The sequence below is a fragment of the Micromonospora sp. DT63 genome, assembly GCF_049841615.1.
In the GTDB taxonomy this organism is placed as follows: Bacteria; Actinomycetota; Actinomycetes; order Mycobacteriales; family Micromonosporaceae; genus Micromonospora.
This window is the reverse complement of the sequence record NZ_JBNCKQ010000006.1, coordinates 62,302-118,196: the sequence shown is the minus strand read 5'-3', so window position 1 is coordinate 118,196 and position 55,895 is coordinate 62,302. Positions and strand designations below refer to the sequence as shown.

General features: G+C 72.5%; 51 protein-coding genes, 3 pseudogenes and 1 riboswitch (2 of these 55 only partly in view). Of the genes and pseudogenes, 24 read left to right on the top strand and 30 right to left on the bottom strand.

From position 1 onward, the window contains the following. Positions 1-972, bottom strand: partial view of an acyltransferase family protein gene (locus ACLQ27_RS22080; protein ID WP_425868426.1) — the 5' portion only. The gene continues 264 nt to the left of window position 1, outside the view; the window shows 972 of its 1,236 coding nt (coding positions 1-972); the start codon lies at positions 970-972; its stop codon lies off the left edge, out of view. Between the two features lie 388 nt (positions 973-1,360). On the opposite strand from ACLQ27_RS22080, the gene ACLQ27_RS22075 reads away from it, so the two are divergent. Both ACLQ27_RS22075 and ACLQ27_RS22070 read left to right on the top strand, forming a co-directional pair. Continuing rightward, entirely contained in the window at positions 1,361-2,062 is a 702-nt protein-coding gene (locus ACLQ27_RS22075) for an HAD family hydrolase (protein WP_425868425.1), read from the top strand. Between the two features lie 38 nt (positions 2,063-2,100). Beyond that, positions 2,101-2,739 (top strand): alpha-ketoglutarate-dependent dioxygenase AlkB, encoded by a 639-nt coding sequence (locus ACLQ27_RS22070; protein ID WP_234582212.1) that lies wholly within the window; start codon positions 2,101-2,103, stop codon positions 2,737-2,739. A gap of 96 nt (positions 2,740-2,835) precedes the next feature. Here ACLQ27_RS22070 and ACLQ27_RS22065 read toward each other — a convergent pair whose 3' ends face one another. Together ACLQ27_RS22065 and ACLQ27_RS22060 are read right to left on the bottom strand one after the other, a co-directional pair. Continuing rightward, positions 2,836-3,243 carry a hypothetical protein gene (locus tag ACLQ27_RS22065; protein WP_425868423.1) on the bottom strand — a complete coding sequence of 136 codons (408 nt, stop codon included), beginning with the start codon at positions 3,241-3,243 and terminating at the stop codon, positions 2,836-2,838. Between the two features lie 113 nt (positions 3,244-3,356). Further along, entirely contained in the window at positions 3,357-4,073 is a 717-nt protein-coding gene (locus ACLQ27_RS22060; protein WP_425868421.1) for a DUF899 family protein, read from the bottom strand. A gap of 136 nt (positions 4,074-4,209) precedes the next feature. Here ACLQ27_RS22060 and ACLQ27_RS22055 point away from each other — a divergent pair, with 136 nt between their 5' ends. Beyond that, the gene (locus tag ACLQ27_RS22055) at positions 4,210-5,130 is read left to right on the top strand and encodes an RNA polymerase subunit sigma-70 (RefSeq protein ID WP_030490338.1); all 921 of its coding nucleotides are present in this window, start codon (positions 4,210-4,212) and stop codon (positions 5,128-5,130) included. 11 nt (positions 5,131-5,141) lie between these two features. Here ACLQ27_RS22055 and ACLQ27_RS22050 read toward each other — a convergent pair. The 6 genes and pseudogenes from ACLQ27_RS22050 to ACLQ27_RS22025 all read right to left on the bottom strand — a co-directional run. Next, a pseudogene (locus ACLQ27_RS22050) lies at positions 5,142-5,324 on the bottom strand (IS701 family transposase); the annotation flags it as partial. 56 nt (positions 5,325-5,380) lie between these two features. Next, entirely contained in the window at positions 5,381-7,837 is a 2,457-nt protein-coding gene (locus tag ACLQ27_RS22045) for a DNA topoisomerase (ATP-hydrolyzing) (protein ID WP_425868700.1), read from the bottom strand. 270 nt (positions 7,838-8,107) lie between these two features. Next, positions 8,108-8,743, bottom strand: a pseudogene (locus ACLQ27_RS22040) (LAGLIDADG family homing endonuclease); the annotation flags it as partial. Positions 8,744-8,914: 171 nt separating this feature from the next. Beyond that, a pseudogene (locus ACLQ27_RS22035) lies at positions 8,915-9,169 on the bottom strand (DNA gyrase subunit A); the annotation flags it as partial. Between the two features lie 112 nt (positions 9,170-9,281). After that, entirely contained in the window at positions 9,282-11,390 is a 2,109-nt protein-coding gene (locus ACLQ27_RS22030) for a DNA gyrase/topoisomerase IV subunit B (protein WP_374109250.1), read from the bottom strand. Between the two features lie 165 nt (positions 11,391-11,555). Next, positions 11,556-13,646 (bottom strand): hypothetical protein, encoded by a 2,091-nt coding sequence (locus ACLQ27_RS22025; protein WP_425868419.1) that lies wholly within the window; start codon positions 13,644-13,646, stop codon positions 11,556-11,558. 393 nt (positions 13,647-14,039) lie between these two features. Between ACLQ27_RS22025 and ACLQ27_RS22020 the strand changes: the two genes are divergently transcribed. Then, on the top strand, positions 14,040-15,296 hold the full coding sequence (locus ACLQ27_RS22020; protein WP_234582222.1) for a hypothetical protein: 1,257 nt from the start codon (positions 14,040-14,042) through the stop codon (positions 15,294-15,296). A 99-nt stretch (positions 15,297-15,395) separates the two neighbouring features. Beyond that, a complete protein-coding gene (locus tag ACLQ27_RS22015) occupies positions 15,396-16,259 on the top strand; it encodes an alpha/beta fold hydrolase (protein ID WP_425868417.1) in 864 nt (287 codons plus the stop codon). Between the two features lie 33 nt (positions 16,260-16,292). Here ACLQ27_RS22015 and ACLQ27_RS22010 read toward each other — a convergent pair whose 3' ends face one another. Next, the gene (locus ACLQ27_RS22010; protein ID WP_357495121.1) at positions 16,293-16,463 is read right to left on the bottom strand and encodes a hypothetical protein; all 171 of its coding nucleotides are present in this window, start codon (positions 16,461-16,463) and stop codon (positions 16,293-16,295) included. A gap of 196 nt (positions 16,464-16,659) precedes the next feature. Between ACLQ27_RS22010 and ACLQ27_RS22005 the strand changes: the two genes are divergently transcribed. Next, on the top strand, positions 16,660-17,286 hold the full coding sequence (locus tag ACLQ27_RS22005) for a hypothetical protein (protein ID WP_234582224.1): 627 nt from the start codon (positions 16,660-16,662) through the stop codon (positions 17,284-17,286). A 156-nt stretch (positions 17,287-17,442) separates the two neighbouring features. Beyond that, positions 17,443-17,817 (top strand): hypothetical protein, encoded by a 375-nt coding sequence (locus ACLQ27_RS22000; protein WP_357495123.1) that lies wholly within the window; start codon positions 17,443-17,445, stop codon positions 17,815-17,817. Positions 17,818-17,875: 58 nt separating this feature from the next. Here the strand turns inward: ACLQ27_RS22000 and ACLQ27_RS21995 are convergent, their stop codons facing one another. Continuing rightward, on the bottom strand, positions 17,876-18,832 hold the full coding sequence (locus tag ACLQ27_RS21995; RefSeq protein ID WP_357574435.1) for a DUF72 domain-containing protein: 957 nt from the start codon (positions 18,830-18,832) through the stop codon (positions 17,876-17,878). A gap of 132 nt (positions 18,833-18,964) precedes the next feature. Here ACLQ27_RS21995 and ACLQ27_RS21990 point away from each other — a divergent pair, with 132 nt between their 5' ends. Together ACLQ27_RS21990 and ACLQ27_RS21985 are read left to right on the top strand one after the other, a co-directional pair. Then, positions 18,965-19,468 carry a DinB family protein gene (locus ACLQ27_RS21990; RefSeq protein WP_234582227.1) on the top strand — a complete coding sequence of 168 codons (504 nt, stop codon included), beginning with the start codon at positions 18,965-18,967 and terminating at the stop codon, positions 19,466-19,468. Positions 19,469-19,573: 105 nt separating this feature from the next. Then, on the top strand, positions 19,574-19,840 hold the full coding sequence (locus ACLQ27_RS21985; protein WP_425868416.1) for a hypothetical protein: 267 nt from the start codon (positions 19,574-19,576) through the stop codon (positions 19,838-19,840). Between the two features lies 1 nt (position 19,841). Here ACLQ27_RS21985 and ACLQ27_RS21980 read toward each other — a convergent pair whose 3' ends face one another. The 3 genes from ACLQ27_RS21980 to ACLQ27_RS21970 form a co-directional block, all read right to left on the bottom strand. Continuing rightward, positions 19,842-21,923 (bottom strand): glycogen debranching N-terminal domain-containing protein, encoded by a 2,082-nt coding sequence (locus ACLQ27_RS21980; protein WP_425868414.1) that lies wholly within the window; start codon positions 21,921-21,923, stop codon positions 19,842-19,844. Then, on the bottom strand, positions 21,920-22,309 hold the full coding sequence (locus tag ACLQ27_RS21975) for an SCP2 sterol-binding domain-containing protein (protein ID WP_425868412.1): 390 nt from the start codon (positions 22,307-22,309) through the stop codon (positions 21,920-21,922). The genes ACLQ27_RS21980 and ACLQ27_RS21975 overlap by 4 nt, the downstream gene beginning before the upstream one ends. An 83-nt stretch (positions 22,310-22,392) precedes the next feature. Then, entirely contained in the window at positions 22,393-22,902 is a 510-nt protein-coding gene (locus tag ACLQ27_RS21970; protein WP_425868410.1) for a mycothiol transferase, read from the bottom strand. A 79-nt stretch (positions 22,903-22,981) separates the two neighbouring features. On the opposite strand from ACLQ27_RS21970, the gene ACLQ27_RS21965 reads away from it, so the two are divergent. Next, on the top strand, positions 22,982-23,497 hold the full coding sequence (locus ACLQ27_RS21965; RefSeq protein ID WP_234582232.1) for a 2'-5' RNA ligase family protein: 516 nt from the start codon (positions 22,982-22,984) through the stop codon (positions 23,495-23,497). Between the two features lie 5 nt (positions 23,498-23,502). Here ACLQ27_RS21965 and ACLQ27_RS21960 read toward each other — a convergent pair whose 3' ends face one another. Continuing rightward, the gene (locus tag ACLQ27_RS21960) at positions 23,503-24,744 is read right to left on the bottom strand and encodes an MFS transporter (RefSeq protein ID WP_425868407.1); all 1,242 of its coding nucleotides are present in this window, start codon (positions 24,742-24,744) and stop codon (positions 23,503-23,505) included. 229 nt (positions 24,745-24,973) lie between these two features. Here ACLQ27_RS21960 and ACLQ27_RS21955 point away from each other — a divergent pair, with 229 nt between their 5' ends. Next, positions 24,974-25,159, top strand: a complete 186-nt coding sequence (locus tag ACLQ27_RS21955; RefSeq protein WP_007457747.1) for a hypothetical protein — start codon at positions 24,974-24,976, stop codon at positions 25,157-25,159. 16 nt (positions 25,160-25,175) lie between these two features. On the opposite strand, the gene corA is transcribed toward ACLQ27_RS21955, so the two are convergent. After that, positions 25,176-26,303: a magnesium/cobalt transporter CorA gene (gene corA, locus ACLQ27_RS21950; RefSeq protein WP_425868406.1), complete on the bottom strand. Its 1,128-nt coding sequence runs from the start codon at positions 26,301-26,303 to the stop codon at positions 25,176-25,178. Between the two features lie 227 nt (positions 26,304-26,530). Here corA and ACLQ27_RS21945 point away from each other — a divergent pair, with 227 nt between their 5' ends. The 4 genes from ACLQ27_RS21945 (at position 26,531) to ACLQ27_RS21930 (ending at position 31,398) form a co-directional block, all read left to right on the top strand. Then, on the top strand, positions 26,531-28,471 hold the full coding sequence (locus ACLQ27_RS21945) for an amino acid transporter (RefSeq protein WP_425868404.1): 1,941 nt from the start codon (positions 26,531-26,533) through the stop codon (positions 28,469-28,471). 83 nt (positions 28,472-28,554) lie between these two features. Next, positions 28,555-28,666, top strand: a riboswitch (SAM riboswitch). Between the two features lie 321 nt (positions 28,667-28,987). Beyond that, complete coding sequence (locus ACLQ27_RS21940; protein ID WP_357495140.1) at positions 28,988-29,839, top strand: ABC transporter substrate-binding protein; 852 nt, start codon at positions 28,988-28,990, stop codon at positions 29,837-29,839. Positions 29,840-29,878: 39 nt separating this feature from the next. Next, the gene (locus ACLQ27_RS21935; protein ID WP_357574442.1) at positions 29,879-30,655 is read left to right on the top strand and encodes an amino acid ABC transporter permease; all 777 of its coding nucleotides are present in this window, start codon (positions 29,879-29,881) and stop codon (positions 30,653-30,655) included. After that, entirely contained in the window at positions 30,652-31,398 is a 747-nt protein-coding gene (locus ACLQ27_RS21930; RefSeq protein ID WP_425868402.1) for an amino acid ABC transporter ATP-binding protein, read from the top strand. The genes ACLQ27_RS21935 and ACLQ27_RS21930 overlap by 4 nt, the downstream gene beginning before the upstream one ends. Positions 31,399-31,407: 9 nt before the next feature. Here ACLQ27_RS21930 and ACLQ27_RS21925 read toward each other — a convergent pair whose 3' ends face one another. The 3 genes from ACLQ27_RS21925 to ACLQ27_RS21915 form a co-directional block, all read right to left on the bottom strand. Next, positions 31,408-32,703: a hypothetical protein gene (locus tag ACLQ27_RS21925; protein ID WP_357574443.1), complete on the bottom strand. Its 1,296-nt coding sequence runs from the start codon at positions 32,701-32,703 to the stop codon at positions 31,408-31,410. A gap of 136 nt (positions 32,704-32,839) precedes the next feature. Further along, entirely contained in the window at positions 32,840-34,462 is a 1,623-nt protein-coding gene (locus ACLQ27_RS21920) for a Na+/H+ antiporter (protein ID WP_357495148.1), read from the bottom strand. A gap of 72 nt (positions 34,463-34,534) precedes the next feature. Further along, positions 34,535-37,948, bottom strand: a complete 3,414-nt coding sequence (locus ACLQ27_RS21915; RefSeq protein ID WP_425868399.1) for a BTAD domain-containing putative transcriptional regulator — start codon at positions 37,946-37,948, stop codon at positions 34,535-34,537. 137 nt (positions 37,949-38,085) lie between these two features. Between ACLQ27_RS21915 and ACLQ27_RS21910 the strand changes: the two genes are divergently transcribed. From ACLQ27_RS21910 to ACLQ27_RS21900, 3 genes are all read left to right on the top strand, one after another. Beyond that, positions 38,086-38,964 (top strand): alpha/beta fold hydrolase, encoded by an 879-nt coding sequence (locus ACLQ27_RS21910; protein WP_425868398.1) that lies wholly within the window; start codon positions 38,086-38,088, stop codon positions 38,962-38,964. Between the two features lie 331 nt (positions 38,965-39,295). Beyond that, positions 39,296-39,745, top strand: a complete 450-nt coding sequence (locus ACLQ27_RS21905; protein ID WP_234582242.1) for a hypothetical protein — start codon at positions 39,296-39,298, stop codon at positions 39,743-39,745. Continuing rightward, entirely contained in the window at positions 39,742-40,137 is a 396-nt protein-coding gene (locus ACLQ27_RS21900) for a hypothetical protein (protein ID WP_357495153.1), read from the top strand. Before ACLQ27_RS21905 ends, ACLQ27_RS21900 begins: the two co-directional genes overlap by 4 nt. 17 nt (positions 40,138-40,154) lie before the next feature. Here ACLQ27_RS21900 and ACLQ27_RS21895 read toward each other — a convergent pair whose 3' ends face one another. Together ACLQ27_RS21895 and ACLQ27_RS21890 are read right to left on the bottom strand one after the other, a co-directional pair. After that, on the bottom strand, positions 40,155-42,302 hold the full coding sequence (locus ACLQ27_RS21895) for a hypothetical protein (RefSeq protein WP_425868395.1): 2,148 nt from the start codon (positions 42,300-42,302) through the stop codon (positions 40,155-40,157). An 8-nt stretch (positions 42,303-42,310) separates the two neighbouring features. Then, positions 42,311-43,261: an SDR family NAD(P)-dependent oxidoreductase gene (locus ACLQ27_RS21890; protein ID WP_357495155.1), complete on the bottom strand. Its 951-nt coding sequence runs from the start codon at positions 43,259-43,261 to the stop codon at positions 42,311-42,313. A gap of 132 nt (positions 43,262-43,393) precedes the next feature. On the opposite strand from ACLQ27_RS21890, the gene ACLQ27_RS21885 reads away from it, so the two are divergent. Then, on the top strand, positions 43,394-44,224 hold the full coding sequence (locus ACLQ27_RS21885; protein ID WP_425868394.1) for a helix-turn-helix domain-containing protein: 831 nt from the start codon (positions 43,394-43,396) through the stop codon (positions 44,222-44,224). 15 nt (positions 44,225-44,239) lie between these two features. Here ACLQ27_RS21885 and ACLQ27_RS21880 read toward each other — a convergent pair whose 3' ends face one another. The 5 genes from ACLQ27_RS21880 to ACLQ27_RS21860 all read right to left on the bottom strand — a co-directional run bounded on the left by ACLQ27_RS21880 (position 44,240) and on the right by ACLQ27_RS21860 (position 49,237). Next, entirely contained in the window at positions 44,240-45,007 is a 768-nt protein-coding gene (locus ACLQ27_RS21880; protein ID WP_357495157.1) for a TetR/AcrR family transcriptional regulator, read from the bottom strand. Positions 45,008-45,101: 94 nt separating this feature from the next. Beyond that, positions 45,102-46,277, bottom strand: coding sequence for a zinc-dependent alcohol dehydrogenase (locus ACLQ27_RS21875; protein ID WP_357495159.1), 1,176 nt, complete (start codon positions 46,275-46,277; stop codon positions 45,102-45,104). After that, positions 46,274-46,816, bottom strand: coding sequence for an SRPBCC family protein (locus ACLQ27_RS21870; protein ID WP_357495161.1), 543 nt, complete (start codon positions 46,814-46,816; stop codon positions 46,274-46,276). Before ACLQ27_RS21870 ends, ACLQ27_RS21875 begins: the two co-directional genes overlap by 4 nt. A gap of 97 nt (positions 46,817-46,913) precedes the next feature. After that, entirely contained in the window at positions 46,914-48,548 is a 1,635-nt protein-coding gene (locus tag ACLQ27_RS21865) for an MFS transporter (protein ID WP_425868391.1), read from the bottom strand. Continuing rightward, positions 48,542-49,237: an SDR family NAD(P)-dependent oxidoreductase gene (locus ACLQ27_RS21860; protein WP_425868389.1), complete on the bottom strand. Its 696-nt coding sequence runs from the start codon at positions 49,235-49,237 to the stop codon at positions 48,542-48,544. Before ACLQ27_RS21860 ends, ACLQ27_RS21865 begins: the two co-directional genes overlap by 7 nt. Before the next feature lie 163 nt (positions 49,238-49,400). Between ACLQ27_RS21860 and ACLQ27_RS21855 the strand changes: the two genes are divergently transcribed. From ACLQ27_RS21855 to ACLQ27_RS21840, 4 genes are all read left to right on the top strand, one after another. Further along, positions 49,401-50,690: a histidine kinase gene (locus ACLQ27_RS21855; protein ID WP_425868387.1), complete on the top strand. Its 1,290-nt coding sequence runs from the start codon at positions 49,401-49,403 to the stop codon at positions 50,688-50,690. Then, complete coding sequence (locus ACLQ27_RS21850) at positions 50,678-51,343, top strand: response regulator transcription factor (RefSeq protein WP_425868385.1); 666 nt, start codon at positions 50,678-50,680, stop codon at positions 51,341-51,343. The genes ACLQ27_RS21855 and ACLQ27_RS21850 overlap by 13 nt, the downstream gene beginning before the upstream one ends. 100 nt (positions 51,344-51,443) lie before the next feature. Next, positions 51,444-52,505: a Gfo/Idh/MocA family oxidoreductase gene (locus ACLQ27_RS21845; protein WP_425868383.1), complete on the top strand. Its 1,062-nt coding sequence runs from the start codon at positions 51,444-51,446 to the stop codon at positions 52,503-52,505. 196 nt (positions 52,506-52,701) lie between these two features. Next, positions 52,702-53,229: a DUF1062 domain-containing protein gene (locus ACLQ27_RS21840; protein ID WP_425868381.1), complete on the top strand. Its 528-nt coding sequence runs from the start codon at positions 52,702-52,704 to the stop codon at positions 53,227-53,229. A 49-nt stretch (positions 53,230-53,278) separates the two neighbouring features. On the opposite strand, the gene ACLQ27_RS21835 is transcribed toward ACLQ27_RS21840, so the two are convergent. From ACLQ27_RS21835 to ACLQ27_RS21820, 4 genes are all read right to left on the bottom strand, one after another. Then, entirely contained in the window at positions 53,279-53,437 is a 159-nt protein-coding gene (locus ACLQ27_RS21835) for a hypothetical protein (protein WP_234582256.1), read from the bottom strand. Between the two features lie 129 nt (positions 53,438-53,566). Next, a complete protein-coding gene (locus ACLQ27_RS21830) occupies positions 53,567-53,797 on the bottom strand; it encodes a winged helix-turn-helix domain-containing protein (RefSeq protein WP_357574453.1) in 231 nt (76 codons plus the stop codon). 250 nt (positions 53,798-54,047) lie between these two features. Beyond that, positions 54,048-54,269: a hypothetical protein gene (locus tag ACLQ27_RS21825; RefSeq protein ID WP_030335934.1), complete on the bottom strand. Its 222-nt coding sequence runs from the start codon at positions 54,267-54,269 to the stop codon at positions 54,048-54,050. Between the two features lie 158 nt (positions 54,270-54,427). Then, on the bottom strand, positions 54,428-55,495 hold the full coding sequence (locus ACLQ27_RS21820; protein WP_234582257.1) for a hypothetical protein: 1,068 nt from the start codon (positions 55,493-55,495) through the stop codon (positions 54,428-54,430). On the opposite strand from ACLQ27_RS21820, the gene ACLQ27_RS21815 reads away from it, so the two are divergent. Continuing rightward, positions 55,485-55,895 carry the 5' end (the start) of a hypothetical protein gene (locus ACLQ27_RS21815; RefSeq protein WP_425868378.1) on the top strand. 549 nt of this gene lie beyond the right edge of the window, so 411 of the gene's 960 nt are visible here — the first part of the coding sequence; its start codon is at positions 55,485-55,487; its stop codon lies off the right edge, out of view. The two genes, ACLQ27_RS21820 and ACLQ27_RS21815, sit on opposite strands and share 11 nt — an antisense overlap.

Below are 55,895 nucleotides of genomic sequence, written 5' to 3'. Positions count from 1 at the left end.
CTGGAAGCCGGTCCCCCAGTCACCGCTGAAGCGCAGCACGCTCGTCATCACCAGCACATGCACCAGGTAGAAGGCGAACGAGACCTCGCCGAGCCAGACCAGCGGCCGAGACCGCCACGGGGAACGCTTACCCCGGACGTCCGCGTCCGCGGCGGCAGTGATCACCAGCAGGTACGCCACCGCGAGCAGCGTGGTCCACAGCTCGGCGCGAATCCACTCTGCCGCTGCCACCCAGGTGGCCAGGAAGATCACGCTGGCCGCGGTCAGCCCCGGGCCCCGCCAGAGGCCACGGCGCATCAGCTCGGCCGCCAACGCGCCCATCCAGAACTCCAGCGACCGTACGGGCGGGAAGACCTGGGTGAACCACCACCGGCTCACCTCCGGCACCAACTGCTGCGCCGGCCAGAGCGCGAGGATCAGCAACGCCAGCGCGACGATCAGCGCCCAGAGCAGCTTCGGCCGGGCACGGCGCAGCAGTGGCAGCACCAGCGGCAGACACAGGTAGAAGAAGAACTCGCAGGACAGCGACCAGCTCACGGTGTTGATGCTGTAGAACCAGCCCGGCCGGGGGTCCCAGGCCTGCAACAGCAGCAGGTTCTCCAGCGCTGCCGCCGGCAGGACCGCGTCGGCGAACCACCAGGCGACCAGCAGCGCCGCCCCCCACAGCACAAGGTGGTTCGGGTAGATCTTGGCAACCCGTCGCCGCCAGAAGGTCCGCCGGGACTCGCCCTCGCGGGCCGACCAGACCAGCACGAAACCGCTCAGGATGAAGAAGAACTGCACCCCGGACAGGCCCAGGGTGAACAGCGCGTCGACCACGGCCTTGTAGTCCGGCTCCGCGATGATCCGCATGGTCCCGACGTGGAAGCCGAAGACCAGCAACGCGGCGATCCAGCGCAGCCCGGTCAGCGAGGGCAGCCGGGCCGGCGCGGGGGTGGGCCGGGCAGCCGTCGCCGCGGCGGCACTCGTCATGCCGGGATCCCGAGGCTCGGCAGGGTCACCAGCACGTGCGTGTCCTCCTCGGTGCGACATCGGACGGCGACGCCCGCGACGGCCCGGCAGGGGCCCGTACCCGGGGTACCCTACCCGGGGCACTCCCGGTGAACCGGACGCGTTCTGCCCCTGCAACGCGCAGAGGATGGGCCCGGGCCGCCCTGGTGGCGGACGGGCCGCCCGGGCGACCGCGGCGCGGACCCTGCACGGGCTGCTCAGCTCGCCGCCGCGCCGCGCGTCGCTGGCCGCGCGGGCCTGGTCCACAGTCGACGGGCGGGGTGTCCGACGCCGTACGGCCGCCCGCGACCAACGGCTGGCGCCGCCGCCTGCGACACGCCGTCCAGCGACTCTCGCCTATGCTCTCCTCATGATCGACGCGGTTGTCTTTGACGTCGGCGGAACCATTCTTGACGAGTCCCGCGAGTTCGCGAGCTGGGCGGACTGGTTCGGCGTTCCACGGCACACGCTCTCGGCGGTCCTCGGTGCCGTAATCGCCCGCGGCCTGGACTGGCAGGAGACGTTCCGGGCCTTCCGGCCCGATTTCGACCTCGCGGTCGAGCTGGAACGCCGAGCCGCCGCCGGCAAACCGGAGTGGTTCGGCAAAGAGGACCTCTACGCCGATGCGCGTGGGTGCCTCGCCGCACTCAAGGAGCAGGGCTTGTTCGTGGGGCTGGCCGGCAACCAACCAGCCCACGCCGAAGCGCTCCTGCACGCCCTCGACCTTCCCGTGGACATGATCGGCACATCGACCGGTTGGGGCGTGGCGAAACCGTCACCGGCCTTCTTCGAACGCGTCATCCACGCCGCCGGCGGCGACCCGTCGTCGATCCTCTACGTCGGCGACCGGCCCGACAACGACGTACGCCCGGCTGCGGAGGCGGGCATGAAGACCTGCCTGATCCGACGCGGCCCCTGGGGGCACATCCTCGACCTGCCAGCCGTCGCCGAGCGGTGCCTGTTCCGCATCGACTCGCTGGACGCCCTTCCGGCTCTGGTGGCGAAGCACAACGCGAGCCACGCAACCCCCTCCTCCGGCGACCGCGGCCGCGCGGGCGGCAGCAGGTTGTAGCTAGCACGGGTGTACGAAAGTGCTGCTAGGGTGGCCGCATGACGCAGGCCGCCTACCAGCCGTCGATGCTCGATCTGACCGACGCGGAGCCGACCCTGGGGCCACTGCCCGGCCAGCTCCGGCGGCATCACCTGAGTCGGGGCGCCTGGGTCGACCATCTCCCCGGCTGGGTGCACGGTTCCGACGCGGTCCTCGACACCCTGCTCACCGAGGTGCCATGGCGGGCCGAGCGACGCACCATGTACGACAGCGAGGTCGACGTGCCCCGCCTGCTCTGCTGGTACGGCGGCGACCGGCAACTGCCGCACCCCGTGCTCACCACGGCACGAGCCGAGCTGACCCGGCACTACGCCCCCGAGTTGGGTGAGCCGTTCGTCACCGCCGGCATGTGCCTCTACCGCTCCGGCCGGGACAGCGTCGCCTGGCACGGTGACACCATCGGCCGTTCCGCGCACAGCGACACCATTGTCGCGATCGTCTCGTTCGGGTCACCCCGGCCGCTGCTGCTGCGCCCGCGCGGAGGTGGTGGCGACAGCCTGCGTTTCCCGGTGGGCCACGGCGACCTCATCGTCATGGGCGGCTCCTGCCAACGCACCTGGGAACACGCCATTCCCAAGACCACCCGCCCGGTAGGCCCGAGGGTAAGCGTCCAGTTCCGCCCGTTCAACGTCGCCTAACCCCCACCCCCACCCCACCCGGTTGAGCGCAGGTGGGTGGGGTGGGGGTGGGGTTAGTACTCCAACGTCACTTGATCTGCCGGCTGGCTTACTCGGCTAGCTCATGAAGAAGATCATGGCCGCGAGGCTTGCCCCCATGGCCAGGTGCTCCCAACGGAGCAGGTCCGTGATCGGTCGATTGCGCAGCCGGACGAGTGCGGCCGCCATCCAGCAGAGGTGAGCCGCCGTGGCGGCGCGTAGCAACACGAGCGCCGCGTCATGGCCGGTGACGATGCCGTGGTCCATCCGGGGCCCGGCGGCCATGTGGTGGATAGCCATCGACCCGCCGTGTTGATGCATCAGCACGGCGAGCGCCATGAGCACGGCCCCGGCCGTACGGTGCCACTCCACCTCCGGGCCGCGCTCGGTCGGACGGCTGGTGACGAGTGCCACCGCGAAGGCGAGGAGCAGCAGCGCGCCCGCGTACTGCACAACCGGTGCGGCGTCGAGGGTCACCGCGACCATGACAGCCACCATCGCACCCGCGAGCATCCGGGCCCTGCGGGACGCGCCCGCCCGCGGCACGACGCAGCAGCAGGCCGATACCGCGGCCGACCCCAGCATGATCATCTCGAGCGTCAGGACGTCACCGCCGGCGTAACGCCGGGGCGTGACCATTGGGCGGTGGGGCGGCCGTTGAGCCGCCACGGGTGACCACTGACCCGCGGCCAACCTTGGGGTGAGTTTTCCCAGTTCTCTTGCCGGCCGTACACCGTGAGGTCCAAGGCGTGGTAGCTGGTCGTCAACGCCTCCACGCCCCGCCCGGTGGTCCAGTAGGTTTCGTAGACCTGGTCGCCGTCGCGCAGGTAGCAGGCAATGAACCCGAATTCGCGACCGTCGGCCAGAGCCGGGTCGGAGTCTTTCGCCGAATACCAGGGGAACGGGTAGCCCATGAACTCCGCGAACGGGGCACTTTCGTCGTAGGGGCCCTGGCAGAACACGGCGTAGGTGACGTCCCGGGCATGCAGGTAGTCCAGCGTCTGCATGTGACAGGTCGAGAAGGTGCACCCCTCACACTGATCCCCGTGCGGTTTGCCGTCGTGCCACATGTGGAAGTAGGCGATGAGCATCCGGCGGCCCTCGAAAACCTCCACCAGCGGGGTGTCCCCGCCGGGGCCCTGGACCGTCACCGTCGGCATCAAGGTCATCGGCAGCTGACGACGAGCGGCTGCGATCGCGTCTCCTTCGCGGGTGTGGGCCTTCTCCCGGACCAGCAGTTCGTTGCGCTCGCGCAGCCAGGTCTCCCGGTCGACGACCGGGGGCGTGGCTGCGCTGGACGCGGGGGTTGCCGTCATGGCTGTCTCCTTCGTGGGTGGGGATTGGTCACAGGTACAGACGACCGAGTCGGCGATCGTCATCGGTGACCGATGACGGATGGGGTCCGCGGTCGTCAGTACGGTTGTGCGGACCAATCAGCCCCGGGGAGATCACATGTCCGACTCGCCTGACGAGCAGGCGGTCTGGCTGCAGCGCGCCTTCGACGAGCACCGGCGCGAGCTACACGTGCACTGCTACCGCCTTGCAGGGAACGTCACCGACGCGGACGACCTGGTGCAGGAGGCCTTCCTGCGTGCCTGGCGGGCTCGCGACCGCTTCGAAGGTCGGGCGTCGGCGCGCACCTGGTTCTACCGGATAGCCACGAACGTCTTCCTCGACAGCCGCAAGGCGGCCGGTCACCGGACGGTTCCGTATGGTGACCCGCTGGAGTGGTCCACCGAGCTCGGTCCCTATCCAGACGCCCTGTTGGCCGACGATCCGCAGACCGGTCTCGCCGCGCGGGAGACCGTCGAGCTGGCCCTGATCGCAGCGCTCATGTACCTGCCGCCGCGGCAGCGGGCGGCCTTCGTGCTGCGCGACGTCTACGGCTGGACGCCGCAGGAGATCGCCGGCGCGCTCGACACCGCCGTAGCGGCCGTCAACAGCCTCCTCCAGCGGGCCCGCCACACCCTCCGGCGGCGCGCTCCGTCGGACCCGCAGGACTGGCGCCGCCCGCAGCTCACCAGCGAGGACGAAGAGATCCTGCGCCGCTACGCCAACGCGAAGGACCCGGAGACGGTCCGGGCACTGCTCGCCGAGGACGTACGGATCACGATGCCGCCCGAGCCGCCGGTCGTCGGGATCGACGCGGCCGCGGAGTTCCTCGGCCGACCGCTCGACTGGCGCACCTTCCCCACCTCGGCCAACGGGCGCCCGGCACTGATCAACTATCTCCGCCGGCCCGGCAGCCCGCACTACGAGGCGCTGGTCGTCGACGTACTCCGGATCGAGAACGGGAAGATCGTAGAGAGCAACGCCTTCATCGGTGCCCGTCACGTCGCCGCCTTCAGCATGCCCGCCACGCTCGAGCCCTAGACGAGTAAGTCTCAAGCTAAGTGGCCGAGCCTGCGCTGGTAGTGGGATCGCCGGGCTCGGGCGTGGGATGTTCGTCGCCAGGTTGACCAGTGCAGGGTGTGCGCTGGGGGTAGCGGCAGGCCGAGGACGAAGGCGTTGAGGAGTCGGCGGATCTCGGCGACGGTCAACGCGATGATCTCCGGGTCGGGGTCGGTCTGCTGCACTCATGCCCGCGCCACGCCCAACGCCGAAGCCAAGTGACGTTGGAGTATCAGTCGCGTTCGATGAGGTGGCCCACCACCGTTGGGCCGAGCATTACCGCGAAGCCGCTGCCGTCACGGCGTGGGTCCGCTGCGGGCAGTTCCACTGGTTCGCCGGTGCCGGTCGCGCCGACCGGGCGCGGTCCGACCCAGGCGACCGCCACGTCGGTCTCGTCCTTGAGGAAGCGGTGCGCGCGGACGCCGCCGGTCGCCCGGCCCTTCGCGGGGTACGCCTTGAACGGCGTCACCTTGACCGTCGCCCCGGTGGACGTGACGACCATCGGCTCGCCGTGCCCCGCGTCGTCGGTGCGGACCGCGCCGAAGAACACCACCCGGGCCCCGGCCGGCAGATTGATGCCTGCCATCCCGCCACCCTTGAGGCCCTGCGGGCGCACCAGCCCGGCGGCGAAACGCAGCAACGACGCCTCCGAGGTGACGAAGGTCAGCGTCTCGGCGCCGTCGGTCAGCCAGGTCGCCCCGACCACCTCGTCACCGTCGCGCAGGCCGATCACGTCGAACTCGTCGGAGCGCACCGGCCATTCCGGCGCGCACACCTTCACCACGCCGTGGCGGGTGCCCAGCGCCAGCCCGGGTGACGTGTCCGCCGCACCGCCGAGCGGCGCCAGACCGACCACGGTCTCCCCCGCCTCGAGCGGCACCAGCTCGGCGGCGGACATGCCGCCCCGCAGCGACACGGTGCCGGCCTGCTCGGGCAGCACCGGCAGCGGCAGTACGTCGATCTTGAACGCGCGACCCGCGCTGGTGACCAGCAGCACCCGACCACGGGCGGTGGAGTGCACGATCGCGCGTACCGTGTCGTGCTTGACCCGGCCGTTGCGCCGGCGCCCCTCGGCGCTCTCCTCCGACTCGGCCGCGGTCCGGGCGACCAGCCCGGTCGCGGAGAGGATGACCTGGCACGGGTCGTCGGCGACCTCCAGCGGACCGGCCGGCGCGGACGCGGCCAGCACCTCCTTGAGGTCACCGTCGACGAGCGTCGTCCGCCGTTCGGTGCCGAACTGCTTGACCACGGCCGCCAGCTCGTCGGAGACCAGCTTCTTGAGCACCCGCTCGTCGTCGAGGATCGTGGACAGCTCGGTGATCTCGGCTCGCAGCCGCTCCTGCTCGGCCTCCAGCTCGATCCGGTCGAACTTGGTCAGGCGGCGCAGCGGAGTGTCCAGGATGTAGGTCGCCTGGATGTCGGAGAGGCCGAACTGACTCATCAGAGCGTCCTTGGCCGCCTGCGCGTCGTCGCTGCCCCGGATCAACCGGACCACCCGGTCGATGTCCAACAGAGCGATCAGCAGGCCGTCGACCAGGTGCAGCCGCTCCTGGCGCTTACGGCGGCGGTACGAGCTGCGCCGGGTGACCACGTCGTACCGGTGGGCCAGGAAGACCTCCAGCAGCGCCTTCAACCCGAGGGTACGAGGCTGGCCGTCGACCAGCACCAGGTTGTTGACACCGAAGGACTGCTCCAGCGGGGTCAACCGGTAGAGGTCGGCGAGCAGCGCCTGCGGGTTGACCCCCACCTTGCACTCGACGACCAACCGGGTGCCGCTCTCCCGGTCGGTGAGGTCCTTGACGTCCGCGATGCCGGTCAGCCGCTTGGTCTTGGTCACCTCGTTGGTGATCGCCGCGATGACCTTTTCCGCGCCGACGCCGTACGGCAGCTCGACGACGGTGATGGCCTGGCGACCCCGGCTGCCCTCGAGCGGGCCGATCTCCACCCGGCCGCGCATGCGCACCACGCCGCGCCCCGTCTCGTACGCCCGGCGCACCTCGTCGAGGCCGAGCAGCACGCCACCGGTGGGCAGGTCGGGGCCGGGAACGAACTCCATGAGCTTGTCCAGGGTGGCGTCCGGGTGGTTGATCAGCCAGCGGGCCGCCGAGACCACCTCGGCCAGGTTGTGCGGGATCATGTTGGTGGCCATCCCGACCGCGATCCCGGACGCGCCGTTGACCAACAGGTTGGGAAAGGCCGCCGGCAGCACTGTCGGCTGGGTCAGCGAGCCGTCGTAGTTGGGCTCGACGTCGACGGTGTCCTCGCCCAGCTCACCGACGAGCAGCATGGCCTCGCGCGACATCCGCGCTTCTGTATATCTTGAGGCAGCCGGACCGTCGTCTTGGGAGCCGAAGTTGCCGTGCCCGTCGATGAGCGGCACGTTGAGCGAGAAGTCCTGCGCGAGGCGGACCATCGCGTCGTAGATCGCCGTGTCACCGTGCGGGTGGTACTTACCCATGCAGTTGTGCACCACGTAGCCCTCAGCAACGAACGCGTGTTCGTCACTACCCACCTGGATGTCGTACGTGACGTCGGGCGGCACCACCTCGACCGAGGTGACCCGCAGAAAAGCACTACCGACCAGCGCATCCAGCCGAGCGGCGAGCGGCGAGCCGAGCCGGTGGAGTTTCTGGACCCAGCCGTCCCGGACCGCCCGCTCCAACTGGAACGACCGCTCGGCGAGCGGCATGCCGTTGCGGTCCTTGCCATACCGCACCTTCGGGCCGCCGCTTGCCGAGAGCGAGGCACGAAACGCCTGTCCGGCGTGATCGCGGAACCATCCGCCGCCCTGGTGCGCCGCAGTAAACTCCGCCATCACCGGGCCGTACGGCAACCGATCGTTACCCTGCTTGCCGCTGTACCGATAGTCGATGTTCGCAACCCGTTGCAGGCCATCGTGCTTGTAGCCGATTCGCACCCACGGCAGGAACATCCGGGCGAGAGCAGCGGCGTCACGTCCGGATACGGAGAGCCCGTGGAGCGGATGTCCATCAGAATGACGACCGCTGGTCCAGTAGTGCCCGTGTAGACCCAGGTCGGCGAGCATGGCGTATATCTGCCGCACCAGTATCTTGCTGGTGCTGACGAAAACCATCTCTCGGAACCGCTTGCGGACGTAGCCGTCGCCATCGAAGAAGCCAGCGAGGAACGGTACCCACGCCGATCGGTTGCCCAGGATGTCGCGCGGCACGTGCTTGTCACGGCTGAGCGGCTCAGTAACCTCCAACAGCCCCTGGTGACGGCTGAAAGTCAAAATGTGCTGGTCGCGATGACGGGGGTCGGCAGCCTCACGCTTTCCGCGGGAGACGTTCAATCCGCTGGCGATAGCCCAGCCATGAGCAACGTCAAGCGGTTCGATGTCACACATGTGGATGCGGACCCGGCCGTCCGCTGTGCGGTTCCGGTCGACCGGGAAACCCTCGGCTACCAGCAGCCCGCGCACGTAGTCGTAGACGTCGTCAGGATGCGGCGGCACCTCAGTACGGCGGCTCCCGTAGGCCAGCGTCAGCCGTCCCGCAAGGTCCCGAGACTCGGCCCACTGCACGGAGAGGTCATCGGCGACCACCTGGAAGCGTTGGCCCGGAGTGACGAGCATCGTGTGCCCATTGCTCCAGGTGACGCGAACGAGGTCGGAATTCGGATTCCGGAAGACGGTGGTAACGGGGACCGATGCGCCCTTGCCGTCCAGCACGAAGTCCCCGACCTCGATCTGCTCGATCGGTCGCAGGCCATCGGGCGTGGAGACCAAGGTGCCGGCGACGAAGCAGTCGCCGACGATGCGTGCGGACTTCACGTGCCCGCGGTCCGGGCGGTAGCCCTGCTCGTACATCGACCAGAGGATGCGCCGGTGCACGGGCTTGAGGCCGTCGCGCGCGTCCGGCAGGGCGCGGGAGTGGATGACCGAGAACGCGTACTCCAGGTAGGAGTCGGAGACCTCGGTGACCAGCGGGTTGTCGAAGACCCGCGCGCCGGCCTGGTCGAACGAGGAGAGGTCGACCTTGTTTTCCTTACGGCGTGCCATGACTCAGCTTTCCCCTCGGACGGCAGCGGTGCTCATGCCGTCGCTCCGCTCCGCTGCGCGACGCCCTGAGGCACCATCGCGCTGTTCCGATTATTCGCTCGCTGCCGCTCGCTCATGCGTCGATCGCATCGCGGTCGACGCGGTCGGCCGAGTCGATGAGCCAGTTTCGGCGCGGCTCGACCTTCTCCCCCATCAGCAGTTCGAGGATGCGCTCGGCGGCGTCCACGTCGTCCAGGGTGATCCGGCGGACGGCGCGGGTGGCGGGGTTCATCGTGGTGTCCCACAGCTCGTCGGCGTCCATCTCACCGAGGCCCTTGAAACGCGGGATGGGCGTGACGATCTGCTTGCCGGCCTTCTCCAGCTTGCGGACCGTCGCCTCCATCTCGGCCTGCGTGTAGGTGTAGACCGTCTGCGGACTGCGCCCCTTGGTGGTGATCTTGTGCAGGGGCGGCATGGCGGCGTAGAGCCGACCGGCCTCGATCAACGGCCGCATGTACCTGGCGAAGAGGGTGATCAGCAGCGTCCGGATGTGAGCGCCGTCCACGTCGGCGTCGGCCATGATCAGCACCCGGCCGTAGCGCAGCGCGGCGAGGTCGAACGTCCGCCCCGAGCCGGCGCCGAGCACCTGGACGATGGCGGCGCACTCGGCATTGTCCAGAACCTGCTGGAGGTTGGCCTTCTGCACGTTGAGGATCTTGCCCCGGATCGGCAGCAGCGCCTGATACTCCGACGAGCGGGCCATGCGGCTCGTGCCGAGGGCGCTGTCACCCTCCACGATGAACAACTCGCTGCGGTCGATCCCGGTGGCGCGGCAGTCGACAAGCTTCGGCGGCATGGACGCGCCCTCCAGGGCGGTCTTGCGCCGGGCGGCGTCCTTCTGCTGCTTCTGGGTCAGCCGCACCCGCGCCGCGTCGACGATCTTCTGCAGGACGACGCGCGCCTCGGCCTTGGTGCGCCGGTCCTCCAGCCAAGCCTTGATGTGCGCGTCGACCAGGGTCTGGATGACCTTGGTGATGCCGGTGGTGGACAGCTCGTCCTTGGTCTGCGAGGTGAACTGCGGCTCGGGGATCCGCACGTGCACCACTGCGGTCATCCCCTCCAGGACGTCGTCCAGGGTGGGCGGCTCCTCCTTGGCCTTGAGCAGGCCGCGGGTGTTGCGGACGGCGTCGGCGAGGGTGCGGACGAGCGCCCGCTCGAAACCCTTGCGGTGGGTGCCGCCGTGGGCGTTGCGGATGGTGTTGGTGAAGCACTCGACGGTGCGCTCGTAGCCGGTGCCCCACCGGAACGCCACCTCGACCTCGGCGCGACGCTGCACGTTGGACTGCATGACGCCGTTGGCGTCGGCGGCGTTCTCCCGGTACGTCCCCTCGCCGTTGACCAGGAGCATGCCGGACACCGGCCGGTCGCCGGCCGGTGCGAGGAACTCGACCATGTCGCTGAGCCCGTTGGGGTAGTGGAACCGCTCCTCGGCGGGAGCCTCCCCGGTCAGGTCACGCAGCAGGTAGGTCACGCCCGGGACCAGGAACGCGGTGTTGCGCAACTTCATCCGTACGGCGTCGACGTCGAGCGCCGCACCGGTCTCGAAGTAGCGGGCGTCGTGCCACCAGCGGATCGAGGTGCCGGTGCGCTGGCCACGCTTCATCGCGCCGATCACCTGCAGGCCGGGGCCGGCGGTGAAGGGCGCCTCCGGCCCGTCACCGTCGAAGATCCCCGGAACGCCGTGCCGGAACGACATCGCGTGGACCTTGCCGGCTCGGCGGACGGTCACGTCGAAGCGGCGGGACAGCGCGTTGACCGCCGAGGCGCCGACGCCGTGCAGGCCGCCGGAGGTCTTGTAGCCGGAGCCGCCGAACTTGCCGCCGGCGTGCAGGCGGGTCAGCACCAGCTCGACGCCGGAGATGCCGGACTTCGCGTGCACGTCGGTGGGGATGCCGCGACCGTCGTCGTCGACCTGCACCGAGCCGTCGGCGTGCAGGATCACCTCGACGGTGGTGGCGTGGCCGGCGACACCCTCGTCGGTGGAGTTGTCGAGGATCTCGTTGACGAGGTGACCCACGCCACGGCTGTCGGTGGAACCGATGTACATGCCGGGCCGCTTGCGGACGGCGTCCAGCCCCTCAAGGTGGGTGAGGTCATCGGCCCCGTACAGGGTGTCAGGCTCTGCGGTCAACTGGTCGTACTCCCCGGTCTCGGCGGTGTGGTGCCGCGTCCGAACTGTCAGTCGGCCGGCGCGCGCCGCAGCGAGCCTAACCGGCAGATGCGACACGACGACGGCACCCCGCAGTCGAGGCCCGCATCCTCGTTCCGGATGCGGGCCTCGACACGGTGTGGTGTTGTCCGGTTTCGACGCCTCAGCCGCGCCGTGACCGGTTGGTGATCGGCTGCCCTACAGCGCCGGCACCTGGATAACAAGCGAGCTGTAGCCGACGTTCCCGACGCTGTCGACCGCGGCGACGTACAGCGTGTTGGTGCCGTAGGCCGGCGTGGCCAGGGTCACCGAGACGGTCTTGCCCGTCCAGCCGAGGCTGGTGCCGGCCTCCGCCTCCTCGGTGGGCGGGCCGCTCCAGCCGTAGCGGAAGCTGACCACGTCCAGGTCCGGCGAGCGCAGCTTGTAGGTGTAGAGCTGCCCGGGCGGGGCCGGGTTGGTGACCGCGTCGACGCTCACCGTGGGCGGCTGGTTGTCGATGGTGAACTCGCACCACGCCGACCACGGGCTGAGCACGTAGCCGTCGTCGCTGCGGGTCCGGAAGGCGTACGACTTTCCATTGGCCGTGCCGGTCACCGCTGCCGTGGTGGACCGGCCGCCGGCCGTGACGGTCGAGCCCGTCGGCGGCGTCATCCGGGGCGTGGCGCTGTCGTAGACGCCCGAGGCGGGAATCTCCAGCAGCTCGTACGCCGTCTGGAGGACCTGGCCGGAGTCCGCGTCGGGGAAGACGGCGGAGAGGGCCGGCGGGGTGGCCAGGGTGACCCGGTCGCCCGTGACGCAGGCCGCGCCACCCGCCTGGAGGGCGGTGGGCTGGGTGGGCGCCGTGTCGTAGTCGACAAGCAGGCGTGCCGTGGTCGGGTCGAACTTCTTCCACCGGTCCACCGTGCTCTCGCCGGTCCCGGAGGAGTCGCTGCACGCGCAGAGGCCGTAGGTGACCGAGGTCTGGTGAGCGGCCGCCGCGCTGCTGAGGCCTGCCGCGACGCTGCCGGAGAACCGCACGGTCATCGCCGGCTGCGGCGAGTCGATGCAGCCCGTGGCGCGAACGTGTGAGTTCGCGGAGGCGCGCAACGTCGTCAGCGCGGGCGCCCAGGCGGTGCGGGGGGTGCCCGTGATCGCCCCGGACTGGTAGAGGTAGGTCGGGGTGTCGGAGCAGGACCAGGTGTGGGTCGCCACCACCTGCACGTACGCCGACCTGATGATCTTGCCGCTGAGCGCGCTGATCGGGAACTCGAAGTAGGAGCGGTAGGTGACCCCGGAGTCCGCGCTCAAGCCGACCAGGGCGTACCTGGTGTCGCTGTTGGTGGAGTTGTTGTTCGTGGCGTACGCCCAGCGGGAGGGGCTGGCGGACCAGGCCGGGTCGATGTAGACCGGGAAGGTCGCCTTCGCCGGGTCGAGCAGGCCTGCCGACGGGCGCAGCACGAGGTCACCGGCCTCGTCGACGGCGGTCGCCACCGGGGCCGTACGGGCGGCCACGCCGGGACCGGACGGCGAGCTGGCCGCCGCCGCACGGGCCGCGCCACCGGAGCCGGTCGAGTCCCACATCTGCGCCGTCGCGGCGCGGGCCACCTCGGCACCTCCGGCGAGGGCCCGCAGCGAGCCGTCGGCCTCCCGCCGGACCCGCGCGTCACCCCCGAGGTTGAAGCGGATCTCCCGCAGCGCCGGGTTCGCCGCGGCCTGCGGCGTCTTCACCACCAGGACGTGGGTGAAGCCGGTGTGGGTGGCCGTGAGCACCAGGTCCACACCGGGCAGCACCTCGGCGTAGGTCGCGGCGTCCCCGGAGACGGTCGGCGCGGGCAGCCCGCCCGGCCAGCCCAGCGTCATGGACTTCGCGCCGTTGGTCAGGGTGGCCGCGGGACCGTGCCCGCCGGATGAGAACACCAGGTCGGCCGGAGAGACCGCCGGCCGGAAGCCGGTGGCGTCACGCCGCAGCGACAGGTCGACGTCGGACCAGGATCCGTCGCTCTGGCGGACCCGCTGTGGAACGGCGGCGGTCTCGGCCACGAAGCCCCCGCCCGGCTTGGCGAAGACCTGGGTCAGCTCGGTGCGAGCGGAGAGGACCTCCACCCGCTGGCCCGTACGCGTGGCAGTGGTGGTCGCCTGGGCGGCCTCCCGGCCGGCCGGGGCGACGCCCGTCGTCACCGTCGCCGGCGCGGCCGACGAGGGTGCGGCGAGCAGGGTGACGCCGATGGACGCCGCGATCCCGGCGGCGAGCAGGCGACGCGTGGACGGTCGGTGATGAGTGGACGGTTTCTGAATGTGGACAGCATGCATGGAGCGGCCAGTGGCCACCGCAACCCCCGTGGATGTAAGACAGCCAGACGGGGGGAACTTTAGAGAGCGGTATCGGGCACTGTCCACGTCTGTCACATCCGGTGAGCACAAAAGGAACGAGGTGCCGTATACGCGAACGGCGCGGGCCCCGACCGGGACTGTCGGTGACAGCGCGACGAGCCAGCCGAGGTCAGCCCTCACCGCGAACGGCCCGGCACGGCGGTGATCACGGGACTAGGTGGACACCGGGTTGGGCCCGGCGCAGCCCCGCGCGTACCGGGCGTGTGTGTCTTTCATCGAACGGTTCCGTTACGGGCCATTGACGCCCGTTGCACATGGGTGATCTGATCGCGCTCTCAGAGAATCTTTCATCTTTCGATGGATGGGAGCCCCATGCCCAGATTCCGCCGTACCGCGCTCGCCGCGGCACTCACGATCGTCACGGCCGCACTGTCGACCGCTGTCGCGCTGCCCGCCCCCGCGACCGCCGCGCTGCCCACCGCCGCCGTGGCGCTCGGCGACAGCTTCATCAGCGGCGAGGGCGCGGGGGCGTACACCCCGGTGGTCGACGCCAACGGGGTCGCGCAGGGCTTCCCCGGCTGGACCGCGCCCAACAACAACGCGTACTTCTGCCACCGGTCGGCGAACGCCTCGCTCCACCAGGCGAACCTGCCGGGCATCCAGAACCGGTTCAACCTGGCCTGCTCCGGCGGCCAGCCACACGACATCGCCACCGCCTCCGGCGCGCGGGCCAACGGCCGGACCGTGGCCGCCCAGCTCGACCAGCTGCGCGCCGTCGCGCAGACCCAGGACATCGACCTCGTGCTGATCGGTCTGGGTTCCAACAACAGCTCGTTCACCTTCGGCAGCGTCGCCGAGACGTGCGCCAACCGGTTCATCGCCGACGCCTGGACCGGCTGGTGGGAGTTCTGGGCCTACCTGAACGGGCCGGTGGAGCAGAAGCCGTGCAGCGACGCCGACCTGGCCACCGCCGCGCAGCTCAGCGCCGCGACCGCGGAAACGACAGCAGCCGTACGCCAGATCCTTACCACCCTCGACCAGGTGGACGCGGACGGCCAGCACCGGGTGGTGTTCCAGGACTACACCAACCCGCTGCCGCTGGACCTGAACCCGGTGTACTACGAGGAGGACGGCCGGGACGACACCCGGGACAAGTTCCGTGACCTCGGCGCCGAGCGGTACGCGGCCGGCTGCCCGATCCACCGGGCCAGCCTCGCCCCCGGGCACCGCTTCTCGCAGGGCCTGGGCGGCATCGTGAAGTCCACCCGGGACACCCTGGCCGCCGAGTTCCCGGGCGACGACCTGGTCTACCTCAACGTGCAGCGGGCCTTCGACGGCGCGCGGCTGTGCGAGTCGGCGTCCAGCCCGACCGGCGCGCTGGCCACGCCCATCCGGCTCCAGGACGGCGCGACCGGCACGTTCGTGACCAGCCTCGCCGGCAAGGACAAGATCGCCATTCAGCGGATCGCCAACACCTGCGTCAGCTACTTCCAGACCTGCCAGGAGTCGTGGCACCCGAACGCCACCGGGCACCAGGTGCTCGGCCGGTGCCTCGCCGGCGCGGCCGTCACCGCCGCCCGCGCGGTGTCGTGTGTTCGCGCCGGAGACGGGACGATCTCCGTCTCCTGACCTGTCGCGCCACCGGAGGCCCCGCCACCCGGCGGGGCCTCCGTCGCGTCCGAACCGCCTCGGCTACCCGCCGGTAACGCCGGGCCGTACGCTGAGCCGGTGAACGGGGCCCCGGAGTACGTGCAGGAGTTCGTCGACGTCGACGGCGCTCGGCTCGGTGTGCAGGTCTATCCCGAGCCGGCCGGCCCGCCCGGCGCTCCCGTGGTGGTGATCTGGCCCGCGATGGGGGTCCGCGCCCGCTACTACCGGCCGTTCGCCGCCGCGCTGCGCTCCGCCGGCCTGGCCGTGATCGTCGCGGATCTGCGGGGCACCGGAGCGAGCACGCCCGCGCCAAGCCGCGCCGACCGGCACGGCTACACCGAGCTGGCCAGCGACATCGGCGCCGTCCTGGCCGCCCTCAAGCCGCGGCTCGACGGGCGTACCCGGGTGCTGCTCGGCCACTCCCTCGGCGGGCAGGCCGCCCTGCTGCACCTCGCCCGCCACGGCGGCGACGCGGTGGACGCTCTGGCCCTGGTCGCGGTGGGCATCCCGTACTGGCGCACCTATCCGGGTCGCCGAGGGCTCGGCGTTCTGCCGTACACGCAGGGCATCGCCGCCACCGCGGCGCTGCTCGGCGTCTGGCCCGGGTGGGGCTTCGGCGGTCGGCAGGCGCGCGGCGTGATCCGCGACTGGGCACACACCGCGCGAACCGGCCGTTTTCCCCGCCTCGACGGCACGGACACCGAAGCGGCGGTACGCGCGGTACGCACACCCGTGCTGGCGATCAGCGTGGACGACGACCAGTACACCCCGCACGAGACGATGGACCACCTCTGCGCGAAGCTCACGGCCGCACCGGTGACCCGCGAGCGGTACACGGTGGCGGACGCCGGGGCGCCGCTGGACCACTTCACCTGGGTCCGCGCCGGCACACCACTGGCCGGGCGGATCGCCCGTTTCGCCGCGGACCTGCCGCCCCGCTGAGCCGTACCGGCTGCTCGGGGCGGCCCGCCCCGCTCACTCCTGCGGGTCCAGCGGCACCAGCTCGTCGTCGCGTTCCACCTGGATCTGCGCGTGGTCCTTGCGCGGCGCGACCTCCGCGGTGTTCCGGTGCGGATCGTTGTCCGGGTGCATGAGCACCGCGTCGGTCTTGGGGGTCTTCTCGCGGACCTCATCCGGCTGCGACATCGCGTTCCCCTCCTTCGTCGGCGTCGGACGGATCTACCCGCCACCACGCGGACGACTCCTCCCGGAGGCGATCTCCGACCGCGACGCCCGTACGTCCCCGTCGTGTCGAGGCGACGGGGATCGGCCGACAGGCGACGGGGTTAGCCGCCCGGGCGGCGGGTAAGCCGCATCGCCCGACACGGCGGAAGGGGATCACATGTCCGAACGACACACCGCACTGCGCTCGATGCACGATCTGGGTCTGGCGGCCTGGTTCGGCGGCTCCCTCATGGGTGCCTTCGGCGTCAACGGCGCAGCGGCGAAAATCAACGACTCGACCCAGCGACTGCCGGTCGCCTCGGCTGGCTGGTCGAAGTGGACGCCGGTCAACGCGGCCGCGATCGGCGCGCACCTGGCCGGCGCGGTCGGCGAACTGGTCACGGAGAGCCCACGGGTGGCGGCCCAACGCGGGGTCGGCCGGGCCAGCGCCATCAAGACGGCGCTGACGATCGGCGCGCTCGCGGTCACCGGCTACAGCCGGTTGGTCGGCATGCGGTTGGAGAAGGCGGGCGGTCCGCCGGTGAGCGGCGCCACGGAGCCCAACCACCAGACGCCGGCCAGCGTCGCCTCCTCGCAGCGGCAGATGAAGCTGCTCCAGTGGGCGATTCCGGCGCTGACCGGATCACTTGTCGTCGTCACCGCGTACATGGGTGAGCAGCAGAAGCCCGGTCAGGTGCTGCGCGGGATCCTCAACCGCACCGGCGGGATCCGCAGTGCGCCGATGAGCATGGCCAAGATGGGCATGGGCATGGGCAAGCGACAGATGGCCATGTCCGGACGCTGAGCGTCGGGCCGGCCGGCTTCCCGCCGGACCGTCGACGGCGGGACGCCGGCCGGCCCTGCGCGCCCGCCACGCTCCACGGCGTGCCGAGCGGGCAGGACCGGCCCGGAGACGGGCATTCCGTCCGTCGGTAGCGGCGGACCGACGAGCGAGGTGGCCATGACGGCACACGAGGGACGCAGCAGTGGCGGTGGCGATCGGCCGGAACCGGAGGCGGTCAACCCGTGGGGCACCGGCGACGGCTTCGACGCCGACGCGCCGTGGGGCACCGACGACGACTCGCCGATGGACGAGGGCAGCGAGGAGACAGCGGTGCCCGAGGGACGGCGCGGTGAGCGGCGCGCGGGCGCCCCGGCTGGCCGCAGCGGTCCGGCCGGTCGGCACGGCTTCGGTTCGGTCGAACCCACCCGCACGACGATGGCCGGGCCGGGTGCGCCGCCGGATCCGGCGCCCAGCGGTCGGAGCTTCCCCGACGACGCGGACATCAACGAGCGGTCCGAGGACGCGCTGCGCAGCCGGGGCCGACGCTCCTGATCAACCGACGCTGCCCGCGTGCCCGCTCCGAACGGGGTGCACGCGGGCAGCAGTGGCGTCAGCCGGTCGACGTGGCCCGTGCCGCTACGGGGTGACCGTCGGCCGGTCCACGGGGCCCGGGCGGCACCCGCGGATCGGCCAGCATGGTCTCGGCGAGCAGCTGCGCCAGCCGGGTGGCGTCGCGCTGGGCCTGCCCGGCGCAGCAGTTGTTGAACAGCACGTGCAGGTCGTCGACGTCGCTGGCCAGCTCGGCCAGCCGCACGGCCCAGTCCCGCAGCTCCGACTCGTCGTACGCGTAGCGGAACTTGTCCTGCTTGTCACCGTCGCCCCACGCGTCGCTGTGGCCGTGGAAGCGGACGATCGCGGGCTCCGCCGTGCGCGTCAGGATCGGCGGCACCGACGACGGATGCCCCTGCGGCATGTCGACGCAGACCAGGGACAGGTCGTACGCGCGCAGCAGGTCCAGGGTCGCGGCGGCGGCGTCGCCGTCGAACCAGGAGGCGTGCCGCAGCTCCACCGCCACCCGCCACGGCCGGCACCGCTGCGCCAGCTCCACGATGCGACGCTCGGCGGCCGCCCCGCGCGCCAACCACGGCGGGAACTGCAGCAACACCACGCCCAGCTTGCCGGCCGCCGCGATCGGGTCCAGCGCCGCCCGGAAACGGGCCCACAGCTCGTCGTACGTCTGCTCGGGCAGATCGCGACGGCGGACCCGGCTCGGGCCGGCGGCCGGCCGCAGATCCCGGGGCAGTACGGCGACCGGCGTCGGGTGGCCGGTGAAGAGGCTGAACGCCTTGACGTTGAAGGTGAAGTCGTCGGGCGTCGCGTCGACCCAGCCCTGTGTCGTCTCCGGCACCGGAACGGCGTAGTAGGACGTGTCCACTTCGACCAGCGGGAACCGCCCCGCGTAGAAGGCCAGCCGGCTGGCCGGCGTGTTGGCCGAGCGCGGATACCAGCCGGAGCGCAGCAACGTCTGGTCCGCCCAGGACGACGTGCCCACCTTGATCACACCCATGTCGTTCAGTGGACAGTCCCGCGGCCCGATCGGCAACCGCTGGCGGCCGGCGCTCTCGTCGTGTCCGACCCCGAAGTGTCGGTACCCGCTCCTAGGCTGGCGCCCGACCGACCTCGACGGAAAGGGCACACCATGACCAGCACCGCGCAGCTCACCGGGGAACGGGCCGACCTGCTGCAGACGCTGCGCCGGCACCGGGGCTTCCTCCTGCACACCGTCGACGGTCTGACCGACGAGCAGGCCGCCGCGCGCAGCACCGTGAGCGAGCTCTGCCCGGGCGGGCTCATCAAGCACGTCGCCGGCACCGAGGAGCGGTGGATGCGGTTCGCCGTGGGTGGCGCGGAGGCCATGCAGCGCGAGGAGATCGACTGGGTCGGCCAGTTCCGGATGGCGCCGGGCGAGACCCTGGCCGGGCTGGTCGAGCGGTTCCAGGCGGTGGCCGCCCACACCGACGAGCTGATCGCCACCCTCGATCTGGACGCGGCCCACCCGCTGCCGCAGGCGCCCTGGTTCGAGCCGGGTGCGAGCTGGACGGTCCGGCGGGTGCTGCTGCACCTCATCGCCGAGACGTCGCAGCACGCGGGTCACGCCGACATCCTGCGTGAGGCGATCGACGGGTCGAAGACCATGGGCTGAGCCCCGCCCCGGCCCTCGGCGCCTCGCCTCGTGCCGTCACCACCGGTCCCCTGCTCCGGGCGCGGATGTGACATCGCCCGCGGGGTCGGCGCTGAGGGACAAGAGATGAACGCGGACCGGATGGACCAGGAAACCGCCGAGCGGCTGCTCGGCGGTTTCCCCGTCGACCCGTCGACCGGCACGCGTCCGGTGGTGCTGCTCCTGACGGCGGTGCGCGCCGCGCCGCGTCCCGACGAGCTGGCCGGCCTGAGCCTCGCCGTGCAGGCTTTCCGCAGCGCCCAGGCACACCACCGGCGCCCCGCCCCGGCCCACGTGTCCCCGTCGCCCGATCAGGACGCCGACGGTGCGACAGGCCGGAGCGACGGCCGCTGAGTCACGATCGCCGTCGGGTCCGCGGGCGGGCCCCCGGGTGGGTGGAACGGTCACCGGCGTACGCGTCGGTGTGCCCCCACCGGCCGGGAATGTCGAGCAGCTCGACACCTCCGAAGCCGGTGGGCAGGGCGGGATTCACCAGCAGGTCCTCGCCGGTGGGCCGCAGGCCCAACAGGGTGCCCAGCAACATCAGCAGCGCGCCGGAGGACCACGACTGGGGACGACCGGCCGAGGGCAACTGGACCGGATACTTCGTCAGGCTCCGCTCGTAACCGGCGATCAGCTCCGGCACCGCTCCGCCCAGCGTCTGCGCCATGTCGAAGATGCCGGCCGCGATGCGGGCCGCGTGCGTGTCGAAGCGGTAGTGCCGCAGACCGGCGGCGATCAGGGCGTTGTCCGACGGCCAGACCGCCCCCAGGTGCGAGCCCACCGGGTTGTACGGCCGCTGGCCGGTGGCGAACGTCCGCACCCCCCAGCCGTTGAACAGCCGTGGCCCGAGCAGGTGCTCGGCGATAGCCTCGGCGCGATCGTCCGCGACGATCCCGCTCCACAGCAGGTGCCCCATGTTGGACGCCAGCGCGTCGACCTGCTCGCCGTACGGGTCCAGCGCCAACGCGTAGTACTCCCGGTGCGGCAGCCAGAAGTCCCTGTTGAACCGCTCCTTGAGCGCCGTCGCCTCCCGATCGAGCCGGTCGGCGTACTCGTCGTCGCCCCAGAACTCGCGGGCCAGCCGGGCGCCGCGCCGCTTCGCGTCGTACGCGTAGCCCTGCACCTCGCAGGTGGCGCGGGGAAAGGCGGGCAACCGCCCGTGCGCGTCGGCGATCGCGTCCGGGGAGTCCTTCCAGGACTGGTTCACCACGCCGTGCCGCTCGTTACGGCTCTGGTAGCGCACGTAGCCGTCACCTGTCATGTCGCCGTACTCGTCGATCCAGTCCAACGCCCGCCGGGCCGGGTGGCGCAGCTCGCGCACCAGCTCCGCGTCGCCGGACCAGCGCTCGTACTCGTCGAGCAGGACCACGAACAGCGGGGTGGTGTCGGCCGCGCCGTAGTCCAGCGCGCTGCGCCGCTCGCCGAACGCGGCCAACTCGCCGTAGCGCAGCTGGACCAGGATCTTGCCCGGCTCCTCGTCGTGGTCGTCGTCGAGTTGGCCACCCTGCAACAGCGCCAGCATTCGCAGCGTCGCGCGGGCCAGCTCGGGGGTGAACGCCAGGCTCTGCAGGCAGGTGATGATGCTGTCCCGCCCGCACAGTCCCATCGCCCACGGCAGGCCGCCGACCGGCACCGGGTCGGTGTACGCGAGCGGCTCGTACCGCAGCGCCGCCAGGGCGGCCAGGGCGCCCTGGTACGTCTCCTCCAGGCCGGCCCGTTCGGCCACCAACTGTGGGGCCCGGGCCAGCCACGCGGTCAGGTCGTCACCCATTCCCCGCCGCAGGACCTGCTGGTGCGACTCCAGTTCGGCGCGCATGTCCCGGTCGCCCTCGCCCTGCATCGTCATGCTGGCGTGCAGGGTGGTCTCCCACGCCCCCTCGGGCGGGACGCTGATCCGGAAGGTGAATCCCCCCTCGTCGACCTCGGCGGGGGCGGTGCTGCGCACGGTGGTGACGCGGCCGAACCGCTCCCGCTCGTAGCGCAGCACGAGCGCCGCATGGTCGGTGTCGGCCGCGATCCGGACGGCGCGCGGTCGGGGCTGTGCGACGTCGGCGATCTCGGCGATGTCGGTGAAGTCGGCGCCGACCTCCATCCGCACGGTGAAGTCGGCGGGCTTCGGCGAGTGGTTGAGCACGGTGATCTGCTCGTGGAAGCAGTCGTGCACCGAGCGGTGCCGGATGATCGACACGTCGGCGTCCACGTAGTGGCTCGCCGCGCCGGGCACCAGGAAGAACCGGGTCTCGAAGTACGTCATGTCGTCGCGGGAGAGCGCGTTGAGGCGTTCCCCGTCGACCGTGAGCACCCAGCGGGACAGGAAACGGGTGTCGAACGAGAAGAGCCCGACCGGCGCCTGCGGATCGACCTCCATGTCGCCCTGGGCGTCGCTGATGGCGAACACGTTGCCGGCGATCACATGAACCTGCTCCTGCCTCATCGCGCCTGGTCCTGTCCCGCGAGGGCCGCCCGGCCCAGCGCACGGGGATGCCGCGCGTCGGCCGGGCCGGGGAAGATCCGCCGCAGCAGCATCAGCAGCGCCATGTCGCCGCGCACGGTCAGCTCGTTGCGCAGCAACGCCTCGGCGAGGTGCAGCTGACCGCTGGCCAGCTGGTCGAAGACCGCCCGGTCGGCGCGGACCAGCAGGTCGGCGTCGTCGGCCGACCGGGTCACCTGGACGTGCTGGTCGGCGACGGTCAGGTACCAGTGATCGGTGCAGCCCTCGCCGCGCATGTCGAGCCGCAGCGTCCCGGCGGTGGTCTCGGCCAGGTCGGGGCGCCGGCTGCCGTCCAGGTCCTGCAGGAACCGCGCCGCCGTCGTGTCCATCAGGTCACCTCCCGCATCCGGTCAGGATCACCCGGCGCGGGGTGAGCGGGAGTCACCCGAAGCGGGTGAACCGGGGACGCGGGTCAGTCGGCCTCGACGAGGCCGCGGACGTAGGCGGCCTGCCCGGCGTGTTGCAGGTCGTCGTCGGCGATGCTGACCAGCCGCACGCCGAGAGTGACCGGCGGGTCCCACGACTCGTCGACGACGCGGTCCAGGTCCGCCGGGCGCAGCCCGGCCAGGAACTTTCCGGTACGCGCCGCAACCGCCCCGTAGTAGTCGATCAGCGCCTGGGCGCTCTCCGGCCGCACCTTAGCCACCTGTGCGGGCGTGTGGCCGTAGCCGGTGTTGTGCGGGTCGGCGGCGAGCCCGAACCGCCCCGCCCAGTCCCCGCTCTCCCAGATCTGCTCGGCGTCGAGCAGGTCGGCGACGTGGTGGTCCTGGACGCGGGTCAGGTGCCAGACCAGCCACCCGACCGGGTTGGCGCCCTCGCCCGGCGCCCGGCGCAGCTGCTCCGGGGTGAGGCCGTCGACCGCCGCGCGGACGAGGTCGGGCAGCCGGTCGTACGTCTCGGTCAGCAGGTCACTCACGTCCACTGGGCACGCCTCCTGGTCGGTTTCCGATCACGGTACCGCCGGACACCGACAGCCGGACCTCGGCCGCTACGGTGATCACGTGGTCGCGGCGCTGGAGCTGTATCTGGACCCGGATGCCACCCGGCGGATCCGGGTGCTGTGGGACGCGTTGGAGGCCGAGGGCGTGCAGAGCATGCGCTCGCTGCTGGAGCAGCGTCACCGCCCGCACGTCTCGCTCGCTGTCGCGCCCCGCTTCGATCCCGACCAGGTCGCGGAGGCGCTGCGCGGCACCGTCGTGGCGGCTCCCCTACGACTCGACTTCCAACACGCGGGGCAGTTCGTCGGGCGGGTGCTCTGGCTCGGCCCGGCGCCCACGCCGGAACTGCTCGCGCACCACCGGTTGGTGCACGGCCGGCTCGCCGCCGCCGGCATCACCCTGGTCGAGCACTACCAGCCCGGGCGCTGGGTGCCGCACTGCACGCTGTCCATGCGGGTGCCGAACTCGCTGATGGCCGCCGCGGTGCGCCGCTGCCTGGAGGTGCTGCCGCTGGCGGCGACGGTGGTTGGCGCGGCCCTCACCGACCACGCCCGCGGCATCGCCCACCCGCTGTCCTAGCCGTCCTAGCCGTCCTGGCCGTCCTGACCGTCGACGCTCCGGCGCGCGGACACCGTCGCCGCCACCGCCGCCGCGAGCGCGATGGATGCTCCGGCCACCAGCAGCAGGCGCGGACCGAGTGGGGCGAGCGCACCGGCCAGCCCGGTCCCGAGCGAGCCGGCGGCCACCTTCAGGGCCGCCGTCGACACGAACACCTGCGTCCGCACGGCGTCCGGCGCGTACGCCGACCGGGCGGCCAGGGTGGCCGCGAAGAGCGGCGCGGTCGCCGCCCCGGCCAGGGCGAACGCGACGACCGCGAGTCCGAAGCTGGGCACTGCCGCGCAGAGCCCGATCCCCACCGCGCCGAGCGCCGCCCACCGGACGGTGAGTCGTTCCGGGTCACCGGTCAGCGGAAACGCGGTGACCAGGAGCGCGCCGGCAAGGTTTCCACCGCCGTACGCGGCGGCCAGCAGCGCGCCGGAGACCGCCTCCCGGTCGAGGTCCGCCGCGAGCGCGACGGCGAGCACCGACACCGCTCCGCCGGTGAGCGCGGCGAGCGAGGTGACCCCGGTGACCCGGCGCAGCGGTCCGGGACCGAGCAGCGCCCGCAGCGCGCCACGGGCGGCGGGCGTCGTCCGCGCCGGCCCCCGCCGGGCGGGTGCGCGTGCCGGCAGCGTCCCCACCAGGGCTGCCGCGAGCAGGGTGGCGGCACCCAACCCGACCAGGGCCGGCCGAGGCCCGGCCAGGGCGGCGAGGGCAGCCACGGCGGCCGGACCGGCGCTGCCACCGACCCCGTACGTCACCGTGTCCCACCCCTGACCGCGACGTTGCGCGCGCTCGTCCGGGTCGAGCAGTCCGGCGAGCCGGCTGCTCAGTCCGCCGGTCAGCAGCGGCCCGCAGGCCCCGGCAACGACCAGCAACGCGGCCGGCACACCCACCGGCACCCGGCCGAGCAGCAGCGCGGCCGTCGAGACCGCTACGGCGTACGTGACGAAGCCGGCCGCCAACCGGCCCCGGCCGTCCGGCGCCCGGTCCAGCCAGCGACCCATGAGCGGCCCGAGCAGGTGCGGCGCGGTCAGGCACGCGGCCAGCAGCCCGCCGAGCAGGGCCGGCCGGGCCACCCCGACCTGCGACACGGTGGCCAGCAGCACCACGCCCACTGTCGCGCCGGCGTCCGCGCCGCGGGCGAGCGTCGCGGCGACGAGGTAGCGGGGCAGGGCTCCACGTCCGGTGGTGACCTGCACGGCGGTGTCGAGAGATCCGCTCACCCGTACCTCGCTACCCACTCCGCCACTCGATGCACCATCGAGGCGAGATGTCCGGTTTGGCGGGCGACAGTCGGGAAACCGAAAACAGGGGGTGCGGATGTGGCCGGGCGTGGGATGGTTCGACGTGGATGCCGTACCCGTGGTGACCCGCGCGAGCGGGCCGCCCGGCCGGGGGCGCGGGCGCACACCGCGCCGCCCGCGGCGGCTTCGACGAGGAGAGGCAGGGCCCATGCAGGCTCAGCGCAGGCCACCGCGCACGGAGCGGAGCCAGACCAGCCACGACCGGACCGGCGGCGGGATGACCGGGGCGGCCACGCCCCTGACCATCTGGGCCGCCGCCGTGCTGCTCGGTCGCATCGGCGCCGGTGACGACGACAGCGAGGACGAGCGGCACATCCTGCGCGGCATCGAGTGAGCCCGGCGCCCCGCCGCTAGAGCCAGCCGCGCCGCTTGAAGACCAGGTAGAGGGTTCCGCAGACCAGCAGCATCAGCAGCAGCGCGAACAGGTAGCCGAAGCGCCAGTTCAGCTCCGGCATGTGGACGAAGTTCATGCCGTACACGGTGCCGATGAGCGTGGGCGCGAACAGGATCGCGGCCCACGAGGAGACCTTCTTCAGCTCCTCGTTCTGCGCGTAGCTGGCTGCGGTCAGGCTGCGCATCTCCTCGTTCTGCTGCTGTGAGACGAGGGTGGCGTTGACGGTGAGGATGTTCTGCAGCAGGTGCCGGAACCCGTCCACCCGCTCGACCACCTGGGTGAGGTGGTCGGTCACGTCACGCAGGTAGCGGAGCAGTTCCTCGTCCGTGCCGTAGCTGCCGGCGCCGGTGGCCAACGCGTCGAGCATGGTGAGCAGCGGCCGGGCGGCCCGCTGGAACTCGATGACCTCCCGACTGAGCCCGTAGATGCGCCGGCTGGCGTTCGGGTCACCCCCGAAGACCTGGGTCTCGATCTCGTCGATGTCATTCTCCAACCCGGCGACCACCGGCGCGTACCCGTCGACGACCTGGTCGAGGATCGCGTACAGGACCGCCTCGGGCCCCTGGGCCAGCATCGGCGCGTCGGCCTCCATCCGCCGCCGCACCGCGGCCAGGTCGGGCACCTCGCCGTGGCGGACCGTCACCACGAAACCGGGCCCGATGAACAGGTGCAGCTCGGAGAACTCGACCTCCTCCCGCAGGTCGTCGTAGCGGGCGGCACGCAGCACCACGAACAGCGTGTGCCCGTACCGCTCCAGCTTGGGTCGCTGGTGGGCGTTGATCGCGTCCTCCACCGCCAGGTCGTGCAGGCGGAACTCGCGCGCCAGCGAGGAGATCTGGTCGATGTCGGGCCGGTACAACCCGATCCAGGCCATCGCGTCGTCCTGCTCCTGGAGGCAGGAGTACGTCTCGGCGAGGCCGGCCGGCGAGGCGAACCGGTGTCCCCGGATGTAGACCGCACTGTCCACCATGCCACCGGCGGGCGGGGGCGGTGCCGGCGGTGGCGGCACGCTGACGCGGGTCTCGTGCTCGTCGAGCTGACGGCCGAAGCCACCACCCGGGCGGAAGCGACGGCCGCCGACCATGACCCGCTCCTTCCCCGGTGGCATCCGATCCGGCGGCCTCCCGGCCCGACCGGGCGGTTCGGTGCGGGGCGCCGGAGGCGCTGCATCCCCTCTGCCCCCGGGCCGAAACCCTCCGACTCGCCGGCCGCCCCCACCGGGGACGGGCGGGTTCGGCGTACCCGGGGACGGGCGCGTGCGACCGGGCGGATACTCGCGGTGACCATGGGCGGAGGACGGGGGAAGCGCCGGTGCAGGGCGACAGGCGCGGTGGGCGGCTGCGCGGCTGGCTGCTCGACGGCGGTACGGAGCGGGCCGCGCGGCATTCCGGCCCGGGCGGGCGCCCGCCCGAGGATCGGCACCACCCGTGGTGGAAGGTGATGTGCCTGACCGGTGTCGACTACTTCTCGACGCTGGGCTACCAGCCGGGCATCGCGGCGCTGGCGGCCGGGGCGCTGGCGCCGGTGGCGACGCTGGTGCTGGTGCTGGTGACGCTGCTGGGCGCGCTGCCGGTGTACCGGCGGGTGGCTGTCGAGAGCCCGCACGGTGAGGGTTCGATCGCGATGCTCGTACGCCTGCTGAGCTACTGGCCGGGCAAGCTGTTCGTGCTGGTGCTGCTCGGTTTCGCGGCCACCGACTTCATCATCACCATCACCCTCTCGGCGGCGGACGCGACAGCCCACATCGACGAGAACCCGTTCTGGCCGAGCGGGCTCAAGGGACACGAGGTGCTCCTCACGCTGCTGCTGGTGGCACTGCTGGGCGCGGTGTTCCTCAAGGGATTCGGCGAGGCCATCGGGATCGCCGTCGTCCTGGTGGCGGTCTACCTGGGGCTGAACGCGGTGGTGATCGCCGACGCGCTGTGGCGGGTGGTGACCCATCCGAGCGCGGTCGGAGACTGGACGAACGCGCTGAGCACCGGGCACGGCGATCCCCTGCTGGTGGTCGGGTTGTCCCTGCTGGTGTTCCCGAAGCTCGCGTTGGGCCTGTCCGGTTTCGAGACCGGGGTGGCCGTGATGCCGCACATCCGGGGGGATCGCGCGGACTCGGAGGACCGGCCGTTGGGCCGGATCCGGGGAGCGCGGCGGCTGCTCACCACCGCCGCCGCGACGATGAGCGTCTTCCTGATCACCAGCAGCGTGACCACCACCGTGCTGATCCCGCCGGAGGCGTTCCAGCCGGGCGGGCCGGCGAACGGCCGGGCGTTGGCCTACCTGGCGCACCAGCACCTCGGCGGCGTGTTCGGCACCGTCTACGACCTGTCGACGATCGGGATCCTGTGGTTCGCGGGCGCGTCGGCGATGGCCGGGTTGCTCAATCTCGTACCCCGTTATCTGCCGCGGTACGGCATGGCCCCGACCTGGGCGCGGGCGGTCCGGCCGCTGGTGCTGGTCTTCACCACCGTGGCGTTCGTGATCACGGTGGTCTTCTCCGCGAGCGTGGACGCGCAGGGCGGCGCGTACGCCACCGGGGTCCTGGTGTTGATCACCTCGGCGGCGACGGCGGTGACCCTCGCGGCGCGACGACGGCGCCAGCGGGGGCGGACGTACGCCTTCGGGACCATCGCGTTGATCTTCGTCTACACCACTGTGGCGAACGTCGTGGAACGCCCCGACGGCGTCAAGATCGCCGCCTGTTTCATCGGCGGGATGATCCTGGTGTCGGTGCTGTCCCGGCTCATGCGGGCCTACGAGCTGCGCGTCGACCACGTCGAGCTGGACCCGACCGCCGCCCGGATGATCGACGAGCGGGCCACCCGTCGGATCCGCCTCATCGCGCACGAGCCGGAGCGCCGCGACCCGGCCGAGTACCGCGCAAAGCTGGCACAGACCATGGCGGACAACGACTTCCCCGACGACAGCGACGTCATCTTCGTCGAGGTCCACGTCACCGACCCGTCGGACTTCGAGACCGAGCTGCCGGTGCGCGGCAGCGTGGCGCACGACAGCTACCCGGTGCTCAGCCTGACCGGCTCGTCGGTGCCCACCGCGCTCGCCGCCCTGCTGCTGGAGATCCGCGACCGGAGCCGGCGACGGCCACACATCTACTTCGAGTGGAGCGAGGGTGGCCCGGGTCGCAACCTCCTGCGCTACCTGGCGTTCGGGCAGGGCGCCATCGCCTCGGTCACCCGGGAGATCCTGCGTCGCCAGGAGCCCGACCCGCGCCGCCGGCCGCACGTGCACGCCGGTTGACCTGCCGGTCGAACCGTCGCGGACGGTGAGCGTGGTCATAACGGCTGGACGGTCCACCGGTCGGAGCTGCTAGCCTCGGCGCAGGTCATGAGTGCCAGCGCGAAGCCCCGGCTCGCTGGCCGGCAACCCTCCTCCGCGGTGGGGTGCCCCGGGTGAAGACCAGGCACCGGCAGGACGCCGGCGCAAGCGTGGCCTGGCACCCAGGTCAGCAACAGACCCGGGAGACCGTATGCGCATCATCCTCAGCCCCACGCCACCGGCCGGTCGGCTCATGCCGACCCTGACCCGGCGTCGCCACGTGGACCTGATGCGAATGCGCAGCGCAGCGTGTACCGCCACCTGACGCGCTGACCCCCCTCCCCTCCCCGGGCGCCCTCGCCCACCCCACTCGACCCTCGCGTCGATCATGAAGTTGTTGCCCGTCCGACCGGCGTGTCGGGGCAACAACTTCATGATCGACCGGGTCAATGCACCCTTTTGGAGACACCCGTGCGATCTTTTTCTGTCCTGAGCCGTGTGGTTGCCGTTGGGGCGGCCCTTCTGGTTGCCGGCGGGTTGGCCGCGTGCGGTGGCGACGACTCGTCGGGCGCCGCCGGCAACCCGTACGGGCTGGCGCAGGCCGGCGTGCTGCGGGCCGGCACGCTCACCGACGCCCCGCCGAACGTGTACCTCAAGGACGGTAAGTTCACCGGCTTCGACAACGACCTGCTGACCGCGGTGGCCGGCAAGCTCGGCCTGACTGTCGAGTTCGTCGGAACCGACTTCTCCGCGCTGCTCTCCCAGGTCAACAACCACAAGTTCGACGTCGGCAGCTCCTCGATCACGATCACCGAGGCGCGGAAGAAGACAGTCGACTTCGGCAACGGCTACGACTTCGGCTACTTCGGGCTGGACGTGCCGGCCGGCTCGCCGATCACCGGGTTCGACCAGCTCGCCGGCAAGCGGGTCGTGGTGGTCCAGGGCACCGTCCAGGACGACTACGCCACCGGCAAGCAGCTCGACCCGGTGCGGGTGCCGGACTACAACGGCGCGATCAACCAGCTCAAGGCGGGCACCGCCGACGCGTGGATCGCCCCGGCGGAGATCGGCGAGAAGTCGGCCGCCGACAGCAAGGGAAAGATCACCGTGGCGGCCAAGCAGCTCAGCCCGGCACCCACCGCGTACGCCGTGGCCAAGGGCAACGACAAGCTGCGCGAGGCGCTGAACAAGGGCCTCGACGAGGTGATCGCCGACGGCACCTGGAGCCGGTTGCAGGCCCAGTACTACCCGGGCCGCCCCATCCCGGCGGACTTCACCCCGGGCAGCGGCACCGTAGCGGCGCCGTCCGCATCCGCCGTGCCGTCGGCGTCGGCGTCGGCTGCGTCCTGAACCGGTGACGAGCGAGCAGGGCGGTAGGAGAGGCGACCGATGGATCCGTTGAGCACCCTGTGGGAGACCTTCTTCGACGCCGACGCGATGCGCGAGGCGCTGCCCGAGATGCTGACCGTCGGGCTGCCCAACACGCTGATCCTGGCGGTCTCCGCCGCCCTGCTCGGCACGGTGTTCGGCCTGCTGCTGGCCGTGGCCGGCATCTCGCGCAGTCGATGGCTGCGCTGGCCGGCGCGCGTCTACACCGACGTCTTCCGCGGGCTGCCGGCCGCGGCGACGATCCTGCTGATCGGCGTCGGGCTGGCACCGCTCGGCATGCGGGTCTGGGGACCGGACCCGTACCCGCTGGGCGTCCTCGCGCTGTCGCTGATCGCGGCGGCGTACATCGGGGAGATCTTCCGCTCCGGCATCCAGTCGGTGGAGGCGGCCCAGTTGGAGGGCGCGCGGGCGCTCGGCTTCTCCTGGGCCGACGCGATGCGGCTGGTGATCATCCCGCAGGGCATCCGGCGGGTGCTGCCCGCCTGGGTCAACCAGCTCATCGCGCTGATCAAGGACTCCAGCCTGGTCTACTTCCTCGGCCTGGTGGCCAGCCAGCGGGAGCTGTTCCGCATCGGGCAGGACTACGCGGCCACCACCGGCAACGAGTCCGCGTTGCTGCTCGCCGGGCTCTTCTACCTGGCGTTGACCGTCCCGCTGACGCACGTCGTCAACTGGATCGACAGACGGCTGCGCAACGGCCGGCCGGCCACCGCACCCGCCGACGACGAGGACGACGACCTGGCGCTGGCCGGGGCCCCGGAAGGAGACCGGCGATGACCACCACCGCGACCACCACCTCGGTGAGCCTCCAGGCGCGCGACGTCCACCTGGCCTTCGGGCCGAACCGCGTGCTGCGGGGCGTCGACCTGAGCGTGCAGCGGGGTGGGACGGCCTGCGTGATCGGGCCGTCCGGGTCGGGCAAGTCCACTCTGCTGCGTACCCTCAACCGGCTCATCGAGCCCGACCGGGGCGACGTGCTGCTGGACGGGCGCAGCGTGCTGCGCGACGACCCGGACGCGCTGCGCCAGCGGGTGGGCATGGTGTTCCAGCAGTTCAACCTCTTCCCGCACATGAGCGTGCTGCGCAACGTCACCCTTGCTCTGCGGCGGCTGCGCAAGCTCGGCGAGGACGAGGCGGTGGCGGTCGCCCGCGACCAGTTGGAGCTGGTGGGGCTCGCCGGCAAGGCCGATGCCCGGCCGGCGCAGCTCTCCGGTGGCCAGCAGCAGCGGGTGGCGATCGCCCGGGCGCTGGCGCTGCGGCCCGAGGTGATGCTCTTCGACGAGGCCACCTCGGCGCTCGACCCGGAACTGGTCAAGGGGGTGCTCGGGGTGATGACCGACCTGTCCGCCGCCGGAATGACCATGGTGGTGGTCACCCACGAGATGGGCTTCGCCCGGCACGTCGCCGACACCGTCGCCTTCATGGACCGGGGTGTGGTGCTGGAGGCCGGCCCGCCGGAGGGGATCTTCGAGGGGGCCGAGCATCCCCGGCTCCGCCGCTTCCTCGCCCAGGTGCTCTGAGACGGCCGCTCAGCCGGCCTGGATGCGCAGGTGCAGCGCGAACGCCTTCAGGTCGCCAAGCAGCTCCAGGATGGCGTTGCGGTACGCGACCGACGCCCACAGGTGCAGCTCCTCGTCGTCCAGCCCGCCGAACGCCAGCGAGAGCGCCTTGCGCCGACGCCGGTCGAGCACCTTGTGCGGGCGGGCGAGCAGGTCGCCCTCCCGGCGCAGCGCCTGAAGGTAGGCGGCCACCGCCTCCTGGTAGTGCCGCCCGGCGACCCGCTCCAGCAGGGTGAACTCGAAGACGTTCAACGCCGCCTCGGAATCCCAGTACGCGGCGTCGCGCACCGGCGCGCTCGCGAAGTGCCGGCCCATGGCGTGCCGGGCCTCGTAGAGCAGCAGCACGCCCCGGCCGGTGGTGCTCAGCGGTCGGCGGGGCGACGGCAGGCGCAGCGTGCGTACCGGCGCCGCGGCGGTCAGATCCACCGCGCCGGCGTACGTCGGCATGCGGTGCGTTCCCGACGTCGGCTCCGGCAGCAGGCAGGCCCGCTCCTGGTAGGGCAGCTGGCCACCGGTGGGCACGGCGCGCACCGTCGCGGCGTGCAGCTCGGCCAGGGGTCGGTCGTCCGGGGCCTGGCCCGGCGGCAGGGTGAGCACGAGACCGTTGACGCCGGGCACCGGCACGCCCAGCACGCAGGAGGTGCGCAGGAACGCCCAGGTCGCCGCCGCCTCGCGGATGCCGCTCGCCACCGCCTGCGCGTCGGCCCGCCAGTCCTGGGCGATCCGCAGCCGCTGCGCCAGGTCGGCGGTCGCGGCGTCGTCGTGCGGGTACAGCTCCCGGACGGCCCGGGGCAGCGACCCGAGGCGCAGCTCAAGCGGGTCGCCGGTGGGTCGGGGCACGGCGTGCCTCGGGCAGTCGGCGGCGGAGTGCGGGTCACCGTCGACCGCGTGGCAGTCCCCCAGCCAGCTCGCGCCGGGTGGGCCGGCCGGACGGGCGAACGCGAGGTGGGGCAGCCGGCCGGTGCGCAGCACCGTCTCGTACTGGGGGCCGGTGCGCGCGGCGCGCAGCACGTCGAGTGGCAGCATCGGCGCCAGCGCCACCACCGCATCGAGGACGACGCAGTGCGGGCAGGCGTCGCGGACCTGGTAGCGGCGGAGGTGGTCCACGCCGGGCTGCTCCCACTGGACCCCGATGACTGCGTCGTCCTGCGCCATCAGGTAGAGGAACTGGGTGGCGACGCGTTCGCGGGTGACCGCCACCAGCTCGTCGAGGAACTCCCGCTCGGTGACCGTCCGCAGGTCGGTTTCGCTCCCTCCGGTGGTCATGGGCACCCCCTCGCGGGCCTAACGCATCGACGGACGCCGAACCGGTTCTTACCGTACCCGCCGACGACGTGCCCGAACGTCCCGCACGCGCGGGGGCGGTGTCACCAATCCGTCAGGCCGCCGGCGCCGGCCGGTGTCACTCGCTGGGCCCCCGCCCCAGCAGCCGGATCTCCTCATTGTCCAGGGCGGCCTGGAGCTCCTGGAGCACCAGGTCGTCGATCTCCCGGTTGTCGCGCAGCCGGGTCAGCTCCCGCCGCTTGTGGGCGAGGACGCCGAGGCGCAGGCGCTGGTCCAGCCGGCGTTCCTCGGCGGTACGCCCACCGCTGTCGTTGAAGTCCTCCAGGTGCCGCTGGTACTCGGCCTGCAGCCGGCTCACCGTCTCCCCCTCGACGCCGATCTCGGCGGCGACCCGGGGCAGCGCCTCCAGGCCGGCCTGGGTGGCGCGCTGGCGGGCCTGCCGGGCCTCGTCGACGCGTTCGGGGTCGCCGGTCAGCCCCGCCCAGCGCACCACCAGCGGCAGGGTGGTGCCCTGCACGAGCATGATCAGGACGATGACCAGCGCGGTGACGAAGATGATCAGGTCGCGCTCGGCCACCGGTGTGCCGGCGGCCGTCATCGTCGGAACTGCCAGCGCGGCGGCGAGCGACACGGCGCCCCGGAAACCGGCCCAGCCGGCCACGGTCCCCACCCGCCAGTCGGACGCCGGCTGGTCGTGGTCCATCATCCGGCGGCGGCGCAGCTTCGCCGACTCGGCCGTCAGGTAGACGAACAGCAGCCGGGTGGCGACGACGACCGGGGTGACCACCAGCACGATCGCCAGTGCCCGGCCCGGCGAGGTGCTGGAGATGCCCCGCACCGCGCGGGGGATCTGCGTGCCGAGCAGCACGAACAGGCCACCGTTGATGAGGAACGTGGACAGGTCCCAGAACGCGTACGCCAGCACCCGGGACCGGGCGCGGATCACCCGTGGACCGGCGTACGCCAGCACCAGGCCGGCCACCACGACGGCCAGCACACCGCTGGCGTGCACCGAGTCGGCGAGGAGGAACGCCGCGAACGGCGTCAGCACACTCAGCGCCCCCTCGCGCAGCGGGTCGTCGAGCCGCTTGCGGATCAGCACCACGGCGGTGCCCACCAGCAGGCCGGCGACCACTCCACCGACGCCGGCCCCGACGAACTCCTCGCCGATGCCCAGCACCCCCGGCCTCTCGCTCTGGGTGAGCAGGCCGACGGCCACCGCGAAGATCACCAGGGCGCTGCCGTCGTTGATCAGGCTCTCCGCGTGCAGGGTGGTGAGCAGCTTGCGGGGCAGGCGCTTGGCCAGGCCGGTGACCGCGGCGGCGTCGGTCGGCGCGAGGACCGCGCCGAGCACCCAGGCGGCCGCGGGGTTCACGCCGAACGCCTGCGCGGTCAGGGACACCGTGACCATGGTGAGCACCACGAGCACCACGGCGAGCAGCCCGATCACCGGCAGGTTGGCCCGGATCTCGCGCAGGCTGATGGTGAGACTCTCCCGGTAGAGGATCGCGGGCAGGAAGATCAACAGCACCAGGTCCGGCTCCAGGGTCACCTCGGACAGCGGCGGCGCCAGCCCGAGCAGCACCCCGAACCCGATCAGCAACACCGGTGGCGCCACCCGGTACCGGCCGCCGAGGGTGGTGCCGACCAGGACGGTGACGCCCAGCACCACGATCAGGACGAGCACCTGCACGGCGTACCCCCTCGATCCCCGGCCGACGACGAACGCCGGTTGTTCCATCTGATCGCACCCCGGTTGCCGGTTCCACAGGAACGGGCAAGTCGCCGGGCGCGGGGCACGCGCCCGGCCGGGTCAGCTCGGGTCGGCGGTACGGAGGCGCGCGGTGAGCAGGCGGGCGGTACGACGGTGTCGGGCGGCTTCCTCGTCGCGGCCGAGCGCGGTGGCCAGGTCGGCGAGGTGCCCGGCCACCGGGCCGACGGTGAGCACCCCGCTGCCGGCGGCCAGTTCGCCGGCCGCCGGGCCGAGCGCGGCGGCGACGCGCTCCATGGTGGGCCGGTCGCCGACGGCGAGGGCGCCCCGGGCGGTGAGGCACAGCCGTACCTCCCGCAGCAGGTCGTGCGGCCCGTCCGGGAGGGCCCGCAGGGCCGCTCGGGCGGCGTCGCGGTCCCCCTCGGCCGCGAGCAGCAGCGGGCGGACCCACGGCTCGTGCGGTCCCCAGTCCAGGCCCGCCCAGTCCTCGTCGTCCGGCCCGGGGATCGGCCGCTGACTCACCGGCCCGAAGGCCGGTTGGTCCTGGCCCGTTCGGCCCGCGCCCGTGGACGCCAGCGGGTCGGCGCTGACGGCGTCGGCCAGGCGCAGACCGAGCAGGGCGAGTGGCAGCAGTCCGTGGGCGAAGCCCGGCATGGCGTCGGCGGGGAGCCGTTCGGCGGCCGCCCGGTACGCGGTCGCCGCCGCCTCCCGGTCGCCGCCCAACGCCCGGCGCAGCGCGGCGTACCAGCCGGTGAAGACGCCGACCAGCGGCAGCTCGTACCGCTGGGCGAGGCGGTCGGCGGCGCGGGCGTGCTGGTCCGCGCCGGTCCGGTCGGCTCGCGCGCAGCACGACTGGACTCCGATGAGGTGACCCAGCACCTCGAAGGTCACCAACTGGCGCGCGGCGGCCACGTCGATTAGTTCCGCGCCGATCCGGGCCCGCTCGGCGGCCAGCCCGACGCGGTGGAACGTGTGCATGAACCGCGCGTTCAGCGCGAAGGCGAGCAACCCGGGGTCGGCGACGGTCCGGGCGATCCGTTCGGCCTCGGCGGCGGACTGGCTGCCCCGCTCACCTGTGGTGCCGCGCAGCTCCAGCGCGAGCGTGCTCAGCAGCCGGCTGCGCTGCGCCGAGCCGGTCGGGCCGAGGCCGGTCAGGGCGTTCTCGGCGGCGCGGACGATCCGCGCCGAGAGCCTGTCGTCGTCGTTGCGGGTCCAGATGGCGGGCACGTCGAAACCGGCCAGCACCTCCGCCGTCAGCCGGGGGTCACCGACCGCCTCGGCGTCGGCGATCGCCTCGGCGCGGTGGCCGCGCGCCTCGGCCAACCGGCCGGTCACCGCCAGAGCCCGCCCCAGGCCCAGCACCGCGTTCAACCGTTCGCGCCGCTCGGTCCCCCCGGCCCGGTCGTACGCGTCGACGACCTGCGCCCACAGCCGGGCCGCCTCGTGCGGGTTGCCGGCGCGTTCGGCCTGCTCGGCGGCGATCCGGGCGTAGCCCGCGGCCCGGTGGGCGGCGGCGGGGCCGCCGGCGCGCAGCAGGTGGTGGGCGATCGTGGCGGGGTCGACGGGCTGGCGCCGCTGCAACGCCTCGGCCACGGCGGCGTGCCAGGCCGCGCGACGCGCCGCGGACAGGTCCGCGTAGAGGGTGTCGCGGACGAGGATGTGGGTGAACCGCAGTCGCCCGTCGGGCTCCCGCTCGGTCAGGAACCCGGCCTGCAACGCGCGGTCCACGGCGTCCAGCAGCTCCGCCGGGTCGCCGGTCAGCGCGCCGAGCAGCGCGGGGTCGACGTCCCGGCCGAGCACCGCCGCCTGCCGCAGCACGGTGCGGGTCGGCGGGGGCAGCTGTGCGAGGCGGTGCCGGATGACGTCACGCACCCCGGGCGGCACCGCCGCCAGCGCCGCGCCGCCCGCACCGGCGTACAGCTGGGCCAGCTCGCGGACGAAGAACGGGTTGCCGCCGCTGCGGTGATGGATCAGCCCGACGGTGGGCGGGTCCAGCTCCCGTGCGGCGAGGGTGCGGGCCAGCTCGCCGGTCGCCTCGGGAGACAGGCCGCCGAGATACACGCGCACCGGTTCGAGCGCGGCGGCCCGGGCCAGGGCTGCGGTCAGCTCCGGGCTGATCTCGGTGGCCCGGTAGGTGCCCAGGACCAGCACCGGCCCGGTGGCCGGCTGCGGCCCGGTGACCAGGGCGGTGAGCAGGTCCAGCGTGTCGCCGTCGGCGCGGTGCAGGTCGTCCAGGACCAGCAGGACGGGCCCTCGGCCGGCGGCGGCGGAGACCACCGACGCCACCGCGCGGTGCCGACGGAACCGGGCCACGGCGGGGTCATCCGCGCCACCGGTCCCGGCCGTCCCGCCGCCGTCGTCGTCCACCGGCTCACCCGACCCCGGCGGCTCACCAGTCCCGGACGGCTCGGTGAGCGTGTCGGTGATCTGGGTCCACGGCCAGGCGGCTGGAGCGCCCTCGTACTCGGGACTGCGGCCCCACGCCGTGGTCCAGCCCTGCGCGGCGAGCTGCCGGGTCAGCGCCTCGGCCACTGCGGTCTTGCCGGCGCCCGGCTCCCCACTGAGCAGGGCGAGCGTGGGCCGGCCGGACCGGGTGGCGACCTGGGCGGCGTGCCGCAGCCGCTCCAGCTCCACGTCCCGCCCGACGAACGGTCGGTGCGGCGCCGTTTTCGACCCACCGTCCCGAACGGGTCCGGCCCGGTTCGGGACTGCCACGGCGGGGGCTCGGGTCAGGTGTGGCGCCTGGGCCAGGATGTCGGCCTCCAGCCGGCGCAGCTCGGGCCCCGGGTCCAGACCCAGCTCAGCCACCAGGACGGCACGGGCCTCGCGCAGCGCGGCCAGCGCCTCGCCCTGGCGGCCGGCGCGGTACCGGGCCAGCGCGAGCAGCCGCCAGGCGTCCTCCCGCAGCGGATGGCTGGCGAGGTGGGCGGGCAGGTCGGCGGCGACCTCGTCCGGACGATCCAGCGCGAGCAGCGCCTCGGCCCGCCGCTCCACGGCGAGCATCCGCAGTTCGTTCAACCGGTTGGTCTCCGCGGCGGCCCAGAGCGCGCCCGCGGCGTCCGCGTACGCGGGGCCCCGCCACAGCCCGAGCGCCGCGTCCAGCGCGGTCAGTGCCGGCGCGGGCAGGTCCCCGGTCAGCAGCTGTCCCGCCTCGCCGACGGCCGCCTCGAAGCGGTAGGCGTCCGCCGATTCCGGGCTGGCGCGCAGCGCGTACCCCGGGGGTTCGGTGACCAGGAGGCGGGGTGGCTGCCGGGGTGGCCGGTCGGGCTCCAACGCCCGGCGCAGGTCGGCGACGAAGGTGCGGATCGCGCCCACCGCGCCGTCCGGTGGGACCTCCCACAGGTCGTCGACGAGGCGTTCCACCGGCACCATGCGACCGTGGGCGATCAGCAACCGGGCCAGCACCAGGCGCTGCCGGTGTCCCCGCAGCGGGACCGGGCCGCCCGCGCTGGTGGCGGTCACCGGGCCGAGCACGCCGAACGTCACCTCCACCGGTGGCGTCGGTTGCCTGGTCATGGCACCAATCTAGGCGGCCGTGCCGGCGCGCACTGATCCGGCGCTGACCGTCCGCTGATCACTGCCGGGCAGCCTCGATGACGTACGACGGCGACGGGCGTCCCGCCCGCCGGCCCCGCTCATCAGGAAGGTTTCCCGTGCAGCCGAGGATCAAGGGATTCGACTACCAGAGCGTCACCGTCGCCGACGGCGTGACGCTCACCGCCGCCGTGGGTGGTTCCGGGCCACCGATCGTGCTGTTGCACGGTTTCCCGCAGACCCACCTCATGTGGCGGCACGTGGCGGCCGACCTGGCCGCCGACCACACGGTCATCTGCCCCGACCTGCGTGGCTACGGCGACAGCGACAAGCCCGTGGACGACGACGGCACGGCGTACGCCAAGCGGACCATGGCCGCCGACGTCGTGGCGCTGGCCGGCGCGCTCGGTCATGGGCGCTTCGCCCTGGCCGGGCACGACCGGGGCGCCCTGGTCGCGTTCCGCGCCGGCCTGGACCACCCGGAGGCGATCAGCCAGCTCGCCCTGCTCGACGTGGTGCCCACCCTGGACACGTGGGACGTGCTGCACGGCGTCAGCGCCGCGGTCGCCTTCCACCTGTACCTCATGGCGCAGCCGCCGGGCCTGCCCGAGGAGCTGATCGGCGCCAGCCCGGACGCGTTCTTCGGTCACTTCCTCGACGTCTGGACCCGCGACCCGGACGCGCTGCCGGGCGAGGTGCGTGCGGCTTACCTGCGGGCGTCCCGCAACGCGGTCACCCCGATCGTCGCCGACTACCGGGCTTCGGCCGGCATCGATGTCGCTCACGACACGGCCGACCGGGCGGCCGGCAACCTGCTGCGGATGCCGGTGACGGTGCTCCAGCAGGACTGGGGCGCCGCGCTCGGCTACGACGCGGCGGGGGTGTGGCGGGCCTGGGCTCCGAACCTGGAGCACCAGACGGTCAACTGCGGCCACTTCATGGCGGAGGAGGCGCCGGCGGTGGTGGTCCGGGCGCTGCGCGATCTGCTCCTGCGGTGATCCGCCGGAGCGGACGACCACCTTACCGACGGTAAGATATCCGACACTCTCCGTCCCGACCGCGCGGGGTCGCCGGCATTCCGGCGGCCCCTCGCGCGGAGGCGGCCAACCAGCTCCGCACAACAGCTCTGACCTGCGGAAAGGCGACGTTACACCAGGTGGACGAGAACCGGTCACCGGTGCTACACAGGCAGATACCGGCAGCCAACGACGGCGAGTCGCCCATCGACCGTCCCCAAGACCGCAGCCCGCGAACCGGTTCGTACGCGCGACCTGACACGACGTCGGCCGGTGGCGGGACAACGGTCCCGGTCTCGACCAAGGAGTCGCCGTGGGACATCCCCGCTCCCGGGCCAAGAGCCAGCCGTTCGAGGTGGCCGCCCTGGTCACGACGCCCATCTGTGGATTCCTGCTGCTCGTGCTCGACATCCGATCACCGTCGGTCCAACTGTCCATGCCGGAGCCCATCCAGCTCGGCTGGGAGGTCGCACTGATCGTGGTCGGCGTGGGCGGCCTGCTGGGCATCCTGTGGCCCGGTCGACTCTCCACCGGCCTCGGCATCGAGTTCGCGGCCGTGCTGGTGCTCGGCACCATCACCGGCATGTACACGGTGGCACTGGTGGCGGTGACCGGTCCGCAGGGCCTCGTGGCGGCCTCGTTGGTCAGTGCCCTGCCGCTGGGCGCCTTCTGGCGGGCCGCCCTGATCGCCGTCGACCTGCGCTGCCTGGCCTACGGCCACCAGTGCGAGGCTCACCGACGGGTCGTCGGAGGTGTCACGTGATCTCTGCACCAACACCCGAAGCGCCGCACTGGGTTCAGGTGCTGCTCAGTCTGCTCGGCGTCCTCGGCGGTACGACAGGTCTGGCCGCCATCGCCACTGTCGTGTCGCAGCGGGGCAAGTTCAAGGCCGACGCCGCCGACACGCTCACGGAAGCCGCCCTGACACTCGTGCAACCCCTGCAGATGCGGATCACCGAGTTGGAGGGCGAGGCGATCAGCGCGCGATCGGAGCTGGGGCTGCTGCGCGAGCAGGTCAACCAGTTGCAGTTCGTCGTCCGGGTGCTGACCCGCACGCTCGACCGGTGGCGGACCGCCGTGCACGCCCCCGACGCCACCCTGCGCAAGATCCGTGCGGTGGTCGCGGAGTCCGAGCGACTGTCCGAGGACCGGTGAAGGGTTTCGCTGACGACTCATTCGCCGTCCGTGGGGCGCAGCCGGCCGATGAGCTCGCGTACCGCCGCCCGGAACTCGGGGTCGGACTCGCCCGGGTGATGCCCGCGCACCGGTGGCGGCCGGCGCTGCCCCGGTGACGGCAGCAGGCCCTGCGGGTCACGCAGCCGCCGATCGACGCGGCCGGCCGGATCGGCCGCTTCCGGCGGCGGATCGCCGGGCCGGTGCGCCGCGAAGATCCAACCGCCGACCGGGTCGGTGTCCCGCCAGAGGTTGAGCCACCGCCACCCGACCCGCTCCCCCACCTCGCGCAGCGTCTTGTCGTCGAGGTAGGCCGGGAAGAGCCGGGCGTAGAGGCGGCCCAGCGGCGAGCCGTAGGTGAGCAGAGCGACGCGCCGACGCGCGGCCGGGGGCAGCCGCAGCACCGCGAGGGCCAGCAACGCCGAGCCGTGGCTGTGCCCGCACAGCAGCACCCCGGCGTGCCGCTCGGTCAGCTGGACGATCCGGTCGGTCAGCTCCGGCACCGCCCGGTCGGCGTAGCTCGGGGGCGCGAACGGGTGGGCGGCCCGGGGCCAGAAGGTGCCCAGGTCCCACAGGATCCCGACGTACCGGCGGAACCACGCCGTCCGGTAGGCGAAGACACCACCCAGCAGCAACGCGAGGAGCACCGCGGCGAGGAGGTAGGTGCCTCCCGCGAGCCCCATCCCGACGATCCCGGCCGGCAGCCCGAGAGACTGCCGCGCCAGCTCGTCCGGTTCACGCCCGAACTGTCCGAGCAGACTGGTGGCCAGCCCGACCACCGCGAGAGCCGCGTACGTGGCCGCCAGCAGGCCCAGCCACTCGGTGAACCGCGCCCGGGCCACGGTCTTCGTGACCCGCCGCACCTGTCCGGCCGCCTCCGGCGGCGGCGCGGGAAAGTCGCGGGCGGTGATCGCCACCGCCGCGCGGCGACGGCGGTGCCGCGACAGGACTGTCAACGCCCCACACAGCAGCACCGCGGCGGCCACGTGCAGGAAGAAGGCAAGCAGCGTCCAGCGGTACGGCAGCGGCGGCCCCCCGTCGCCGCGGTAGCCACCGAGCAGGATCCCCGTCAGGTAGACGAGACCGGCGGAGAGCGCGCCGGCCAGACCGACCGCGATGGCCGCGATGAGCGCCGCGCCCAGCCCTCGCGGCAGCCTGGACCGACCGCGGTGCCACAGCACCACGCCGCTGAGCACCACCAGCAGGACCATCTGGCCGAGCAGGGCGCCACCGGCGATCGCGTCGTAGCCAGGGAGCCCGCCCGAGGACGGCCAGCCGCGCTCGTCGCTCCCGACGGCCACGAGGGTCGCCACGGTCAGACCCGCCGCCAGCACGCCCGTGGCGCGGGCGGTCACCGTGGCCGTCCGCGCTGTCGCGGCCCGGTCGATCAGCCCCGGGGCGGCGAGCAGGCCCACACAGACCACCAGGACGGCCGCGCTGAGCGTCACCAGCAGCGTCGTCACGGGCGTCGCGCCGCCACCGCGACGGGCCACGAGGAGCAGGACGTCGAGGACGGCGAGCGCGGCGGCGACGTGGATCGCCCGCAGCCGCACCACCAGCGGCTCCACCGCCCACAGTGGGTTGCCGGCCGGGCCGGGGCGACGGGTTCCCAGCAGTCGCAGGAACGCGACGGCAAAGATCGGCAGCAGCGCCAGCACGGCGAGCCGCTGCCCGACAGGTCGGTCGTCGAGCCCGGCCAGGGTGTCGAAGGGCGCGCGACACGCCACCGCACCGAGACACCGCCAGGCGAGCAGGTCGAGGGCGACCCCGGCGATGGACACCACGTACACCACTGTGAGGTTCAGCGCGAGGAGCCGGCACAGCACGGTGACCCCGGCGGCGCCGCTGCCGGTGGGCCGCATCCACACCGCCGCGTTGCTGAGCATGAACGGCAGCAGGAAGACCATGCCGAGCGTCCGGGCCACCGTGCCCGAGGGCAGGTCACCCCAGCGGTACGCCTCGAGCGTCACCCCGGTCGGGTCGGCGTCGTCGGACCCGTCGCGGCGGTGAAAGCCGCCGCAGGCGTCGCCCGCGACCTGGCGTACCCGCTCCGCGCCCAGGATGACCGAGGGTTTCGCCCCCGACACGCCGTGCACCCGCAACTCCACCACGTCGTCGCGTCGCGGTTGGTCGCCGTGCTGCGGCATCGCTGCGGCTACCCGTGCCGTGGCCGGCGGGCGGCGGCACCGTCGGCGACGAGGTTCGCGGCCACCTCCCAGAGCCGCTCGGCGTTGTCCGCGTCGACCGCGTACGCCGCCACGCCGCTGTAGTCGGCGGGCCGCTCGGTCCGGACCGGGGCCTCGGCACAGTCCTCGAAGTACCGACCGCCCACGCCGTCGAGCAGCGGGGACGCGGCGAGCAGCACCGAGGTGGCGGCACCCTGCTGCGGGGTCTTCTGCCGCTCCTTCGGCGTCCGCAGCCCGCCCGTGTGCTTCTGCAGCCCGGTGGCGATGGCGCCGGGGTTCAACGCGTTGGCGTGGATGTTCTCACCGGACCAGCGGCGGTCGGCCTCGACGGCGAGCAGGGCCTCGGCGCTCTTGGACTGCCCGTACGCCAGCAGGGGGTCGTACGGGCGGAACGCGAAGTGCAGGTCGTCGAAGACCACCGGCGAGAAGAGGTTGCCGCTGGAGCTGACCGACACGACCCGGGCGCCACCGGCGGCGGCGAGGGCGTCGTGCAGGCCGACGGTCAGCGCGTAGTGCCCCATGAAGTTGGTGGCGAACTGCATCTCCCAGCCCTCGGCGGTGCGCTCCAGCTCCGGCAGCGCCATGATCCCCGCGTTGTTGATCAGAATGTGCAGTGGCCCGTCCCAGCCGGCGACGAACCGGCCTACCGAATCCTGGTCGGCCACGTCCAGCTCGCGGACGGTGACCCGGTCCGCGCCGATGCTGGCCGCGATGTCCCGGGCGGCCTCCTCGCCGGCCGTGACCCGCCGGACCGCGAGCACCACCTCGGCGCCGGCGGCGGCCAGCGAACGGGCGGTCTCGATGCCGATCCCGGCGGCGCCGCCGGTGATGACGGCCCGCTTGCCGCTCAGGTCGACTCCGGCGAGCACCTCGTCGGCGGTCGAGGCGAAACCGAATGGCGTCGTGATTCGCTCGGTCATCCCTGTCCCCTCTTTTCGATCACGCTTACGTGACCCACTGTCACCCGGCCGGCGGGCGATATCCGGGTTACCGGTTTTCCTGGTAGTGGCAGGACCAGGTTGGGCGGCGGCGGGCGCTCCTACGATGAGCTGGTGAGCGCGGCCGGCCCGCTGGGCGAGTACCTGCGTGCCCGGCGTGAGCTGATCCGGCCGGGTGACGTCGGGTTGCCCGCACACGGCCGCCGGCGGGTGCCCGGCCTCCGGCGCGAGGAGGTGGCCCTGCTGGCCGGCATCAGCGCGGACTACTACCTGCGGTTGGAGCAGGGCCGGGACCGCAGTCCGTCGGCCCAGGTGCTCGAGGCGCTGGCCCGGGCACTGCTGCTGGACGCCGAGGCCACGGGGCACCTGCACCGCCTCGGCGGGCACGCGCCGACCGGCCGACCGGCACGACGCCCGGAGCGGGTGCCGGTGGGCATCCGCCAGTTGGTGGGTTCGTGGGCGCAAACGCCCGCCTTCGTGCACGGCCGGCACCTGGACGTGCTCTTCGCCAACCCGATGGCGACCGCCCTGGCGCCGATCTACCGGGTCGGGGTGAACCTGCTGCGCGCGGTGTTTCTGGGCCCGGACGTGCCGGCGCTCTATCCGGCGCCGGAGGCGGTCGCCGCCAGCGCGGTGGCCGGCCTGCGCGCACAGGTGGGGGCCGAGGTGGACGATCCGCGGCTCACCGAACTGGTCGCGGAGCTGACGACGGGCAGCGAGCTGTTCCGGCGGTTGTGGGCGCGTCACGATGTCACAGTCCGCGCCGGGGGCGGGCTCCGGGCGTTCCACCATCCGCGGGTGGGCGAGTTGGAGCTGCGCTACGAGAAGCTCACGATCAGCGGCACCACCCAGTCGCTTGTCGTCTACCACGCCGAGCCGGGCAGCGCGTCCGCCCGGGCCCTCGCCCGGCTCGGGGCCGCCGTCTCGGCGGAGGCGGCCAGATAGCACCGGCCGTCGCAGCTACCGGCTGGCCGCCCGCTCGGCGACCACCACCGAGATGCCGTCGAGGACGCGTTGCAGGCCGAACTCGAAGGCGTACTCCGGGCCGTACGCCCCGCCGTGCTGCTGGCCGGCAGCGGTGCCGACCCGGGACGCGGTGGGGTAGCTGTCGGCCGTCAGGAACGTCTCCAACCAGGGCGCGTGCGACTGCCACCACTGACCGTCGGTCATGCCGGTCTCCCGCTCCAGGTCGACCACCTCGGACGCGGCGCGCGCGGAACTCTTCACGTGGCCCAGGACGAGGGTGAGCACCGCGTCCATCTCGATGTCGGTGAGCCCGATGTCGGCGACCGCGCCGAGTTCGTGGTCGTACTTGGCCACCAGGTGCGGGCCGAGCACCGGGCGGGTCGTCTCGGCCCGCAGCATCCACGGGTGGCGCTGGTAGAGCGCCAGGTTGTCGTGGGCGATCCGCTCCAACCGGGCCCGCCAGTCGCCCTCGACCGCGGAACGCGGCATCTCGCCGTACGCGGTGTCGATCATGACGGCGACGAGTTCGGCCTTGCCCGGCACGTAGGTGTAGACGGACATGGTGCCGACACCCAACGCCTCACCGACCCGGCGCATGGTCAACGCGTCCAGGCCCTCGGCGTCGGCGATGTCGATCGCGGCCCGCACGATCCGGTCGACGCTGAGGCCCTGCCCGGCGCTGCGGCTGGTCGGTTCCCGGGTGCGCCAGAGGATGGCCAGGCTGCGGGCCGGGTCCGCGGTCGCCTTGCGCTCACTCGCCATGGTGCGGCCATCCTAACAACGCGGTCGTACGGCGTACGTCGACCGCGCGGCGGTGCCGGCGAGGCCCCTTCGCGACCGCGCCGGCACCGACCCGTCAGGGCTTCAGCACGACCTTCTCGCAGTCGTCCTGCTTGTTCTTGAACAGGTCGAAGCCGCGCGCCGCGTCCTGGAGCGGCAGGGTGTGGGTGATCACCCGGGTGGGGTCCAGCTCGCCGTTCTCGACGTGGCGCAGCAGCGGCTTCATGTAGCGCTGGACGTGGCACTGGCCGGTGCGCAGGGTCAGCGACCGGTTCATCCACGCGCCGGAGGGGAACTTGTCGAGCAAGCCCCCGTACACGCCGATGACCGACACGGTGCCACCGCTGCGGCAGGACAGGATCGCCTGGCGCAACGCGTGCGGCCGCTCGGTCTCCGACCGCACGGCCTGCTTCACCCGGTCGTACGCGTGCAGGTGCGCGCTGCCGTGGCTGGCCTCCATGCCGACGGCGTCGATGCACTTGTCCGGCCCGCGTCCGCCGGTCAGCTCCAACAGCCGGGAGCGGACGTCCACCTCCTCGAAGTTGATCGTGGTGTGCCCAGCCTGCTCGGCCATCCGCAGGCGGTACGGCTCCTTGTCGATCGCGATGACAGTTGCCGCGCCGAGCAGGCGGGCACTGTCCATCGCGAACTGCCCGACCGGGCCGGCGCCCCACACGGCGACGACGTCGCTGGGCTGGATGTCGCACATCTCGGCGCCCATGTAGCCGGTCGGCAGGATATCGGACAGGAACAGCACCTGCTCGTCGGTCAGGTCCGACTCGATCTTCAGCGGCCCCACGTCGGCGAACGGCACCCGCACGTACTCGGACTGGCCGCCGGCGAACCCGCCGGTCAGGTGGGAGTAGCCGAAGATGCCGGCGACCGGGTGGCCGAACATCTTCTCCGCGATCCCGGCGTTGGGGTTGCTGTTCTCGCAGCACGACCACAGCTCGGCGGCGCACGCCGCGCACGCGCCACAGGCGATCGGGAACGGCACCACGACCCGGTCGCCGACCCGCAGCCGACCCGGGTCGACGCCGGCGCCGACCTCCACCACCTCGCCCATGAACTCGTGGCCCAGCACGTCACCGTCCTGCATGGTCGGCACGTACCCGTCGACCAGGTGCAGGTCGGACCCGCAGATCGCGGTCGAGGTGACCTTCACGATCGCGTCGCGCCGGTTCAGGATGCTCGGGTCCGGCACGTCGCGGACCTCGACCTTGTTCCGGCCGGCCCAGGTGTTCGCCCTCATGCCGCCTCCCCCTTCGCCAGTTCGTCGCTCGACAGCGGCTGCGCCGGCCGCTGCGGGAACTCCCGCCGGGCGCGCTTGCCCCACGGTGCGCCGTCCGAGCGCATCACCTCGCCGGTCTCCATGACCTGCTTGAGTCGGCGCAGGTCGTCGTCGAGCTGCTGGTGCGGCTCCTCGCCGAAGTACCGTGCCACGGCCTGGCCGAGCTTGCCGCCCGGGATGTCGTACACGAGCAGCACGTGCACCTCGGTGCTCACGCCGTCGGGCGCCGGCACGAACCACACCTTGCCGGTGTTCGGCACGTCGGCCTCGCCGGTGGACCGCCAGCCGATGCGCTCGTCGGGCACCTCGTCGGTGATCTCCGCGTCCCACTCGACGCTACGGTCGAACGGCGCGCTCGCCGTCCAGTGACTCGTACGCTCCCCGGTGGCGCGCACCTCCTGCAGATGGGCCATGAACGTCGGCAGGTTCTCCAGACGACGCCAGAAGGCGTACACGTCGGACACCGGCCGGCGGATGGTCGTGGTAGCCAGCAGATCCATGGGTTCCCTCCCCTCTCAGGGCCACCACGTACCCCGACAGTCACGTCCTGCACATGACGCGGGAAGAAATCGCCCACGAGATGGGGCGTACGGAGATTCAGAGTCCTTCGCGGTCGTCGCTCAGCGCCGGCCCGGCGGCGGCCGGCACGAGGTGGCGCACCTCCGGGGCGCCGTCGGTCAGCTCCCGGGCCCGTGCCTCGGCCTCGCGGTCCTCACCCGTCAACCGGCCACCGTGCTGGCGCAGGTGCTCGTCCCAGGACGGCACCAGGTACACCTCGACGAACCGGTCCGTCGTCTCGGCCGGTCGGAACAGCCCCCAGCGCATCGCGCCGGTGCGCTGGCGGGCGCCGCGCACCACGTCCATGGCCGCGAGGAACGGGCCCGTGCGCTCCGGCCGGACCGTGTACTGCACCGTCACCAGCACCGGTCCCACGCCCGGGTCCGGCTCGTGCGCAAGATGCAGCTGCGGCCAGTAGGCCGACGGTTCGCGGTTCACCGAGCGCAGGTCCGGCAGCGGCCAGATCCGGCTCGTCACGGTCCCGACGAACATCAACGCCGCCGCCGCGAGGTAGGCGACGACCAGTCCGCCCATGTCGGCCACCAGACCCCACACGAGGGCGCCGACGGCCTGCCCGCCGGCGAAACACACCTGGTAGACGGCGAGCCCCCGGGCCCGTACCCAGCTCGGCAGGAAGAGCTGCATCTCGGCGTTGACGTTGGCCAGCACCGTCACCCAGGCCATCCCGGCCGGCAGCAGGGCGAGCAGCACCAGCGGCACCGCCCGTACGGTGCCGACCACCGCCAGCGCGACTGTGAACAGCGCGCCGGCGACCAGCAGGAGCTGGTTGGCCGACAGCCGGGTGCGGATCACGGCCAGCAGCACACCGCCGGCGATGGCGCCCACCCCGAGGGCGGCCAGCAGCAACCCGTACCCGCCGGAGCCCAGATCGAGCCGCCGGGCCGCCACCAGCGGCAGCAGCGCCCACAGCGCGCTGGCCGGGATCACGAAGACCAGCGCGCGGCGCAGCAGCCGGCGCACGATCGGCGAGTGGCGTACGTAGCGGCTGCCGGCCCGCAGCGCGGCGGTGAACCGCTCGGGCACCTCGACGGCGCGTGCGGTGCCCGGCCGCCAGCGCCACAGCGCGGCCGCGAAGATGGCGAACGCCACCGCGTTGAGCCCGAAGACCGGGGCGACGCCGGTCCGGGCGATCAGCACACCGGCCACCGCCGGCCCCACCGCCCGCGCCACGTTCACGCTGATCGACCCGAGCGCCGACGCCGACCGCAGCTGCTCCTGCGGCACCAGCTCCGGGATCACCGCCGACCAGGCCGGCAGGGTGAGCGCCTGCCCGACCCCGAACGCGAAGGTGAGGGTGAGCAGCAGGGCCGGCGGCATCCGGTCGGTCAGGGTGAGCAGGGTCAACGCCACCGCCACCGCCACCAGGAACAGCTGCACGGCGATCAGCAGGTGCCGGCGGTCGAAGCTGTCGGCCAGCACCCCGGCGGGCAGCGCCAGCAGCAGAACCGGCAGCAGGCTGGCGGTCTGCACCAGCGCCACCAGCGTGGAGGCGTTGGAGTGGTGGATCAGCAGCCACTGCGCGCCGACGGTCTGCATCCAGGTGCCGATGTTCGCGGCGAGCAGGGCCAGCCAGAGATTGCGGTAGACGGCGCCGCGCAGGGGCGCCCACGCGGAGGCCGGACGGTCCCCCGGTCCGGCTGCCGCCGTCACCACCGCCCGTCCGCGCGCAACACGCGCTCGCCGGAGACGTAGAGGTCGTCGGGTTGCAGCAGCAGGAGCCGGACGACCTCGGTGGCGACCTGCTCGGGCAGGGCGTACACCTCGTCGAGGAACTCCGCGCCGACGCGTTCCTGCAAGCGGGTCGGCATCGGCCCGGGGTGCAACTGCATCACCTTGACGCGGTTGCTGTGCTGGGCCTGGGCCAGTGACTCGACGAGGCTGCTGCCGTAGCTCTTGGTCGCCCGGTAGACCGGGATGCCGGGCCGGGGCGCCGCGAGCGCCATCGCGCCGATGTAGACCACGTTTCCGTAGTCCTGCCGGTGCAGGTGCTCCAGCGCCTCCCGCAGCAGGTACGTCGTACCCAGGACGTTGATCTCCACGGCCCGCCGGATGTGGTCCACGGACAGGTCCCCGAGGTCACCGCCCGCCCACATCGACGCGCACGCCGCCACCCCGTCGACGGTGCCGTAGCGCCCCACCACCTCGGCGAACGCGTCCCGGACCTGCTCGTGGGAGGAGACGTCGCAGACCGCGCCGTCGCACCCCAGCTCGTCGGTAGTCGCGGCGACCTCGGCCGGCACGTCGCCGAACACCACGACCCGGTGCTCGTCGACGAGCAGCCGGGCCACCGCGAGGCCCAGCCCGCTGGTACCGCCGACCACCACGAAGGTTCTGGCACCCAATGTCTCTCCAGCCGCCGCCACCGGTGTCACACAAATCGCGTGACGGCGCGTTCTTCCCGTTTCCGGACCCCGCACACCCGCTCGGCCGGTAGTGCTGGGCATACCCCGCAAAGGGGATCTGGACGGCTGGGGCGCCCGCTGACCGGCGATTAGCGTCTGCGGCATGACCTCGGAACACCCCCGCCACCTGGCCGCGACGCTGCGCCGACGCGACTGGTTGATCTCCGCCTGGCCCTGGCGCGCGCTGGCCTACCTGGTGAGCACCGTGCCGATCGCCGGCGTGCTCAGCGTCGGACTGCTCGTCATCGGCGCACCCCTTCTGGCCGCCGCCAACGCGCTGCGACTGCACGACAGGCCGCCGGAGATACCGCTGATGCTGTTCCTGGCCGTCGGCAGCCTCACCCTGGTGGCCCTCGCGCCGATCGTGAGCTTCCCGGTGGCCGCCGTCGAACGGTGGCGGCTCGGCCTCGTGGACGGCCGACCGCTGCCCGCGTCACCGTGGCCGGGCCTCGCCGCCCGCTACCGCACGGCGGCCGGCTGGCGGGAGGTCGCGTACCTCTTCTGGCTGGGCGGTTTCGTGCCTGTCGCGTACTGGGTGTTCCTGGTGCTGGTGCTACTCGACATCGGGATGGTCACCAGCCCCTGGCTGGCCGGGGACTCCGACCCGGTCGTGATCTGGCGGCCGATCGAGAGCACCGGCCAAGCCATCCCGTACGCGGTCGTGGGACTGCTGCTCCTCCCGGTGCTCTGTTACGGGGTCGGGCTGCTCGCCGCCGGTCAGGCCGCCGTGGCGCGGTGGGCGCTGGGCTCGCCGGTCGACGCGGCGGCGCTGCGTGAGGTCGCCCGCTCCCGCACCCGGCTGGTCGGCGCGTACGAGGCGGAACGGCGCCGCATCGAGCGGGACCTGCACGACGGCGCGCAGCCCCGGCTGACCAGCCTCACCCTGCAACTGGGTCTGGCCCGGCTGGACGTACCCGAGGACTCCCCCGCCGCCCGGCCGCTCGCCGTGGCGCACGACCAGGCGCGCGGGCTGATGGTGATGTTGCGGCAGTTGGTGCACGGCATCCGGCCGCAGAGCCTCACCGACCTCGGTCTCGCCGGGGCCGTACGCGAGCTGGCCGACGCGGCGCCCGTCGCGGTCACCGTGCACGCCGACGTCGACGGGGCGCTGCCGGAGATCGTCGAGACCACCGCGTACTTCGTGGTGTCGGAGGCGTTGAGCAACGTGGCCCGGCACGCCGGGGCGACCCGCGCCGAGGTGCGCCTGTCCCGGGCCGGCGGTGACCTGGTGGTCGAGGTGTCCGACGACGGGCGCGGCGGCGCCGACCCGGCCCGGGGCACCGGCCTGACCGGTCTCGCCGACCGGGTCGCCGCCGCCGACGGGCGGCTGCTGCTGGCCAGCCCGCCCGGCGGGCCTACGCTGGTCCGGGTGGAGCTGCCATGTCGCCGCTGACCCGGGTGGTGCTCGCCGAGGACGAGGTGCTGCTGCGCGAGGGCCTGGTCGCGCTGCTGACCCGCTTCGACTTCACGGTGTGCGCCGCCGTCGGGTCCGCGCCGGAGTTGCTGGAGGCGGCCCGCACCCACCAACCCGATCTGGTGCTCACCGACATCCGGATGCCACCCGGTCGGCGGGACGACGGGCTGCGCGCCGCCGTCGCGCTGCGCGCCGAGCGTCCCGGCCTGCCGGTGGTGGTCCTGAGCCAGTTCGTGCAGACGGGGTACGCGGCGGCGCTGCTGGACAGCGGCGACGGCCAGCGGGTCGGCTACCTGCTCAAGGACCGGGTGGCCGAGGTGACCGAGTTCGTCGACACGCTGCGCCGGGTCACCGGCGGCGGCACCGCCATCGACCCGGACGTGGTGCGGCAACTGCTGCACCGCCCCCGCGACCCGCTCGCCGCGCTCTCCGGCCGGGAGCGGGAGGTGCTGGCGCTGCTGGCCGAGGGCCGCTCCAACGCCTCGATCGCCGGCCGGCTGCACGTCACCGAGGCCGCCGTCGGAAAGCACGTCGGCAACATCCTGCTCAAGCTCGACCTGCCACCCAGCGACGACACCAACCGCCGGGTGCTCGCCGTGCTCACCTATCTGCGCGCCGACCCGGTGGGCTGAGGGACGCCGGGCCCGGACCAGGCCCGACCGCGCGCGGCGTAGATTCGAGCACCGGCACCGCCGCCGGTCCAGGGCGCGGGTCAGGAGATGGGAGTACGGCATGGCGGAAGCGCTGCGGGTCGGTCTGCTGGGGTACGGGTTGGCGGGTCGGGTGTTCCACGCGCCGCTGATCGCCGCGACACCCGGACTGCGGCTGGACGCCATCGTCACGCGCGATCCGCAACGGCGCGAGCAGGCGCACCAGCACTTCCCGGACGCCCGCCTGGTCGACGACGCCGACGAGCTGTGGCGTACACCCGAGGATCTGGACCTGGTCGTGGTCGCGACGCCAAACCGGCAGCACGTGCCGATGGCGCGGGCGGCCCTCGCGGCCGGCCTGCCGGTCGTCGTCGACAAGCCCCTGGCCCCCACCGCCGCCGACGCCCGGGCGCTGGTCGAGGAGGCCGACCGTCTCGGCGTTCCGCTGACGGTGTTCCAGAATCGGCGCTGGGACGGCGACTTCCTGACCGCCCGCGGGCTCGTCGAGCGGGGCGAGCTGGGGCGGGTGCTGCGCTTCGAGTCCCGGTTCGAGCGGTTCCGCCCGGCGATCAAGCCGGGCTGGCGGGAGCTCGCCGGCACCGAGGAGGCCGGCGGCGCCCTGTTCGATCTGGGCGCGCACCTCATCGACCAGGCCGTGCAGCTCTTCGGCGCGGTCGATCGGGTCTACGCCGAGGTCGACCGCCGCCGCGCGGGCGCCGAGGTCGACGACGACGCGTTCGTGGCGCTGACCCACGCCAACGGCGTGCACTCGCACCTGTGGATGGGGGCGATCACCGCCCAGCTCGGCCCGCGCCTGCGGGTGCTGGGCGACCGGGCCGGCTACACGACCTACGGGCTGGACGTGCAGGAAGCGGCGCTGCACGACGGCGGCCGACCCGACCAGCCCGGCTGGGGCGAGGTCCCGCCGGAGCGGTACGGCCTGCTCGGCGTCGACGGTGACCTGCGTCCGACGCCTACCGAGCCCGGGGCGTACCAGAGCTTCTACGCCCAGGTGGCGGCGGCGCTGCGCGACGGCACGCCGATGCCGGTGGACCCGCGCGACTCGGTCGCCACTGTCGAGCTGATCGAGCTGGCGCACCGGTCGGCCGCCGACGGCGTGGTGCTGCCGGTCCCGACCGCCTGAGAAAACCGGTGGAGTGGCGGCGCTCGCGCCGTTAGCGTCCTGCCTCAACCTGTCGTCGAGGCGAGGACGTCCCGTTGTACACCCTGTGAGACCTCCCGAGCGCTGATACGCGCGTCGCGCCTGTGCGCCGCGCTCCTTTTTGCTGCGGACTTCTCACTGAAACCGGTGTACCTCTGTGCTCTCACAATGGGCCGTCGTGCCCACCTGCCTGCCCATCATTCGCCGCCGCTGCCACGTGTGCGCGTCCCCGCACCTTCGGCCGAGCGGCAAATTCCGCGTCAACGCCAACAACAAGTTTATCGACATCTGGCTCCTCGCGCTCTGCGTCGGGTGCGGGGACACGGTGAAGCTCACGGTCCTGGAACGGACGACGGTCCGCACCATCCGACCTGAGCTGCTGGACCAACTGCACGACAACGACAGTCGCCTGATCGCCGAACTGCTTCAGGAGCCGGGCGTGCAGCGTCGCAACCGGTTCGTCCTGGACTGGGACGGCCGCTGGCGTCTCGACACCAACGGATCGGCGCACCTGGACCGCGAGATGGTCGACGTCGCGGTCCGCTTCGGCGCACGAATCCCGGTCCGGCCCGCGCGACTGATCGCCGAGGGCTTCGGTCTCTCCCGAGCCGAGGTCGACAGGCTGAGCGAGGAAGGGAAGATCGTTTCGACGGTTCGCCTGAGCGGCAAGCTCTCCGGCGACTTCACCTTCACGTTCAAGCGCTGAGCCCGTCCCGGAGCACGGGGCCTGTCCGGTTCTTGGTGCCGGACAGGCCCTACTCTGGTTCCTGCTCGGAGGGGGCGTCGTCCGGCACGCGGGCGTCGTCGTCGGTCAGCGCGTCGTCCGACGAGGCGGCGAGGTCGGCGAGCCGGCGCTCGGCCTCCCGGATCTCCTCGTCGAGCCTGGGGTTCTCCTCGTCGGGACCCTGCGACATGGGCGACCTCCATCGGGCGCGGACCGCCCCCGTGTACCCGGCCTGCCGCGGGGAACACGGAAAGCGCTCGGCGGACCCGGCCACCGGCCGCTCCACGCCGGCGATGGTGCGCGTGCGGGGCGGCGCTGATCAGGCTGGCAACTCTTCTGCGACCCACAGGCCGCGGCCCTGAAGACCCACCACGAGACCACGGGTCTGCAGAACGATGACCGCCCTCTGGACCGTGGTCACGCTGACGTCGTAGATAGCGGAGAGTTCGTTGTAGGTGGGCAACCGCTCACCCGGTGCGTACTCCCCGCTTCTGATGCGTGCGGCGAGGTCCTCGGCCACCTCGCGGTATCCGCTGGTTGGTATGGGCATGTGAAGGTTCCTTCGTTCGGCACCTTCCATCGGATCCGCGACAACTGTCCCCAGCTCGATTGGGCGTCGGCATTCGTGGCAGACGTCGCCTCGGTCATGTTCCAGAAGCAGTGACCCACGAGCCGGACCGCCATCGCCGACAGCTACCGGGGGACGCGCTGACGGTCGGGGGGTGAGTCGAACACCGGGCGGGCCGGGGAGCGCACCGGGCGGGAGCCCAGGAGCGTTGCCGGCCCGGCCCGGTGCCGGATCAGCGCTGCTTCAGCTCGCGCCAGGATGGGTGCGTACCGCGCCAGGCGTCGGCGAGGATGGCCGCCGAGGCCCGGCTGGGGCACTGCTGCACCCGCTCACGACCCGACGCCCCACCGATCTGGGCGCGGACCTCCCAACCCTGCCCGTCAGTACGGATATACACGTCCCGGCGCCCGCGCGGGGTCGTGTCACCGTTCCACCAGTGTTCCTCCACCTTCATTCGCCGACCGTATAGCAATTTTCGTGCTGGGGGTACGGCGCAGGTGAGCATATACCGCATTAATAGCCGCAACTCAGACACAGTTCCACCTGTGCGGGCGACGGGGAGGAACCGCATCGGCGATTCCTCCCCGTCCTGAGCGATGAATCAGGCCCCCGTCACATACCGCTGAGCACGCCAGCCAGGGTGCTGGCCAACTTGTCCTGCCCAGAGGGACTGGGATGCGGCGACCCACCCTCTGCGGTGATCTGGATGTCACCCGGAGTGAACGGCGGCGCGAACGCCACCCGCACGGCCGGGTCGAACGGGACCCCGAGCTGGATGGCCCAGTTGAGGTCGCTGATCACACCCCGCACGGTGCCCACCCAGAGCGGATCGATGAGCGGTTGCAGCGTCGACACCGGCGCCGAGGGCAGGTAGGACTGCAATCCGGTGGGCAGCAGCGACTTGAGCTTGGCCCAGCCGTACTGGCCGACGTCGATGTTCGCCGGGGTGATGTCGTAGTACAGCATCCACACCACCTTGTCCGCGCCGGCGCCCAGCAGGGAGTTGACGATGGTGGTGGCGTCTGCGGTGATGCCGGCGTACTGCGCGGGGCCGTTGTAACGCGGCACCCCGATGTTGATGTAGTAGTCCTCGCCGACCGGCAGGTCGAGCCAGAAGTTGCAACCACCGCCGTTGGTGACGATGCCCTGCTTGCCGCCGACGGCCGCCCACTCGAAGCGGAACACGCCGTACGGGTCCAGGGCCTCTGCCGCGAACTCCAGGCCCCGGCACATGCCCAGCCGGGTCAGGACGGTGGTCCAGTTGGTGTTGTTCACCCCACCGGTGGTGGCGTGGTACGCGTTGTGCCCGTCCGCCTTGGCCTTGGCGATGCGCGCGGTGGCGAGGCCGAGCGGGCTGGCCACGCGCCCCCATCCGTTGCCGCAGGCGTCGGGGCCGGCGCGACCGGCGATGATGTCGCCGGTGCCGTATCCGGTGCGCGCGTAGTTGTCGTAGTCGACGATGCTGCCGTCCATGTCGAAGTAGCGCCGGCCGTAGCTGTAGACGCCGTTGTTGCCGGGCATCCCCCGGTCGTCGAACGAGGTCATCGGGCAGCCAGGCCCCACGCCGAAGCCGAACTGGTGGTGCGACGAGCTGATCGAGTCCCCGGTGAGGGTCAGGACAGTGTCGTCCTCGACGGTCTGCACCTCCCGGCAGCGGATACGGTCCTTGTTGGCGTCCACCAGTGTGGGGTTGCCGTTGACCTGCGGGCAGCCGGTCGGCGGCGGGGGCGGCGGCGAGGTCGGCCCGCCGGTGGGCCAGGGCGGCCCGTCGGTCGGGTCGGGCGGGTTGCTGGGTGACGACGAGCCGCTGGGTGAGGCGCTGCCCGACGGCGACGAGCTACCCGACGGAGACGCGCTACCCGAGGGCGACGAACTGCCCGACGGAGACGCACTACCCGACGGCGAGGAACTACCCGACGGAGACCCGCTACCCGAGGGCGATGCGCTACCCGAGGGCGACGCGCTACCCGACGGGGATGAGCTGCCCGAGGGCGACGCGCTGCCCGACGGGGATGAGCTGCCCGAGGGCGACGCGCTGCCCGACGGGGATGAGCTGCCCGACGGGGACGCGCTCCCGGAG

Coding starts and splice junctions, on each gene's coding strand:
- ACLQ27_RS22075 (WP_425868425.1), top strand. CDS start 1,361: ATGATCGACGCGGTTGTCTTTGACGTCGGCGGAACCATTCTTGACGAG.
- ACLQ27_RS22070 (WP_234582212.1), top strand. CDS start 2,101: ATGACGCAGGCCGCCTACCAGCCGTCGATGCTCGATCTGACCGACGCG.
- ACLQ27_RS22065 (WP_425868423.1), bottom strand. CDS start 3,243: ATGGTCGCGGTGACCCTCGACGCCGCACCGGTTGTGCAGTACGCGGGC.
- ACLQ27_RS22060 (WP_425868421.1), bottom strand. CDS start 4,073: ATGACGGCAACCCCCGCGTCCAGCGCAGCCACGCCCCCGGTCGTCGAC.
- ACLQ27_RS22055 (WP_030490338.1), top strand. CDS start 4,210: ATGTCCGACTCGCCTGACGAGCAGGCGGTCTGGCTGCAGCGCGCCTTC.
- ACLQ27_RS22045 (WP_425868700.1), bottom strand. CDS start 7,837: ATGCCGCTCGCCGAGCGGTCGTTCCAGTTGGAGCGGGCGGTCCGGGAC.
- ACLQ27_RS22025 (WP_425868419.1), bottom strand. CDS start 13,646: ATGCATGCTGTCCACATTCAGAAACCGTCCACTCATCACCGACCGTCC.
- ACLQ27_RS22020 (WP_234582222.1), top strand. CDS start 14,040: ATGCCCAGATTCCGCCGTACCGCGCTCGCCGCGGCACTCACGATCGTC.
- ACLQ27_RS22010 (WP_357495121.1), bottom strand. CDS start 16,463: ATGTCGCAGCCGGATGAGGTCCGCGAGAAGACCCCCAAGACCGACGCG.
- ACLQ27_RS22005 (WP_234582224.1), top strand. CDS start 16,660: ATGTCCGAACGACACACCGCACTGCGCTCGATGCACGATCTGGGTCTG.
- ACLQ27_RS22000 (WP_357495123.1), top strand. CDS start 17,443: ATGACGGCACACGAGGGACGCAGCAGTGGCGGTGGCGATCGGCCGGAA.
- ACLQ27_RS21995 (WP_357574435.1), bottom strand. CDS start 18,832: ATGGGTGTGATCAAGGTGGGCACGTCGTCCTGGGCGGACCAGACGTTG.
- ACLQ27_RS21990 (WP_234582227.1), top strand. CDS start 18,965: ATGACCAGCACCGCGCAGCTCACCGGGGAACGGGCCGACCTGCTGCAG.
- ACLQ27_RS21985 (WP_425868416.1), top strand. CDS start 19,574: ATGAACGCGGACCGGATGGACCAGGAAACCGCCGAGCGGCTGCTCGGC.
- ACLQ27_RS21980 (WP_425868414.1), bottom strand. CDS start 21,923: ATGAGGCAGGAGCAGGTTCATGTGATCGCCGGCAACGTGTTCGCCATC.
- ACLQ27_RS21975 (WP_425868412.1), bottom strand. CDS start 22,309: ATGGACACGACGGCGGCGCGGTTCCTGCAGGACCTGGACGGCAGCCGG.
- ACLQ27_RS21955 (WP_007457747.1), top strand. CDS start 24,974: ATGCAGGCTCAGCGCAGGCCACCGCGCACGGAGCGGAGCCAGACCAGC.
- corA (WP_425868406.1), bottom strand. CDS start 26,303: ATGGTCGGCGGCCGTCGCTTCCGCCCGGGTGGTGGCTTCGGCCGTCAG.
- ACLQ27_RS21935 (WP_357574442.1), top strand. CDS start 29,879: ATGGATCCGTTGAGCACCCTGTGGGAGACCTTCTTCGACGCCGACGCG.
- ACLQ27_RS21930 (WP_425868402.1), top strand. CDS start 30,652: ATGACCACCACCGCGACCACCACCTCGGTGAGCCTCCAGGCGCGCGAC.
- ACLQ27_RS21925 (WP_357574443.1), bottom strand. CDS start 32,703: ATGACCACCGGAGGGAGCGAAACCGACCTGCGGACGGTCACCGAGCGG.
- ACLQ27_RS21920 (WP_357495148.1), bottom strand. CDS start 34,462: ATGGAACAACCGGCGTTCGTCGTCGGCCGGGGATCGAGGGGGTACGCC.
- ACLQ27_RS21915 (WP_425868399.1), bottom strand. CDS start 37,948: ATGACCAGGCAACCGACGCCACCGGTGGAGGTGACGTTCGGCGTGCTC.
- ACLQ27_RS21895 (WP_425868395.1), bottom strand. CDS start 42,302: ATGCCGCAGCACGGCGACCAACCGCGACGCGACGACGTGGTGGAGTTG.
- ACLQ27_RS21890 (WP_357495155.1), bottom strand. CDS start 43,261: ATGACCGAGCGAATCACGACGCCATTCGGTTTCGCCTCGACCGCCGAC.
- ACLQ27_RS21880 (WP_357495157.1), bottom strand. CDS start 45,007: ATGGCGAGTGAGCGCAAGGCGACCGCGGACCCGGCCCGCAGCCTGGCC.
- ACLQ27_RS21875 (WP_357495159.1), bottom strand. CDS start 46,277: ATGAGGGCGAACACCTGGGCCGGCCGGAACAAGGTCGAGGTCCGCGAC.
- ACLQ27_RS21870 (WP_357495161.1), bottom strand. CDS start 46,816: ATGGATCTGCTGGCTACCACGACCATCCGCCGGCCGGTGTCCGACGTG.
- ACLQ27_RS21855 (WP_425868387.1), top strand. CDS start 49,401: ATGACCTCGGAACACCCCCGCCACCTGGCCGCGACGCTGCGCCGACGC.
- ACLQ27_RS21850 (WP_425868385.1), top strand. CDS start 50,678: ATGTCGCCGCTGACCCGGGTGGTGCTCGCCGAGGACGAGGTGCTGCTG.
- ACLQ27_RS21845 (WP_425868383.1), top strand. CDS start 51,444: ATGGCGGAAGCGCTGCGGGTCGGTCTGCTGGGGTACGGGTTGGCGGGT.
- ACLQ27_RS21835 (WP_234582256.1), bottom strand. CDS start 53,437: ATGTCGCAGGGTCCCGACGAGGAGAACCCCAGGCTCGACGAGGAGATC.
- ACLQ27_RS21830 (WP_357574453.1), bottom strand. CDS start 53,797: ATGCCCATACCAACCAGCGGATACCGCGAGGTGGCCGAGGACCTCGCC.
- ACLQ27_RS21825 (WP_030335934.1), bottom strand. CDS start 54,269: ATGAAGGTGGAGGAACACTGGTGGAACGGTGACACGACCCCGCGCGGG.